The organism is Methylophilus sp. 3sh_L (genome assembly GCF_046766015.1).
In the GTDB taxonomy this organism is placed as follows: Bacteria; Pseudomonadota; Gammaproteobacteria; order Burkholderiales; family Methylophilaceae; genus Methylophilus.
Genome location: NZ_JBKOUF010000009.1, coordinates 1 through 57,671 on the forward strand (window position 1 = coordinate 1; position 57,671 = coordinate 57,671).

A 57,671-nucleotide genomic window follows, 5' to 3' on the forward strand; every position below is an offset into this window, starting at 1 on the left:
AGTTGAACCCAAAGTTGAACCCAAAGTTGAACCCAAAGTTGAACCCAAAGTTGAACCCAAAGTTGAACCCAAAGTTGCGCCGGTTAAATCAGCGGTTAAAGAAGCTTCTGCTGAGTCCGATAAGAAAACAGGGAAGTTCTTTGTACAGTTTGGCGTGTTTTCTGACCCTAAAAACCTTGAGAATCTCCAGGTTAAGCTGAAGCATGCAGGATTTGATACGGCCACTGAAAAGGTAGATGCCTCTGGTCAAAAATTACGCCTACGCACGCGAACTTACGCCACCCGTAATGAGGCGGCTGCCACGCTCAAAAAATTGGAGGCGGCTGGCTTTAGCGGTATTGTTGCCAGTAAGTCTTAAGCACGCATGACGGTATTCGATTACTTTGTACTGGGCATTATTGGTTTTTCCATCCTAGTCGGCCTGATGCGCGGTGCCATTCACGAGCTTTTTTCTGTGCTCGGTTGGGGCTTGGCCTTTTACTTGGCCAACCGGTTTAATGCCCAGGTGATTGCTTACATGCCAGAGCAAATTCCAGGCGAAGCCATCAAGGCCATGGCTGCGTTTTTGCTAGTGTTTTTACTGGTTTTATTTGCTTGTACCTTGCTGGCCCTGTTATTGACGACACTGGTCAAGGCTGTGGGTTTAGGAGGGTTGAACCGTATCCTCGGTGGTGCGGCTGGGGCTCTCAAGGGCTTGCTGATTGTCAGTATCTTGGTGATGCTTGCGGCCATGACGGAACTGCCCAAAGATCCGCGCTGGTCAAATGCTATGTTCAGCGCGCCAATTGAAGTGCTGGTCTTGAAATTGTTGCCCTGGATGCCATCTAGTATTGCTAAGCATGTGCATTTAAACCAGCAGCAGCTAGACGAGTCTTCCATTTAATTTGTAATCAAGTGTTTGATAGGATGTCACTATGTGTGGAATTATTGGTATTGTCGGCAAGAACCCGGTAAATCAGTTGTTGTATGACGGATTGCTGGTTTTGCAGCACCGTGGCCAGGATGCTGCCGGCATTGTGACCTGTGATGGAAACACCTTCCACATGCATAAAAATAATGGTCTGGTCAAAGACGTTTTCCATACCCGTCATATGCGCAATCTGATCGGCAACGTCGGCATTGCCCATGTGCGATATCCTACCGCGGGTTCATCCAGTGCAGCAGAAGCACAGCCTTTTTATGTCAACTCACCGTTTGGGATTGTCTTGGGCCATAACGGTAACTTGACCAACTCCGAGCAGTTAAAGTCGGAAATGTTCCGGCAAGACCTGCGTCATATTAATACCAGCTCAGACTCTGAAGTGCTGTTGAATGTGTTGGCACACGAGATCGAAAGCACCTCGAAAAATGCATTGTTAAACAGCGATATGGTGTTTGATGCAGTGGCAGGCGTGCACAGGCGTTGTAAAGGTGCTTACGCAGTGGTCGCCATGATTGCTAATTTCGGTCTGTTGGCCTTCCGTGATCCGCATGGTATCCGCCCATTGGTCATCGGCAAGCAAGAGACGGACAAGGGTACTGAATACATCGTGGCCTCCGAGAGCGTGGCGCTGGATGTGCTCGGTTTTACGTTGTTGCGTGATGTTGAGCCTGGTGAGGCCGTGTTTATTGATATGGACGGAAACTTATGCAGCCGTCAATGTGCAACCAATCCCAAACTGACTTCCTGCATCTTTGAATACGTCTATCTCGCCCGTCCTGATTCAGTGATTGATGGCGTTTCTGTTTACCAGACCCGTCTGGATATGGGGACCTTGCTGGCAGAGAAAATCAAACGTGAATGGGCCGACAAACAGATTGATGTGGTGATCCCGATTCCTGATACCAGCCGTCCAAGTGCATTACAGTTGGGCATTGCGTTGGGCCTGGATTATCGCGAAGGCTTTATCAAAAACCGCTATATTGGCCGTACATTTATCATGCCAGGCCAAGCCTTGCGCAAAAAATCCGTGCGTCAGAAATTGAATCCGATAGGCATCGAATTTAAAGGTAAAAATGTACTGCTGGTAGATGACTCGATTGTGCGTGGCACCACCTCGCAGCAAATCGTGCAAATGGCCCGCGATGCCGGGGCGAATAAGGTTTATTTTGCTTCAGCTGCGCCGCCAGTACGTTATCCAAATGTGTATGGCATTGATATGCCCAGCCGCCATGAATTGCTGGCCACCAATCGCACCGATGAGGAGATTTGTGCTGAGATAGGTGCAGATGCATTGATTTATCAGGACCTGGACGCATTGCGCGAAAGCATCACCAAATCCAATCCGCACATGACAGAATTTGACTGTAGTTGCTTTGATGGCAAGTATGTCACAGGCGATATTGACGCGGCTTATTTGAATCGTATTGAGTCTGCCCGTAGTGATATGAGCAAAAAACAGTTGCCACCAAACTCGACGACGCAGCTGGATTTGAACTTGTTATCTACCGATTTGGTGGGGGCCGAGTAAGGCTTGACAGGCGCCTGTAAAAGGCGTTTAATGAAATTGCGCTGATTTGAGTGGCGAACTTTAAACGAAGCCAAACTCAGCTTGCGGGCGCATTATAAATACTGCTAAAGCGAGAGCCCCAAAGACCCGTTTTAGCGCAATGCTGAAACGGGTTTTTTATTGCCGTCCATTTGTGGACAGAAGTTTGAGGAAGCATGAACGATCAATACCATTTGGAAACGCTGGCGGTGCGCGCTGGCACATTAACCACCGAATTTGGCGAAAACTCCGAGGCTTTGTTTTTAAACTCGAGTTTCCGCTTTAAAAATGCAGCGCAAGCGGCGGCACGCTTCGGCGGCACCGAGCCTGGCAATATTTATTCACGGTTCACCAATCCTACCGTTACCATGTTCCAGGACAAACTGGCCGCTCTGGAGGGCGCAGAGCTATGTGTCGCCACTGCCAGTGGCATGTCTGCTATTCTGGCCTGCATCATGGGGATGTGCAGTGCGGGTGATCATGTGGTGGCCTCCCGCAGTATTTTTGGCACGACTGTGCAATTATTCACGAATATCCTCAAGCGCTGGGGCCTAGAGGTGACCTTGGTTTCGTTAACTGATCCTGATGCCTGGCAAGCTGCAGTCAAACCGAATACCAAGTTGTTTTTTGCTGAGACCCCATCTAATCCGCTGACCGAGATCGGCGATATTGCCAAGTTGGCAGCGATTGCCCATGCCGCTGGCGCTTACCTGGCGGTGGATAATTGTTTTTGTACGCCTGCCTTGCAACAACCACTGAACTTGGGTGCTGACATTGTGATTCACTCTGCCACCAAATACATTGATGGACAGGGCAGGGTGCTGGGTGGAGCGGTCTTGGGCAGTAAAGCCTTGGTTGAGCCGGTGTATGCTTTCTTGCGCACGGCCGGAGTGACCATGAGCGCATTCAATGCCTGGGTGTTTGTAAAGGGCTTGGAGACCTTGCAGGTGCGTATGGAAGCGCATGCTGCGCGTGCATTGGCTCTCGCGCAGTGGCTGGAGCAGCAGCCTGGTGTTGAGCGCGTCTTCTATCCAGGCTTGCCCTCGCACCCGCAGTATGCGCTGGCACAGCAGCAACAGCGGCTGGGTGGTGGCATTGTCAGTTTTGAGGTGAAACCACGCACCGGTCAAACCGGGCAGGAGGCCGCCTGGGCATTAATTGATGCGACCCGCTTGATATCGATTACCGCGAATTTGGGGGATGCCAAGTCAACCATTACACACCCGGCCACCACCACCCATAGCCGTGTGACGGCTGAGGCAAGAGCGGAGGCAGGGATCAAGGATAATTTGGTCAGGATCGCCGTCGGACTGGAGCATGTCGATGATTTAAAAGCAGATTTGCAGTTGTTGACGCAATTTTGATCTGGCTTGAGCGAGGCAATCAGTTGCCTCTGGATGCCTATTAAAGGGAGCATGCTTGCTCCCTTTTTTATTGGATGCCAGCGAAAGATGCGATATCGGCTGTGGTTTCATCCCAGGCTGACCTGGCCGTGATTTTGCAAGCGGGATCGTGCTATTTATGCTAAAATCGCGTGATAACTTTTAACTATAAATTGGGTCAAGAATGAGTCAGTCTCCAGATCAATTTGCTAAAGAAACCCTGCCTATCAGTTTAGAAGACGAGATGCGCCGCAGTTACCTCGATTACGCCATGAGCGTGATTGTCGGGCGTGCCCTCCCTGATGTTCGTGATGGTCTCAAGCCTGTGCACAGGCGTGTGCTGTATGCCATGCACGAGCTATCCAATGATTACAACAAGCCCTACAAAAAATCTGCGCGTATCGTCGGTGACGTGATCGGTAAATATCACCCGCACGGTGATACAGCGGTTTATGACACGATTGTCCGTATGGCGCAGGACTTTTCTTTACGTTACATGCTGGTAGACGGCCAAGGTAACTTTGGTTCGGTAGATGGTGACAATGCGGCGGCGATGCGTTATACCGAAATCCGTATGTCTAAAATTGCGCATGAGCTGTTGGCAGATATCGAAAAAGAAACCGTAGACTTTGGCCCTAACTACGACGGCAGTGAACAAGAGCCGTTGATTATGCCAACGAGGATTCCTAACCTGCTGATTAACGGCAGCTCTGGTATTGCGGTGGGGATGGCGACGAATATTCCGCCACATAACCTCAATGAAGTACTGAATGCCTGTTTTGCCCTGCTCAAGAGCCCTGAAATCAGTGTGGATGAGCTGATTGAATTGATTCCAGCCCCTGATTTTCCGACCGCCGGCATTATCTACGGGACTGCAGGCGTAAAAGAGGGCTATCGCACTGGCCGTGGCCGTGTCGTGATGCGTGGCCGAACCCACTTTGAAGATCTGGACAAAGGCGGTCGCCAGTCCATCATCATTGATGAACTGCCTTATCAGGTCAACAAAAAATCCCTGATTGAGAAAATCGCCGAGCTGGTTAACGAGAAGAAAATCGAAGGTATTTCTGACCTCCGTGACGAGTCTGACAAGTCCGGCATGCGCGTCGTGATTGAGCTCAAGCGCGGCGAAGTGCCAGAAGTGATTTTAAATAACCTCTACAAACAAACCCAGCTGCAAGATACGTTTGGTATGAACATGGTTGCGCTAATGGATGGCCAGCCACGTTTGCTCAACCTCAAGCAGATGTTGGAAGCTTTCCTGCGCCACCGACGTGAAGTGGTGACACGCAGAACCGTGTTCGAGTTACGCAAGGCTCGTGACCGTGGTCATGTGTTGGAAGGCCTGGCTGTGGCCTTGGCCAACGTGGACGAGATGATTGCCATCATCAAGGCTGCGCCCACGCCCCCAGAAGCGAAAAAAGAGTTGATGGCCCGTAGCTGGCATTCCCCCGTAGTGGAGGAAATGCTCAAGCGCGCCGCCATGGAAGCGTCACGTCCAGAAGGCTTGTCTGTCGATTTCGGCTTGACGCCAAAAGGCTACAAACTGTCAGATGTACAAGCGCAGGAAATTCTGCAGATGCGCTTGCAACGCCTGACAGGTCTGGAACAAGACAAGATCGTTAACGAATACAAAGAGGTTATGGATATCATCGCTGACTTGCTGGATATTCTGGCCAAGCCTGAGCGCGTTACCGCCATTATTGTGGAAGAACTGACTGAAATCCAGAAGCAGTTTGGGGATAAGCGCCGTTCTGAGATTGAGCAGAACACCCAAGACTTGTCGCTCGAAGACCTGATTACACCGCAAGATGTGGTGGTTACCTTGTCACATTCCGGCTATGTTAAATCGCAGCCGCTGGATGAGTACCGCGCGCAGAAACGCGGTGGCCGTGGCAAGCAAGCCGCTGCCACTAAAGAGGACGATTTTATTGACAAGATGTTTGTCGCCAACACTCACGATTACATCCTGTGCTTCAGCAGCCGTGGCCGTGTCTACTGGTTGAAAGTCTATGAAGTGCCACAAGGCAGCCGTGTCAGCCGTGGCAAGCCGATTGTGAACCTGTTCCCTCTGGAAGAAGGCGAGAAGATCAATGCTATCCTGCCGGTGAAAGAGTTTGACGAGAACCACTTCGTATTTATGGCCACCGCGATGGGTACTGTCAAGAAAACCGCTTTGACTGAGTTCGCTAACCCGCGTAAGTCTGGCATTATTGCGATCAACCTTGATGATGGTGATTATCTGGTTGGCGCTGAAGTGACCAATGGCCAGAATGATATTGTCTTGGTCTCTAACGGTGGTAAAGCCGTCTGGTTCACCGAAGATGATGTCCGTCCGATGGGCCGTGCGACCCGTGGGGTGCGCGGCATGAAACTGGCAGCCAAGCAGCAGGTGCTGTCATTGTTGATTGCTGAGAACGATCAACAGTCTGTGTTGGTTGCGACGGAAAATGGTTACGGCAAACGCACAGTGTTGTCCGAGTTCCGCCATTCTGGCCGTGGCACACAGGGTGTGAAAGCGATTGCAATCAGCGAGCGTAACGGTCTGGCGATCGCGGCTAAACTGGTGACTGCAGAGGATGAGATTATGCTGATCACGACCGGTGGCGTATTGATCCGCACCCGGGTCAAGGAAATCCGTGATATGGGCCGCGCAGCGCAAGGCGTGACTCTGATCAACCTCGGTGAAGGTGAAAAATTGTCCGGTCTGGAAAAAATAGTCGAGACTGACGATGATGGTGACGATAGCGAGCAATAAAAGAGACGCATGAAACAGATTTTTAATTTTTCTGCCGGTCCGGCAGTGTTACCTAAACCAGTGCTTGAACGTGCCCAGGCTGAGATGCTGGATTGGCACGGTTCCGGGATGAGTGTGATGGAAATGTCGCATCGCGGCAAAGAATTCACCAGCATCCTCGAAAAGACTGAGGCTGATTTGCGCCAGTTATTGGCCATCCCTAGCAACTACAAAGTCTTGTTCTTGCAGGGCGGGGCGATTGCAGAAAACGCCATCATCCCCATGAACCTGTTAAACGGTAAATCTGCCGATTATGTGGTTACTGGCTCCTGGAGCAAGCGCAGTGTTCTGGATGCAAAAGCGTATGGGCAGATCAATATTGCAGCGACGGCAGAAGCAGAGGGCTTTACCCATGTTCCTGCTTTTTCGGACTGGAAGCTTAATCAAGAAGCCGCTTACGTTCATTACTGCACCAATGAAACGATCAATGGCGTTGAGTTTCTTGACGTGCCGGAAACAGCTGGTGTACCGATTGTCGCTGACATGTCTTCACATATCCTGTCACGCCCGGTTGATGTTTCAAAATACGGTGTGATTTATGGTGGCGCACAGAAGAATATCGGCCCGGCCGGATTGTGTCTGGTGATCGTGCGTGAAGATTTGCTGGAGCAGGCTTCTCCATTGACGCCAGCGGTGTTTCATTGGAAAACACAGGCAGATAATCAAAGTATGATCAATACGCCGCCGACCTATAGTATCTATATTGCTGGTCTGGTATTTGAGTGGCTGTTGGCACAAGGGGGCGTGGAAGCCATTGAGAAAATCAATATTGCCAAAGCCAACCTGCTTTATGACTATTTGGATCAAACCGAGTTTTACAGCAACCCGATTCAGCACGCCTATCGCTCCCGCATGAATATTCCTTTCCGTTTGCGTGACGAGGGCTTGAATGAGGCTTTCCTCAAGGCTGCGGATGCGCGTGGTTTGCTGCAACTCAAGGGACATCGCTCTGTCGGCGGCATGCGTGCCAGCATCTACAATGCGATGCCGATTGAAGGCGTGCAAGCACTGGTCGCTTTCATGCAGGAATTCGAAAAGAATTATTCATAGAACACATTAAGACAAAGCTTTAAATGTCTGATTTACTAAAACAATTTAGAGATAAAATTGACGCCATCGATGCGCAGGTTCTTGCGCTCGTCAACGAGCGCGCAAAGCTGGCACGTGAAATCGGCCATTTAAAGGATGACGGTGTGATCTACCGCCCTGAGCGTGAAGCGCAGATCATCCGGCGTTTACAAGCTGAAAATCAGGGGCCATTGTCGCCAGAAGCTGTCAGTTATATTTTTCGCGCGGTCATGTCTAATTGCCGCGCGCTGGAAAAAGAACTGGCGATTGCGTTTTTAGGGCCACTGGGTACTTATAGCGAAGAAGCCGCCCTCAAACAGTTTGGCGAAGGCCGCCAGGCAGTCGTCTGTGGCAGTATTGATGAAGTGTTTCGCACGGTCGAAGCAGGGCAGGCAGACTACGGCGTAGTCCCAGTCGAGAATTCTACCGAAGGGGCCGTCGGAATTACATTGGATTTGCTGCTTGCGAGTGCCCTGCAAGTGGTCGGTGAAATTACCTTACCTGTGCATCATTGCCTGCTTTCCGCGCAGCAGGATTTGAACCAGATCACGCATGTGTTTTCACATGCACAATCATTGTCACAATGCCATGAGTGGTTGAATAAGGTCTTACCTAACGCCCAGCGTGAGGCGGTCACCAGTAATGCCCGTGCAGCGCAAATGATCCATGAGTTAGTTGTCTCTCAAGGCACGTTTGCGGCGGCGATTGCCAGTAAGCGCGCGGCAGAATTATTTGATTTGCATATCCTCGCCGAGAATATTGAGGACGACCCGAAAAACACCACACGCTTCCTGGTGCTCGGCAATCACGGTGTAGCGCCTTCAGGCCAGGATAAAACCTCCTTAGTCATGAGTGCCCACAACAAGCCAGGTGCTGTTTTGCAATTGCTGGAGCCTTTATCCCGGCATGGGGTAAGCATGACCAAGCTGGAGTCACGGCCTTCGCGTCAGAACTTATGGAATTACGTATTTTTTGTCGATATTGAAGGCCACCAGCAACAGCCTGCTGTCCAGGCCGCATTGCAAGAACTGTCAGAGCGCGCTACTTTTCTGAAAGTATTAGGCTCTTATCCAACTGCCATTATTTAATCTAGTCCTCTATTATGTCTGACGTATCAAACGCAACCGCACTCTCTGCATTAGCACCCGCCAATATCCGTGCGATCGCCCCTTATCAAGGCGGCAAACCCATCAGTGAGCTCGCGCGTGAGATGGGCCTGAACGAAGCCGAGATTGTGAAACTGGCGTCAAATGAAAACCCTCTGGGCATGAGTCCCAAGGCGCAAATGGCGGTTGAAGAGGCCATTTATGACATTGCGCGTTACCCTGATGGTAACAGCTTTGCGTTGCGCGATGCGGTGAGTCAAAAGTATGCGGTTGCCCCTGCACAAATTGTATTCGGGAACGGCTCAAACGATATCCTGGAGTTGGCAGCGCGTGCATTTTTGACAGCCGGTGATGAAGTGATTTATTCGCAGCATGCATTTGCGGTCTACCCTTTAGTGACGCAGGCAGTGGGGGCAACTGGCGTGGTCGTCCCTGCCATAAAGTTTTGTCATGATTTGCCCGGTTTTTTACGCGCTATTACGCCTAAAACAAAACTCATATTTGTCGCAAACCCCAATAATCCAACGGGCACCTTGATTCCTAAAGCCGTATTGATGGATTTTCTGCGCCAGGTGCCTAAAAATATTTTAGTGGTACTGGATGAAGCGTATGACGAATATCTGTCAGCGACAGACAAGTCTGAAGCCGTCAGCTGGTTAGGACAGTTTGAAAACCTGATTATTTCACGCACCTTTTCGAAAGCGTATGGCCTGGCAGGGTTACGCGTCGGTTTTGGTTTGATGCATGCCAGCCTGGCTGATTTAATGAATCGTGTGCGTCAGCCTTTTAATGTAAATAACCTGGCGCAAGTGGCCGCCACGGTCTCTTTGCAAGATGACGACTTTGTTGCCCGCAGTTACGCTGCCAATCAGGCGGGGATGGCGCAAGTGACGCAAGGCTTGACGCAATTAGGCTTGAGCTATATTCCCTCATACGGCAACTTTGTCAGTTTTAAGGTGACCAACGCGGGGGCCGTCAATCAGGCGCTGCTAAAACATGGCGTGATTGTCCGGCCGGTAGCCAATTATGAAATGCCGGATTATTTACGTGTCAGCATTGGCCTGTTTAGTGAAAATGCACGTTTTCTGGAAGTGCTGGAAAAGATTTTAAAGTCATGACTGTATACGAAAAGTTAGCCACTGATGATGTCAGGGTGCTGGAAGTTAAACCGCTGGTAAAACCAGCCGAGCTGTTATCCCGCCTGCAGGAAAGTACGGTGAGTACGCAAAATATCCTGCAAACGCGTACAGCCATTCATCATATCCTGCATCAGGGGGATGACCGTTTGCTCGTGATCGTCGGGCCTTGCTCGATTCATGATACGGAAGCTGGTATGGAGTATGCCAGGCGTTTGCTCGAGGTGCGCAACCGTTTGGGCAGTGAGTTATTGATTGTGATGCGGGTCTATTTCGAGAAGCCACGCACGACGGTCGGCTGGAAAGGGCTGATCAACGATCCGCACCTGGATGGCACATACGATATTAATTTTGGCTTGGAAAAAGCCCGGCGCTTCCTGTTGGATGTAAACGAGATTGGCATGCCTGCCGCCACCGAATTTCTGGATGTGGTGTCACCACAATATACGGCGGATCTGGTCAGTTGGGGCGCCATTGGCGCTCGGACCACCGAATCCCAAATTCACCGTGAACTCGCTTCCGGTTTATCCTGTCCGGTCGGCTTTAAGAATGGCACGGACGGGGGCGCGAAAGTGGCGATTGATGCCATCAAAGCGGCCGCCAGTCCGCATCACTTCCTGTCAGTCACCAAAGAGGGCGAGTCAGCTATTTTTGCGACTAAGGGCAATGAAGATTGTCATGTGATTTTGCGTGGCGGTAAAACGCCAAATTACGATGCAAAAAGTATCTCAGCCGTTTGTGATCAATTGGCCGATGCAGGGTTGGCGCCAGTGTTAATGGTCGATTGCAGTCACGGTAATAGCCAGAAACTCTACAAGAACCAGATTGCAGTTGTCGATGATGTGTCGGCGCAAATTGCAGCGGGCGATGCCCGTATTATGGGCATTATGCTGGAGTCGCACCTCAATGAAGGCCGTCAGGATCATACCCCAGGCTGTAGCCTGAATTATGGTCAATCCATCACTGATGCTTGCCTGGGATGGGAAGATTCTGTGACCGTCCTCGAAACCCTGGCTGCTGCGGTGAAAACCCGCCGCGACAAGCGGGCCGCAGAGGAATAAGCAGGTTTAACAAGCAGCCGTGCTTTTAGCACGGCTTTTTTATGTCTTATTCTCTGCGCTCGCTGAGTGCTCATGATAATCATGAGGAGGGAATCATTGTCAGTAGCAGGCCTGGACTGCAACGCATGCGTATGATGCCAGTCTTACTTAGCAGTGAAGACTGGCAATGTGCTGGACAGTCCAAATAAATCGTGGTTGTATGCCTAAAGTGGTACAACCCCTGTAAATCTTAAATTGAATAACGAGCGATTATGCATATACATGTTTTAGGTGCCGGGGCAGGCGGTGGTTTCCCACAGTGGAATTGCAATTGTCATAACTGTGATGGATTGCGCAAAGGCACGATCAAGGCCAAGCGCCGGACACAGTCCTCCATTTGTGTGTCCAGCAATGGCGTTGACTGGGTGCTGTTTAACGCCTCACCGGATGTATTGCAACAGATCCAGGAATTCCCCCCGTTGCAACCAGGTCGTGCCATCCGAGATTCAGGCATCCAGGCGATAGTGTTGATTGATGCGCAAATTGACCATACCACCGGCCTGTTCATGTTGCGCGAGGGGCAAGTCAAGCGTGAGATTTACTGTACCCAGGCGGTGTATGGGGACCTGACCTCCGGTAACCAGATTCTGAATATCCTGGGCCATTATTGCGGCGTCAACCATCATGAGATCCCTATTGATGTGAGTGATATCAGCCATGCGCATAGTTTCGAAATCCCGAATGTGCCGAATTTACGGTTTACGGCTGTCGCGCTGAAGAGCGCTGCTCCACCTTATTCGCCTCACCGTAATGATCCGCATCCAGGCGATACCATAGGCGTTTTGATTGAAGAGATTTCAACTGGCAAGAAATGCTGGTATTCACCAGGACTGGCAGAAATTGAGCCGCATTTGCCGCCATTGATGCAGCAAGCGGATTGCATCATGGTGGATGGGACATTTTGGACCAATACCGAAATGCTGGATATGGGCTTGATGACCAAAACTGCACGTAGTATCGGTCACAACCCGCAATCTGGTCCAGGCGGCATGATAGAAGAGTTGGACAAGTTTGGTGTGGATAAAACAGTGCGCAAGGTGCTGATTCATATCAACAATACCAACCCCATTTTAAGGGAAGATTCCGCCGAGCGCGCCATTCTCGCCGATCATCAGATCGAGGTGGCGTACGATGGCATGGACATCATTCTATAGGAGAGCAATATGAACGCAGTGAGCACCGACAACCTACCATGGTCCCGCGAAGAGTTTGAAGCCAAGCTACGCGAAAAAGGCCAGGGCTACCATATTTATCATCCAGTACACGTGTTGATGTATGAAGGCAAATTGAGCAAAGAGCAACTGCAATGCTGGGTGGCGAACCGCTACTACTACCAGATCATGATCCCGCAAAAAGATGCGGCCATCATGTCTAACTGTCCAGACAAGGAAGTGCGCAAGGGCTGGATACACCGCATTACCGATCACGATGGCTACGAAGGCTCTGAAGGCGGCATTGAAGCTTGGGTTAAATTAGGGGAAGCGGTCGGTCTTACCCGTGAGCAAGTGACCTCCTTGGAGTTGGTCTCGCCAGGGGTCCGTTTTGCGGTAGATGCTTATGTTAATTTTGCCCGTCAGCGGCCATGGCAAGAAAGTGTGTGTTCCAGCCTCACGGAGTTATTTGCACCACACATCCACCAGCAACGGATCAGTTCCTGGCCGACGATGTATCCCTGGGTCAAAGAAGAAGGGTTTATTTACTTTAAAAAGCGTTTGACCGAGGCGCGCCGCGATGTAGAACAAGGCCTGGACATTACGCTGGACTATTTCAGTGTTAGCCGTGAAATGCAGTTGCGCGCGCTGGATATTTTGCAATTCAAGCTGGATGTGCTGTGGGTCATGGCCGATGCCATCATGCTGGCGAGTACGCAAGTCAAGGTGGAAGACCGTGATTACTTGCGCCAGCCAGTGATCAAGTTCAGATAAGTTAACGAAAGCAAGCGCGATGGAAAACAACATTCAACATTCGGATATTTACGCAATTGCCCTGCATCACCGCTTCCAGTGGGAAGAGGCGCAGCAAAGCTATGTCATTCTGTTTCCTGAAGGCATGGTTAAATTGCATGGCGGGGCAGGGGAAATTCTGAAGCGGGTGGATGGGAAGGCGAGTGTCGGGGAGATTGTGGCCGAGTTGAAAGCCACGTTTCCCGATGCCGAAGACATTGAATCCGATATTGTCGGCATGTTTGACCTCGCGGTTGGCAAAGCCTGGCTGCGTAAAATCAACTAAGCAAAAGGTGAAAAGATGGCACAAATGAATAACGGTGTTGCATCCAGCGTAACGCGTAAACAGCCTTTGTGGTTGCTGGCGGAAATTACCTATCGCTGCCCATTGCATTGTGCCTTTTGCTATAACCCTACAGACTACGATAAACATACCAAGAACGAGCTGAGTACTGAGGAGTGGATCAAAGCACTGCGCGAAGCCAGGAAAATGGGCGCGATTCAATTGGGGATTTCCGGCGGCGAGCCATTGTTACGCGATGATATCGAAGAGATTGTGGCTGAAGCGCATCGGCTCGGCTACTACAGCAACCTGATTACCTCTGGCGTCGGATTGACGGAAAAGCGTATCCAGGCCTTTAAAGAAGGCGGCCTGGATCATATTCAGTTGTCCATGCATGACATTACTGAAGAAATTAATAACTTTATTACCAATACCAAAACCTTTGAGCTCAAGAAGAAGGTGGCGGCCATGATCAAGGGCCATGGTTATCCCATGGTATTGAATGTGGTGATACACCGTTACAATATTGGTCATGTAGATAAGATCCTGGAGATGGCGGAAGCCTTGGGGGCAGATTATGTTGAGCTGGCCAATACACAATACTACGGTTGGAGCCTGGTCAACCGTAGCCAGCTAATGCCGACCCGGGAGCAACTGGCCGAGGCCGAGCTCATGACTAATGCATTCCGTGAGCGTGTCGGCAACAAAATGAAGGTGTTTTTTGTGGTACCGGATTATTTTGCCGACAGGCCGAAAAAATGCATGAATGGCTGGGGCGAGGTGTTCATGATCGTCACAGCCAATGGTGATGTGTTGCCTTGTCATTCCGCCCGTGCTTTGCCTGGCTTGACCTTCCCGAACGTGCGTGAAAATGGTCTTGAATGGGCTTGGAACGAATCGCCTGCATTTAACAAATATCGTGGCATGGATTGGCTGAAAGAGCCTTGCCGCAGTTGTGATGAAAAAGAAAAAGATCTGGGTGGCTGCCGTTGTCAGGCTTATTTACTCAGCGGCGACGCTGAGGCGGCAGACCCGGTCTGCACCAAGTCGCCCCATCGTCATTTAATCGATGAAGCGATCAAGGATTCACAGAATCCGCTATTACGCGAACAGCCGATTATTTTCCGTAACGACAAAAACTCTAAAAAATATGTGGAGGGCGATAAAGAGCGGATTGAACAATTCCATGCTTTGCCTTAATTTGCTGTCCTTAACTCCATAGCAAGTCGAGTGAGTTGCTATAATCACAAAGGTGCCCAAGGCACCTTTGCTTTTTTTAAAGGTGAGTTATTTTGATTTCACGTGCTTCACTCCTGGTCCTGGTTCTGGCGATGCTCGCCGCTTTAGCCCCATTTGCCATTGATACTTATCTGCCAGCGTTTCATATCATGGCCGCCGAGTTTGGCACCAATGAACTGGCGATCCAGCAAAGCTTGACCTTATACCTGTTGCCGTATGCCGTCATGACCTTGTGCCATGGTGCAATTTCTGATGCCATTGGCCGCATTACCACCATTAAATGGGGGCTGGCCATTTTTATGTTGGCCAGTCTGGGCTGTGCATTTGCACCCAATGTCCAGACCTTATGGCTGTTCCGCGCGCTGCAAGGCGTGAGCGGCGGGGCAGGCAATACCGTGGCACGCGCCATGGTGCGAGACCTGTTTGAGGGGCCGCAAGCACAACGGGTGATGGCTACGGTGCAATTATTATTCGGCATTGCACCAGCCGTCGCGCCTATTCTGGGTGGACTCTTGTTGGGCATCCACTGGCAAGCCATTTTTATCTTTCTGGCACTATATGGAGCGGTCGCGTTGGCGATGGCACTGCGTTATTTGCCGGAGACGGTGACGCCCGAAAAACGCATTGCATTTTCTGTTGCAGGCATTGCGCGTACCTATGGCCAGATGCTTAAAAACCGGCTGTTCTTGTGTCTGGTGACTTGCCTTGGGCTTAATTTTTCCGCTTTTTTCATTTACGTGCTGGCCAGCCCAGTGTTCCTGATCGAACATTTGCATTTAAATAGCCAGCAATTTGGATACCTGTTTATCCCTACAGTCACCGGCATGATGCTGGGGTCCTGGATTTCCCGGCATACGGCTGGCAAAGTGGCTGCTGCGCAATTGTTACGCTGGGCATTTGCCTGGATGGTGACGATTGCAATCTTGAATGTCAGTCTGCAATTTGTCCTTCGCGGGCAACTGCATGAAGCCTGGTGGTTAGCCATTTTGCCGATTGCCCTGTTTAATATTGGCATGGCGACAGCCATGCCTGTGCTCTCAATTGCCGCACTGGATTGTTATCCCAAAGTACGCGGAACTGCCGCTTCGGCGCAGGCATTTATGCAAATGTTGTGTTCTACCTTAAGTTCCGCACTGGTGGTGCCATTGGTCTGGCACTCGCCCTTAACGCTGGCCTTGGCCATGTTCGTCATGACCGCCGTGAGTGCCTTGTTGTTATTTGTTGCCCGTCGATCCATGGCCAGCCTAGGTTAATTCATGCTCGCGTGAGGAGTCCTGAAGTCCGCGATACCGTGAAATATGGGGCATTTCCCGATTTAATTCCCTGTTTGATCTCCCTGCAGCTGCTTTAAGATAAAACTGTAAACACTTGCCTTAAGTGAGTGATCTTAAAAAAGAAATGGTGGGAGTCCAATATGGAAATGAGCAGAGAACAAGAAGCGCAAAAAGCGTATGTCAGGTTGCTGACCGGACAAGGCGTGAGTCAGCGTGTCCTTGTGCAGCGTGAATTTGTCATTGTTCGACTGAGTGCCTTTCTAAAAGAGATTCCAGCCGATGGCACGCACTACCGCCAGGCGGTTGACCGTTTTATTGCCAGCATAGACCCTGCAGAGATTCCAACGGTATTGCCGGTTGTCCGCGAGTTCTTTTCTTTCTGGGTGCGCGATATTAAGGCGATTGCAGCCATGAGCCAGGCCAAGGTATTTAGTGGCAGCACACCGGTGACGACCGTCACGCAAGATGAGCTATTCAAAGACTGGTACGAGTTGGATAAAACCGTATTAAGCAGCCTTGAAAAACAAACCCTGGAAGCCTTTGAGCAAGTGACCTTGATTCGTGGATTTGAGCCTGCCGTTTTCAAAGAACGTATGCGCATGGCGAAATGCCTGTTGCTTTCCTTACGCAATATCTCACATAAACAATCACATAGTTACCGGCAAATGGTAGATAGAAACCTACCGTTGTTCAACGCCTTGGGCTCTCAGCATACCTTTTTGAGTGTTTCGCGCGAGTTTTATTATTTCTGGCGAGGCGACACCCTTAAATCACAGACCACCCCGAGCAACAAGCCAGCACAGCAAGTTGAAGTCGCGAGATCACGCGATATGGCGATGGCAGCATAAGCCAAAAAATCAGCAGATAGTCTTAGTCCGGCGTGGACTAGGGGATGACGCCAGCCTAGCGCTGGCGAATCTTTTGCAGAATCAGTGCAGCAAGTTCTTCAATTGAGCGGCTGGTAGAGTCTGCCCAGGGGATGCCTGCTTTACGCATCATGCCCTCGGCAATCTCAATCTCCTTGCGGCAGTTATCCAATGAGGCATAAAAACTGTCAGGACGGCGCTCGCTACGTACTGAATGCAGACGCTCAGGCTTAATTGTCAGCCCAAAAATCTTGTCCAGATTTTTCTGCAAGGCAGCGGGCAGGGCGCCGCGTTCAAAATCTTCAGGAATCAAAGGATAGTTTGCGGCCTTGATCCCAAATTGCATGGCCAGGTAAATACTGGTGGGCGTTTTACCACAACGCGAGACCCCGATCAGAATCACGTCAGCTTCATCCAGGCCTGAGTTGGTCATGCCATCATCATGGTTGAGCGTGAAGTTGATCGCCTCCATACGCTCCAGATAGCTTTGCCCTTTGACGCTATAGGCAATGCTGGCGCCGGTCAGCGGTTCCTGATTCAGTTCTGAGCCCAGCGGGTAGATAAAGCGATGGAACAAATCAATGAAATAAGCATTGGCTTGCTTTAAATGATTACGGTGTTCACCGTTTCCAATAGACATGATCACAATCGGGCGGATGCCGTCCTGATCAGCCACGCGTTGAATATGTTCAAACGCCGCTTGTACGCGCTCATCGTTATCGGTAAACGGCAAGCGGGTAGTAGTGAATTGTGTATTTGGAAAGTGCTCAAGCAACTTGCTCAAGGCACCTGCTGTAATCCCCGTACCATCAGAAATAATAAATACAGAACGGTGATTCATACAGGTAGGTGCCTCAAGTCAAATGCTGTTTTTAATACGGGCTGCTTATTTTTGTGTCAGGCGCTGCCAGGTGGCCACCACCGTGTCAGGGTTCAGTGACACGGACTGGATGCCTTCAGCGACCAGCCATTCAGCAAAGTCTTCGTGGTCAGAAGGACCCTGGCCACAAATCCCCACGTATTTACCCAGGCGGTTGCAGGTGTTGATCGCCATTTTCAGCAATACCTTCACCGCATCGTTACGCTCGTCAAAGCCATCAGCCAGAATGCCGGAGTCACGGTCCATCCCTAAAGTCAGCTGCGTCAGGTCGTTAGAACCAATGGAGAAGCCATCAAAGTATTCCAGGAACTGTTCTGCCAACAAGGCGTTCGCCGGGATTTCGCACATCATGATCAGGCGCAGACCGTTTTCGCCACGTTTCAGGCCATTCGCCGCCATGATTTCAGTCACGGCACGTGCTTCTTCCAGGGTGCGGACAAAAGGAATCATCAACTCAACGTTGGTCAGGCCCATCTCGTCACGGACTTTTTTCATGGCTTGGCATTCCATGGCAAAACACTCTTTGAAGTCTTCTGCCATGTAACGTGCTGCACCACGGAAACCAATCATTGGGTTTTCTTCATCCGGCTCGTAGATATCACCGCCAACCAGTTTTTTGTATTCGTTAGACTTAAAGTCAGACGTACGTACGATCACTGGTTTTGGATAGAACGCGGCGGCAATGGTCGCCACGCCTTCTGCCACTTTGTCGATATAGAACTGTTTTGGGCTGGCATAACCGCGCGCACGGTTTTTGATGGTTGCCTGCATGGCAGCTGGCATCGCATCCACATTAAGGATGGCTTTCGGGTGGATACCGACCATGTTGTTAATCACGAATTCCAAACGGGCGAGGCCCACACCATCATTCGGTGTTTGCGCAAAGGTGAACGCCATGTCCGGGTTGCCGACGTTCATCATGATCTTGCAGGGTGGCTTGGACAGCTCGCTGTTGGATTGTGTAGAGACTTCATAATCCAATGCACCGTGATAAACAAAGCCAGTTTCACCTTCGGCACAAGACACGGTCACCATCTCGCCATCGCGCAGCAAGTCGGTTGCGTTCACAGAACCGACAATGGCTGGGATGCCTAATTCACGCGCAATAATCGCTGCATGGCATGTACGGCCACCACGGTTGGTCACCAGGGCGCTGGCACGCTTCATCACGGGTTCCCAGTTCGGGTCAGTCATGTCAGCTACCAATACGTCACCAGGTTGCACTTCATGCATTTCTGCTGGATCAAGCACAATCCGTACAGGGCCCACGCCCACTTTTTGGGTCACGGCACGGCCAGCCACTACAGGGACTGATGAGTGTTTTTGCAGTTTGAAGGTTTCAGTGACATTGTTGGCTGCTTCCTGGGATTTCACAGTTTCAGGACGGGCCTGGAGGATGTACAGCTTGTTATCCAGACCGTTTTTACCCCACTCGATGTCCATTGGACAGCCATAGTGTTGTTCGATGGTCATGGCGTAGCCTGCCAATTCCAGAATGTCTGCGTCAGTCAATGAGTAGCGGTTGCTCTCGGCAGGATCCACCTCAACGGTATGGGTGGATTTACCAGCTTGTGTGGCATCCGAGAACACCATTTTGATCAGTTTGGAACCCATGGTGCGGCGAACGATGGCTGGCTTGCCTTGTGCCAGCAATGGCTTATGCACATAAAACTCATCCGGGTTGACTGCGCCTTGAACAACCGTTTCACCCAGCCCGTAAGATGAAGTAATAAAGGCTACGTCACGGTGACCGGATTCAGTATCAATGGTAAACATGACCCCGGCACAGCCAATGTCCGAGCGTACCATCTGCTGCACACCGGCAGAGAGCGCCACATCTGCATGCACAAAGCCTTTGTGCACACGGTAGGAAATCGCACGGTCGTTATATAAAGAGGCAAAGACTTCTTTAATGGCATGGTTGATGTTATCCAGGCCATGAATATTCAAGAAGGATTCTTGCTGACCGGCAAAAGAAGCATCGGGCAAATCTTCAGCGGTAGCAGAAGAGCGGACCGCAAACGTGGTGCCTGGCGCTGATTTTTCAATCAATTTGGCATAATTGTCTGCAATCGCAGTTTGCAAGGCTGGGGGAAACTCGGCTTCCATAATCCATTGGCGGATCTGTGCACCTACGCGTGCCAGTTCTTGCGTGTCATCGGCATTCAGCTTGTCGAGCAAATCGTTAATCTTGTTGTTCAATCCGCCTTGTGCCAAAAATTCACGGTAGGCATCTGCCGTGGTCGCAAATCCGGTTGGAACGCGCACCCCTTTGGCAGAAAGCTGAGAGATCATTTCACCCAGCGATGCGTTTTTACCGCCCACGGATGGCACATCGGTGTTTCGTAGATTCTCAAATGGAATAACATGACTTACCATATAAAACCCTTAATGATTTAAAACTGGTGATAATCTATCGCGAAATGCAATGGATTGAATTCGATAAATAGAGGCCGTTTGCCAGATATTGTCTGTTTATAGAATGACTTTTATTCCGTGCATTATGCCAAAATCATGTTTTAATGTCACGTCAACGTCATAGACGTGAAATAATTTTTTTCACACTAATAATATAATGCCATGAATGCCCTGATCCCTGTGGAACGTTCGGTCAGCGTCACCACCTATGGACGTTTGCATCTCGGTTTTTTTAACCTGGGAGCAGACCCATCGCGCCAATTCGGTAGCATGGGCGTTGCGATTGATGCTTTTCAAACCGCCCTGACTGCCAGCATAGGCGAGCAATCGCAACCGCTGGACAGTTGGACTGCCGCCATTGTACAACGCCATTTGGCCGCGATTGGGGTGCAGCAAGCCGTCAACCTCACTATTCAACAAGCGATTCCCCGTCATGGCGGATTGGGCTCAGGCACGCAAATGGCCCTTGCCATTGGGGTCGCGCTCAACCAGCTTTTTGCCAGCACACTCACGGAAGCGCAAATTGCAGCGCTACACCAGCGCGGTGCACGTTCAGGCATCGGTATTGGCACCTTTATGCAGGGTGGCTTGATTGTTGATGGTGGACGCAATGCGCAAACGGTGGTTCCTCCCATTCTTTGCCGGCATGCATTCCCGCAAGACTGGCACTTTTTACTGATCACAGACAACAGCCGTGATGGCCTGCATGGCCAAGGCGAAAAAACAGCCTTCAAGCAATTGCTGCCTCAATCCCAGGCAGCCACCCACGCCCTGCAGCAGCAGTTACTCAGCCATGGCCTGCCCGCGTTGATAGAACAGGATTTCCCTGCATTCAGCCAGTTTGTCGGCGATTTGCAAGCCTACAATGCCGAATACTTCGCGCCTGCGCAAGGCGGTCCATATGCAAGCACTTTAGTTAGCCAGATTTTGCAACAGCTTAAATCGCAGGGGCATAGGGGGCTAGGGCAAACATCCTGGGGGCCGACCGGTTTCGTGTTGTTGCCGACGCGTGCAGACGCTGTGGCGTTGCAAATGCAACTGCTTGGCCAGTATGAGGCTGACACCGCCTTGGGATTTATTGTCACGGCGGCGGTCAATGCGCCTGCCTTGATTGAGGTCAACGCATGCGCCGATTAAGTTTTATTAAGATAATCTTGAAGAGTTGCAATTTTCAAGGTCTGCTCTTGATTTTGAACGGCACTGGATATGTGTATATTCACTGTCAGTATATTTAACAAACGGTTTCAGGGGGAACAATGAAAAAAACCAGCATCATGCATTTGTTTACAGCTGCAAAAAATGCCAGCCCATTTGATGTCAATATGGCGTTCGACGCAGGCTATGAAAAAATTATTTCTTACACAGACGTCACCCTGAACGAGATTATTGCGTTGACGCAGGATGCGATTTTCTCCCGTAGTCCGAGCGGGCTCAAACAACAGGCCTTGTTTTTCGGCGGTCGGGATATTCAAGTGGCCCTGGAAATGCAAAAGCAGGCACGCAGCGCCATGTTTAAGCCGTTTGAGTGCCATACCTTTTCTGATCCCTCCGGCGCGTTTACCACTGCTGCAGCCATGTTGGCCAAGGTGGATTTCTACTTGCAAAAATCAGGCAGCGGCCTGGGTAAAGAGAAAGTTGCCATTTTTGGCGCCAGTGGCACCGTCGGCTCCACTGCTGCCTTGATCGCCGCTCGTCAGGGGGCCACCGTGTTAATGGTCGCGCATGCAGAGATCGCCAGCATGCAAGCGTACGTCAATAAATTGTCAACCAATTATGATGTGAAGTTGCAGGTAGTTGATGGTAGCTCCGAGGCGGCAAAAATGGCGGTGCTGAACGAAGCCAGTGTGGCTTTGTGCGCAACACCGGCCGGGGTACGTGTGCTGGAAGTCCGTCACTTTGCCAACTCCAAAACCCTTAAAGTGGTTGCGGATGTGAATGCAGTGCCACCGTCAGGGATTGAGGGGGTAGACACTTTCTCTAATGGCGGCATGATTGAAGGTACACAAGTAGCCGGTTTTGGTGCGTTGGCAATTGGGCAATTGAAGTATGTGACACAGAATAAATTACTGGAGCAAATGCTGCAGAGTGAAAGCCCAATGCACATTGACTACCATGAGGCATATGAATATGCCTGTGCGCACGTAGAGTAGATCAGGTTTGCGCTTGGCCATTTTGTCTCAAAGCGCCCGCATCTATAGTCAGCTGGCGCAACGGGAAGGGTTTGAGGTGCTGGCAGTCGATGCGTTTGCCGATCGCGATACACTACAGGTCGCCCAGCAGTGTGTGGTCTGGCAAGGGTTTGGTCGCCCGGATATGGCCCATGATCTGCCAGCTTTATTTACCCAGCTGGATGCTTTTGCCCCTGAGGCTGTGTTGGTAGGCTCAGGTTTTGAAGCACAGCCTGAAAGCTACCAAGCGCTGTATGCGCGCTATGCCGTCATGGGCAATCCGCCAGAGGTGGTCAGACAGGTCAAAGATCCATTTTGGTTAAAGCAGGCCTGTGACCAGGCGGATGTTCTCTCCCCGGCGTTGAGCCGGCAACAGCCAGCGCAAGAGGAGTGGGTTTGTAAGCAAGCCGGACAATGTGGTGGGCAGCATGTGCGATTGGCCTCAGCGCCTCTGCATGGCGATGCGCACGACATTACTGATGGGCAGCGCTACTGGCAAGCATTTCAAGCGGGTCTGGCGGTCGGGATGCTGTTTGTGGCGCAAGGAGCATCGTTTGAATTAATCGGTGTTCACGCCCTTAAGCAGCGGCCGGACAGTTTTACTTATGCAGGCGCTAGCCGTCTGCAGGATGAACAGTTATGGGCGGCCGCAAAGGATTTACTCACGGCGTTGCTGCCCCAGTTGCACTTAACCGGACTCAATAGTATTGACGCGATCTGGCATGCAGAAGCCTTGCATGTGATAGAAGTGAATCCACGGTTAAGCGCCAGCATGCGTTTGTATGCAGCGTTGCCGCTGGTAAAAATGCATTTAGACAGTTGGCAGGGCAAGCAGCAAGGCCGCTATGCAAAGTCGGACTTGTTTGCCAGTCATTGTATTGCTTACGCCAAGCAAACCATAGACATCAGTCCGTTGGCTTTCCCGGACTGGGTAGAAGACAGGTCTGCGGATGGATGGATTGAAGCCGGGCAGCCGGTTTGCAGTCTTTACGCTGAAGCACAGAATGAGCGCGGGGTCCAAGTGGCCTTGCAAAAGCAAAAAACACAACTTGAAAAATTATGGGGGACATATGTCTGCAACCACATCGAATTCAATCTCCACTGACGGCCAATCATCTGCCATTAGTGTCCAGCAATACAGTGCACCATTAGTCGCCCAGTTGATCGCCAATGCGGCGGCATTAGGCTGCGCCGTTTCTACCCATGAAACGGGCGCCACCATTGTCGATGCCGGCATCCAGGTGCCTGGCGGCTTGGAAGCAGGGCGGTTGATTGCCGAGATCTGCATGGGCGGCTTGGGCAGTGTGGCCTTGCGTCACGTCCCGCAGTTTGACCACTGGCCGTTGAGTGTGGTGGTCACGGCCAAGCAGCCGGTGATCGCTTGCCTGGGCAGCCAATATGCAGGTTGGGCGCTCTCACATGAAAAATTCTTTTCGCTAGGTAGTGGCCCGGCACGAGCCATTGCGCAACGTGAAGAGGTGTTTAAAGACATCAATTACCGTGACCAGGGCGAGCAATCTGTATTAGTCCTTGAGACAGATAAAGTGCCACCCGCGCCTGTGATCGAGAAAGTGGCCAAGGATACAGGGTTGCCTGCAAACAAACTGACCTTTATCTTGACCCCCACCCGTAGCGTGGCTGGTTCATTACAAGTGACGGCACGCGTACTTGAGGTTGCCTTGCATAAGTGTCACGCCTTGCATTTTGATTTGTCTGCGATTGTTGATGGTTATGGCATTGCCCCGGTACCCGCACCCTCTCCAGACTTTATTGTCGGCATGGGCCGCACCAACGATGCGATTTTATTTGGTGGCTTCGTGCAACTCTTTGTCAATACAGACGATGCCGCAGCAGAGGCACTGGCGAAGCAACTCCCTTCTTCTGCCTCCAAAGACTACGGGCGTCCGTTTGCCGAGGTATTCAAAGCGGTGAATATGGACTTTTACCAGATTGACCCGATGTTGTTCTCACCGGCCAAAGTCAGTGTGAGCAATGTAAAAACGGGCCGCACGTTCTTTGCTGGTAATTTCAATGAAGCGCTTTTAAATCAGTCATTTGGTGGCTAATCTTAAAGTGATTTTTTCCATTCTTTAATGCAGGTGCCAGGCACGCTAGCTGGCATCTGTATTCATGCTTAAGCTTTATGCAAGTAGTCCCTATTTTTACTGACGAAGTCGCCCAGGCTGGCGGTTGGCATGGGCAAAGCCTGGCGCAGGCGTTTGCACGTCGAGGCTGGCAGGCCCTGATGGTGTCGCTGGATAGCTGTCATGTGAGCATCGTCAATCAACAGGTTCAGGTACATGTTCCAGGACTAAAGCAGCCTGCGCCCATGGCCTTTGTGCGTGGGGTCGCCGCAGGGACAACGCAGCAAATCATCACGCGCATGAACTTGCTGCATACCTTGCAGCGGCAGGGCATGGTCATTTATAACACTGCGCGTGCCATCGAAACCACGGTCGATAAAGGCTTGACCAGCCAACTTTTGGCAGAGCAGGGCATAGCTACACCGGATACCTGGGTTTGCGAGCACCGGGATATCGCCCATGCACGGATGCAACAGAGCCTGGATGCCGGCAAAACGTTGGTGATCAAGCCTCTATTTGGTTCGCAAGGCAAGGGTGTGCGGTTGATAGAAACGCCACAACAGTTTGCGTTACCGCAAGACCCCTTTGTTGATGGCGTCTATTATCTGCAGGAAAAAATTGATTGCGGACCATATCAGCACGATTACCGGGTTTTTGTCGTGTGCGGTGAGCCAATTGCCGTGATGCAGCGGCAAGGCGATAGCTGGTTGCATAACGTCGCACGCGGTGCACGTTGTAGCGCCTGCGATGAAGCGGATGTTGCCGAGATCGGTGTACGCGCCGCTCAAGCCATTAATATTGCCTATGCCGGGGTCGATGTCATGCGGGATAAACATGGTAAATTATGGGTGATTGAAGTGAATAGTATCCCTGCTTGGCGCGGCCTGCAGGGGATTACTTCATTTGAGATTGCCGACGTATTGGTCAACGATTTGTTACAGTTAGCACACGTTTAAACGGATGCATTCAAAGATTCAAACCGCCTATCTACATGCCTGCCTGGCTGAGCTCGAAGCGCTCAAGCCTGGCAATGTGCATGTTTTTGCCGATGGGCATGGCATGCAAGTGCAGCATTTTGTAGAGAGTGCTCAAGTCTCAGCCCCCGTCCTCTGTGATGACGGCCAATTTGGCCGGCGCCATTTAGGCCAGCGTATTTTAGATGCATTGCAGGCGACCTATGCCAAAGTAGCGTGCAACACTAACCTTGGCATCGTCCTGTTAGCGGCACCGCTGGTCCAGGCTGCGCTGGATTATGCAGAGTTACCTTTAAAAGATGCCTTGCAACGTGTCTTGCAGCAAACCACCGTAGAAGATGCTGCAAATGTGTATGCTGCGATCCGGCTAGTGAAACCGGCTGGGATGGGGGAGCGCAGTGAACATGATATTTCGCAAGCGCCCCAGATTACCTTGCTAGAAGCCATGCAACTGGCCAGCACGCAGGATGAAATCGGCCGCCAATATCATGAGGGCTATGCCCGGCTCTTTGATGTGGCACTTCCGCTTTATCTTGAACAGTGCCAACGCTGGGAACGTCCCGCCTGGGCGCTAACCGCCGTCTACTTATATTGGCTTTCCAGTGTGCCGGATAGCCACATTGCCCGTAAATATGGCTTGCAGGCTGCGCTTGAGGTACAACAAATCGCAGCGCATCATTGCCAGTCACTCCTGGCACTGGATAATCCTAAAACCTATCTGCCAGCCTTGCTCTCCTGGGATCAAGACTTAAAAAACGCGCGCTTAAATCCAGGCACCAGTGCCGACTTAACGGTCATTACCGCTATGTTAGCGCTAATGCAAACCAACGACGAGGCTGCGGGATAAGTCTGGCGGCTGACCTGCGGTATACTTCAGGTTTGGCGTGTTTAAGTCAATCTGGAGGCCTATATGTCCGAGCAAGTATTCACCGAGCAGGAAATCCAACAACATTTGAGTAGCGCTTTGCCACATTGGTATTATGAAGACGGCTGGATACGCCGCAAATATAAAACCAATAGCTGGAAAGGCACGCTGATGGTGGTAAATACCATCGGTCATCTGGCAGAAGCGGCTTGGCACCATCCTGACCTCACGGTTTCTTATGCTTTTGTCATCGTCAAGTTATGTACGCACAGCGCTAAAGGCATTACGATGAAAGACATATCACTTGCCAAAAAAATTGAAGAGGTGATTCAATGGCAACCTGCCCAGCAACCAGGCTCAGCCTTAGAGGGCACGCCCCAAGATGACCTCCGTTTTAGTTACGTCAAATACGACCACTAACTGGTTTCCCTTCATATTCTTTTTTGATGTTGTTGTATGTCTGCCCCTGATAAAAGCCATCTACCGCCAGCCATTTTTTTGATGGGGCCGACGGCTAGCGGAAAAACCGCCGCCACCATTGCCTTGGCCCAGCGCTTCCCGGTTGACATCATCAGTGTGGACTCTGCACTGGTCTACCAGGGTATGGACATCGGCACAGCCAAGCCAGATGCCGAAACTTTGCGGCAGGCACCCCATCACTTAATTGATTTAATCACGCCACTTGAGCAATATTCTGCTGCCCAGTTTGCCAAGGATGCGTTGGCACTCATGCATGCAGCCACCGCCAAAGGTCGCATTCCAGTGCTGGTTGGTGGGACAATGTTGTACTTCAACGCGTTGCAACATGGCTTAAGCGAATTGCCACCCGCTGATCCGGCCGTCCGTGCACAAATCGAAGCTGAAGCCAACGCGGTCGGCTGGCCAGCCATGCATGCTCAATTAGCTAGCATAGACCCCAGCGTCGCTGCCAAAATCCATACCACAGACTCACATCGGATAGAACGGGCCTTAGAGGTCTACCGTATCAGTGGGCAACCTATGAGTGTCCTGCGCGCGCAGTCCGAAAAAGTCTCGCTACCGTTCGATATCCTTAAAATTGCCCTCATGCCCAGTGACCGTAGCGTTTTGCATCAACGGATTGCAGAGCGTTTTCAACTCATGCTCAAACAGGGCTTGATTGAGGAGGTCAAAAATTTGTTGCAAACCTACCCGCAACTGACTGAAGACACCCCCAGCATGCGTTGTGTCGGTTATCGTCAAGTATTGCAACACCTCAATAACAATATTGATTTACCTACGTTGGCAGAGCATGGGGTATACGCGACCAGGCAATTGGCGAAGCGGCAACTCACTTGGTTACGCGGCATGGACGATGTTGAAGTGTTGGACTGCCTTAGCCAGGACTGGATAAACCAGATGCTGACGAAAATGAACTCACATCTTTAATTGATGATTGATTTTTGAAACAAAAAAAGCCTGACATTTCTGCCAGGCTTTTTATTCTCGCCGAATCTGTTTAGTAGGCGCTATCTTGTCCGACTGCCGTTAACCAAATAGTTTTTGCCACAATCAGCATGTCCAGGCGAGGGCTCCAGTTGCGCAAGTACTCCAAATCGTAATGTACACGCTGTTCCATTTTTTCCAGGGTGTCAGTCTCCCCACGAAAGCCGTTCACTTGCGCCCATCCTGTGATGCCAGGCTTAACCTTATGTCGCACCATATAGCCTTTAATCAGTTTGCGGTACTCCTCATTGTGCGCCACCGCATGTGGACGCGGCCCTACAACACTCATACGTCCTTGTAGCACATTAATAAATTGCGGCAATTCATCCAGCGAGGTTTTGCGTAAGAAAGCACCCAAAGGTGTAATGCGCTGGTCATTTTTAGTCGCTTGCGTTACTTTGGTGCCATCCTCAGTTACTGTCATCGAACGGAATTTGTAAACCAGAATCTCCTGCCCATCGAGCCCGTAACGGCGTTGCTTGAAAATCACCGGGCCTGGGGAGGTGAGTTTCACGCCCGCGGCAATTATCAACAAAATGGGGGAGATCAAGATCAACACAAACAAGGAGAACAAAATGTCTGCGGTACGTTTGATGATGCCATCCACTCCTGTGAAGGGGGTCTCGCAAACGGATACCACTGGGATGCCATTCACGTCTGAAACGCGGCCTTGAATCAAATCTGTGACAAAAATATCTGGCACAAAATAAATAGAGGCGGTGGTATCTTTCAGGTCATCCAGAAGTTTCAAAATACGAGGATGGCTGGACATTGGTAGCGCGATATAAATCGTATGAATTTGGTGTGATTTACAATAAAGCGGAATATCCGTCAGTGCACCTAATATTTCAAAGCCATGGTTCTGAGGTGCTCGTTCAGGCGCCCGATCCTCAAAAAATCCGAGTACATTGACGCGACTATATTCGTCTGCCAATAAATTGTTTGCAACAACCAATCCTTGTTCATTTAGACCAATAATGACCGCATTTTTTGTAGGTCCTTGCAAACGGATGAAAAAGGGCGAAAGTTCTTTTAACGCAGTCAGTCCCAGAATTTGAGCAATCGGGGTGCCAATTAACCATGTATAAATGATTTGTGGCGTAAATAAAGTCCTGTAGCTAGTGATTTCGGCGAAGATAAGCACCATGCTTGCCAATAACAACCATTGGAAAATGACATCTCGCGACATTTTCCAAAAACCTAAACGTATTTTTGCACCACTAGGAAACGTAACTGAGAATAAAAGAATTGAGGTGAAGAATATGGAGATTGGAATACGGTCTTCAAAATAAATAAAAATTCCCCACATAAAAAAAACCATAATCAGGGGTTCTACTATTGACTCTACAAAATAAAGTGGACTTCGAGGGCCTGATGATAGTCCAGCTATGGTTCTGATTGGCGGTTTAACGGTTTTTTTCATGATTTTTAAATTTTAAGTATCCTCCTCGAGTTTAACTAAATTGAGCACACTCAGCAATTGCCAAAACTATAAACAATAATGATTAATGAAAAGCAATCTTTGAATAGCTGCTAACTACATCCTTGGCAAAAAGTTAAATTTCTCTAGTAATAAATCCAGATTTACAGGTTAGAATGTAAATAAGTATCTAATCGAAGTTGCTTAAACTATGTCTTCACACAAGCAATCATCAAAAAATAAAATTAATTCAGTTTTGCAATATTGGGTTGCTTTCTCATTTAGTTTCGCGGCAGGTACCGCCTATGCTGATGAGTTGGATACACTGCAATTCAATACCTCCGTTAGTCGAGCTTATGATGACAACCTGTTCAGAGTTAAAAATAATCAAACATCTGATCAAATAACGACCTACACTGCAGGCGTTAAGTTAGATAAAACATATTCCTTACAACGGATTATTGCGGATATTTCATATGTTGATTACAAATATCAAAACAGTAGTTTTTTAGATTTTGATGCAATCAACTATGATGCAAAATGGTTATGGTCACTCACCCCAGCATTGACTGGAACATTGTCAACTAGTAAAAATAAAACACTTAATGGCTTTAGTGACTTTCGACTGTTAACTCAAAACATAAGAACTACAGACGTCAATCAATTTAGAACAGAATACTCACCTTATAAGGTATGGTCATTAATTGCTGGGGTGACCGAGTCAGATGTCCAAAACAGCCAAACATTCAATGCAATTGCTCAATACAAAGCTACGGCACTTGATTATGGCGCAAAATATAATTTTGCTTCAGGAAGTAATTTAACTTTTCTTGCGCACAATCGCGATGGTAAGTTTGATCGTCCATTAAATCAGAATGCGTTGTTTGATAACGGATTTACTGAAAACGAGTTTGAAGTAGATTTCATTCTAAAACCTACCGGAAAAAGTAATCTTACAAGTAAGATCGGGCATTTATCTCGAGAGTATGACAACTTTACTGTTCGTAACTATGATGTATGGATTGGTTATGTTCGTTACGATTTACTTTTGACTGGCAAGATAAAGGCAAGTATTGATTTGACTCGATCAGCAAGTCCGTTTGAAACTGAGTACAGTACATACAGCCTGATTGACTCTGCTACCCTAGGTTTAAATTATTTGTTTTCTGAAAAAATCAGCATTTCATTAACTGGTCGTCTTGCGGAGCGAGACTTTAAAAAACGAGTGTTAGCAACTGCGCCTTCTAGATCTGATGAAGAAAAGAGCATTTCTGCTTCAATTTCATGGCGACCAATTAAAAATTTGGGATTGACTCTAAGTTCTATTCGTTCCAGCCGAGATGCGAGTAGTTTTTACAACAACTTTGACTACGAAGACCTTACAACGAGTGTCATGCTCGATTTGAAGATTTAATTAATTATCTTGTTATTAATAACATTTTAAGAAATATGTCATATACAGTAGGTTTAATGATTAGTTAAATCTTTTGGTAAATTAGTATATTTTTAAACACGCAATTAAACTTGCATAAAAGTTGCCGTAATACGTATTTAATTATTAACGACGAAAAGAGTTCATCGCTTATGAAACAATTTTTTAAGGCACTCTCAACCATTCTATTATTAGTTGTTTCTGCTTTCGCCCATGCCGACTATACCCTTGGTGCAGGAGATTATGTCAGAGTTACAGTATACGGCGATGCAGATTTAATGCGTGAAACACGTGTTTCAGAAGATGGTGTGCTAACGATGCCTTTAATCGGTGAGGTTAAGGTAGGTGGATTAACCACTATTGAGAGCGAAAAGCGTATTGCAGAACAATTGAAACGTGGTGGCTTCATTGCTAATCCACAAGTTTCAGTACTTGTTTTGGAGTTTATGAGTAAGACGGTATCTGTCTTAGGTGGGGTATTCAAGCCAGGTCGTTATCCAATTACCCGGCCAACTGATGTAAAGGATATGTTAGCAGAAGCTGGAGGACTAAATGCTGAGGCATCTGAAATCATTACGGTTGTGCGTGGTGATAAACGCAGTGAGTATGATCTTCATGAGGTGATTGAGCATCGAAATTTAAATGATCAGGATATTAGGCTTACAGGTGGGGAAACAATTTATGTCAGCATGCGTGACGTAGCTGTGACAGGCCAAGTTTTGCGTCCTGGTAAATATGGTATTCAAGGCGGGACTCGCAAAATTAGTGATTTTGTTGCTTTGGCAGGAGGCTCTACCGAGGTCGGTGGAGAAACTCTTTACTTCACAACCCTGCGCTCTGGAACAGCAGTTACTCAAGAGATCAATATTGATGAGTTGTTTAGATCACCTGCAAGTGCCTTAAACAAAGAATTAATGCCTGGAGATGTGATTTACGTCCCCAAGGCGCCACAAGTATATATTTATGGCGAAGTACAACGCCCAGGCATGTACAAGATTGATAAAAATATGACAGTAATGCAAGCGATTGCTAAAGCTGGTGGATTAACTGTGCGTGGCACCCAGCGCTCTGTAAAGCTTCATAGGAAAAATGCTGATGGAGCAACTGTAAAACAATCACCAGATCTGTCGGGAACCTTGCAGGATGAAGATGTATTGTTTATCGAAGAAAGCCTGTTGTAATCAAAAAGGGTATTTATGAACTTTTCTCAATTTGTGCAGGTACTGATTGCACGTTATAAGATGATTATCGCAATTGCTGTGCTCACGCTACTTACAGCTTGTATTGTTAGTTTGTTGTTCCCTAAAAGTTATAAAGCGGCAACAACAATTATTTTAAATTACAAAGGTGTTGACCCTGTCACCGGCTTATCAATGCCTGCACAGTTAATGCCAGGTTATATGGCTACGCAAGTCGACATTATTCAAAGTAAAAATGTGACACTAGATGTAATCAAGCGATTACAGCTGACAGAAGTAAAAGCCTTACAAGAGCAGTTTGCTAATGCAACAAAAGGTAAGCAAGCAGACATTAATGAGTGGTTAGCAGATTTACTTGAGCAAAAGCTTGACGTTATTCCGTCAAAAGAAAGTAGTGTGATTAGCATAGGCTACAAAGGCGTGGACCCTGTATTCGCAGCAACAATGGCAAATGCTTATGCCGAGTCATATATTAACCTTAGTCTAAAATTAAAAATTGATCCTGCGATCAAAGCCTCTCAGTACCTTTCAGAGCAAACCAAAGTGCTCCGTGAAAATCTTAAATCAGCGCAAGATAGGTTATCAGACTATCAACAGAAACACGGGCTTACTAGTATTCAAGATGCATATGATGTTGAGACATCGAAATTAAGAGATTTATCTTCTCAATATAGCTTAGCGCAATCACAATCTATTGACGCAAACTCAAGAAGAAATGATGCTTCTAAAAATATGAGTGAGTCTCCAGATGTGGTTCAAAATCCTGTGGTTCAGAATTTGCGTATGAGTTTAGCCACAGCAGAGTCCAAATTAGCAGAAATGGGACAACGCTACAGCAAAAATCACCCATCTTATATTTCGGCTGAGGCCGAGGTGGCTAAGTTGAGAAGTCAGCTGAATGCTGAGATTGATCGCGCTGTCGTTAGTTTAAGTAACAGTGCCAGTATTAACTCTCAACGTCTTGGCGATTTGAAATTCCAACTTGAAAAGCAAAAGCAAAAAGTATTGGAGCTTAATAGATCTCGTTCAGATTTGTCTGTGCTCGAAAAAGAGGTGCAGATTGCGGAGGTTGCGCTCGAATCTGTGAACAACCGATTTAGTCAGACTGCACTTGAAGGGCAGTCTACGCAAGGTGATATCTCGATTTTAGAGCCTGCGGTTCCTCCTTTAAATCCTAGTAATCCTAGCATCTTGTTAATTGCATTATTTTCTTTGATTGTTGGATCTTTGTTAGGTTGTTTGTTTGCCATAGTGGCGGAATTATTGGATCGTAGGGTTCGTAGCAAAGATGATTTGATAAGCTTGAATATTCCAGTGTACGAATACTGCATCAAAACAATTTCTGTCGCCAATTAGCGATGCCGCAATTTATCAGACAAAAGTGATCTTGTATGAATATTATTGAAACAGAGAACCAGTCAACCTTAAAAACAGTTTCCTCAAGTATAGGACACCTGTTATTGGATATGGGCAAAATTACAGATAAAGATGCCGAACGCATACTGAAATTCCAAAAGGAAAAATCAATGCGTTTTGGAGAAGCCGCGATGGCTCTGGGTTTCGTCTCAATCGAGGATATCAATAAAGCATTATCGTATCAGTTTGATTATCCTTACCTTACTCCAGATAAAGCCTCCTTTAGCGCGGGTCTGGTGGCAGCATTTGACCCTTTCTCCAAAGAGGTTGAGTCTTTACGCTCTCTCCGTACTCAACTGATTTTACGTTGGTTTGAGCGAGGGTTTAAAAGCATTGCGATATCCTCAGCCAATGAAGATGATGGGGCAAGTTTGCTGGCTGCAAACCTCGCTATAGTATTCTCACAATTAGGTGAGCGTACATTACTGATTGATGCCAATCTGCGCCAACCAATTCAGCATAAATTATTTAGACTGAGTAACATCCAAGGTTTATCTGATGTTCTGGTTGGTCGAGCCTCGACCGATGTCGTCGTTAGAATCCCATCATTGCTCAACTTGAGTGTTCTAAGTGCGGGTGCAACGCCACCCAATCCACAAGAATTGCTTAATAGGGAAGCGCTTGATGACTTGCTCAAAGTTTTTGCAGATCATTACGATGTGATTATTTTGAACACCTCCCCTATATTAGCTTCCTCTGATGCGCAGATTGTGGCAAAAAAGGCGGGGGGAGTGCTTATTTCAACATTGCAGAATAAAACTGCATTAAAAGATACTCAAGAAGCCTACGAGTCATGCCGCAGCCTTGGCATTGATGTGCAAATCGCATTGAATGCAGGTTAACATGTCTCTATCGATCGAAAGTGGATCAGGAGGGACAAGCTCAAAGTTGCTTGGGTATATTGCAGTTATTCTTTCGGTCCTAATTCTATTTGTCCCGGTCTTTTACGATCTTTTTGTAACTGTATGGAATACTGATACTCAGTCCCATGGGCCTATCGTATTGGCAATAGGCGTTTGGTTTTTTTATTTCAAGACCAAACAGATTCTAGAGAAACAGTCCAACTTTAAACCGAATGCATATCTTGGTTGGCCTTTCATTTTTCTAGGAGGGGCTTTGTATTTGGTAGGTTATTCACAAAGTGTTTATATCCTCTCAATACTGTCATTAGTCTTTATCTTGTGTGGTTTCATCTGTATTATTTTTAGCGCAGAAACGGCGCTAAAATATTGGTTTGCACTGTTTTTCTTTGTGTTCTTAATTCCCTGGCCAGCTTCGGTCATCGATACAATCACGCAGCCGATGAAAATTGCAGTGTCTTTTGCAGCCGACCATTTGCTTTATGCTCTGGATTATCCGATCGCACGCTCCGGCGTTATATTGCAAATTGGGCAATACAAGCTGCTAGTCGCTGATGCATGTGCCGGATTAAACTCCTTATTCACGCTAGAGGCTATAGGCTTACTCTACATCAATGTCATCAATCATCAAGCTTTTTGGCGCAATGTATTGCTTGCGGTTTTAATTGTTCCAGTTTCCTTTATTTCCAACGTGCTTAGGGTGTGCACGTTAGCCTTAATTACGTTTCACATGGGGGATGCGGCAGGCCAGGGATTCTTGCATAACTTCTCTGGAATGGTACTTTTCATGACAGCTTTGATATTGATTATTGTAATTGACTCACTGATTCAAAAACTGGCAGAAAAATTCAAAATTAACAGTCTCTTAAGTCAAGATTAGTCGTCTTATGAAAGATCTTTATCTCAAACTCCCCCCAATCGGCTTGATCACCGGAGGGAAGTTCTTAGTTGTAAGTTTGATATGTCTTTTCTTGGCAATCTCTCTAAAGCCAAATAAACACTACGCTAATCAATCCCTAAACTTTGAGCAAAGCATTCCACGTGTGGTTGGAAGCTGGGTAGAGGTTCAGCAAGCGACGCCTCAGGTTAATGTGGTTAGTGATGAAAAAACACTTATCAATCAATTATATGACGATACTCTGATGCGAACTTATGCTGACGCGCAAGGGCATCAAGTGATGGTAGCACTTGCCTATGCAAAAGAGCAGCGTCAGGATGTAAAAATTCACCAACCAGATGTTTGCTATCCAGCACAGGGATACCAACTGATCCATTCTGAATTGAAACAATTTACCAATCTTGGTAGTCGAGTCCCCGTGTTTGGAAAACAACAGCTTTATCATGGCCAAAATCATTATGAAGCAGTCAGTTACTGGATTCGTGTGGGCGATCGTAGCATGACCTCAGGCTTGCAAATGCGCCTAAAAATTATTCAAGATGGATTATTAAAGCGTCGTTTGGATGACGGCATTCTTGTGCGTGTTTCAACGGTCGTGGCAGATGAGTCACAAGTAAAGGAAGCTTATGCAATTCAAGAAAAGTTTCTCTTTGATTTTGTACGTGCTGTTGAGCAGCAATCTTCAGGACTACTTTTACCTAATTAATGTTGAACAATATTGAATGACAGCTGTTTCCAATGCCAAGTGGGTGGCAGTCTCACAATTAGCAAGAATAGCTTCTCAGCTAGCCAATATTTTTGTATTAGCAAGAATATTGCCTCCAAGTGATTATGGCTTAATGGCAATGGCCACAGTCGTCACTAATCTAGCATTATTGATTCGTGATCAAGGGACCTCCGCAGCCATTATCCAGAAAGAAGATCTCACTCATCACACAGTCAATACGGTATTTTGGTTCAATATTTTCATCGGCTTGACCATTGCCAGCATCATTATGTTGGCGTCGCCAATGATCGCAGGATATTTTAAACATGACGAGCTGATTGCAATTTTGATTATCTTAGCCTTGGTATTTCCAATATCAAGTTCATCGATATCGCATCAAGCTTTATTAGAGCGTGACTCTCAGTTTAAGAAACTCGCATTTGTTGAATTAATATCTTCATTTGTTGCAATGGTGATTGCTGTGGTTGCGGCTCTAAACGGGGCTGGCGTATATAGCCTAGTATTGCAGGCAATTTTAATGGCATTGTTTTCCTCTGGACAAATATGGTTCCTATCCTCATGGCGACCAAAAGGAAAGCCCAGCTTTGCGGAGCTCAAAATGTTGTTGCCTTTTACCGGGCATATGACCATGTTTCAATTGATTACATATTTTTTCAGAAATGCTGACAGCATGGTGGTTGGAAGAGTACTAGGGGCTGCCTCATTGGGTATTTATTCCATGGCATACAAAGTAATGTTATTGCCTGTACAAAATATTACATGGGCCTCTTCTCGGGCGTTATTTCCGGTCATGAGTCGGCAGCAGGGTAATCTTGAGGAAATGGGAAAGTTATATCTTCAGACGATCGCCTTTATTGCTTTTTTAACGGCACCGCTAATGGCTGGGATTTTCGCTCTCAGAGAGCCCTTTGTCGATGTCGCATTTGGTCATCAATGGAGTCATGTTGCAAGTGTTTTAGCATGGTTAACGCCTGTTGGGTTCATGCAATCCATTTCTAGCACAACGGGCACAGTATTTATGGCTCAAGGTAAAACGCGGTTATTAATGTGGATGTCATTAGCCAGTGCATTAGTTCATGTTCTGGCATATTATATTGGTGCAAGTAAGGGGGTTAATAGCGTTGCTGAATGGTATTTGTATGCCAGTATTGTGACAGGCATTCCTCTCGTGTTGATCGCCGGAAAATTTGTGAAGAGTTCTGCTGTAGACTTAATTAAAGCAATCTGGAAGCCAATTTTAGTATCGCTTCTAATGTGTTTTGCAACTCGACACACTTTTGAAATGATTAATCACCATTTGAGTCTGCTTGCCAGCTTTATTCTGGCAACCTTATTCGGACTTCTTTTTTACTTGTTGGTGAATTACATTTTCTTCCCATCACTGATAAAAACCTATCTCAATAAAGTATTTGCTAGGAAAAGTTGATCAATCATGAGAGTTTCTGTCTACATACCAACTAAAAATAGAAGACAAGCACTGGAAAAAGCAGTGGATTCAGTCCTGAACCAAAGCTACAGAGATGTTGAGGTAATTGTTGTTAGCGACGGATCTACCGATGATACTGAGAGCTATCTTACGCAAAAGTCCTTAGTTGATCGTCGTCTGAAATATTTTATTAAACCTCAATCAGGCGGGGCTCCTGCAGCTCGAAATCTCGCCATTAAAAGTGCTACTGGTGAATTTATTACTGGACTAGACGATGATGATGAGTTTTTACCAAACCGCATAGAGTTATTGGTGAGTTATTGGCAAATGCTGGAAAAGTACTCGATAAGACCTTCCTGCCTCTATACTCCAGATCTAATTTACAGGGATGGACGCGAAGTTGACCAATCACGTAAACTTGGGCATGTAAGTCATGAGCAATTGTTTGATTTTAATCATGTTGGCAATCAAATCTTTGCACCAAAGGAAGTTTTTATTGAGTCCGGTTTATTTGATGAAGAAATGCCGGCCTGGCAAGATATGGAATTTTTTTTCAGAGTTTTAAAAAAATTCGGCAGAGCGTCACTACTCGACATTCCAACACAAATTATGGACGATACTCCTCGAACAGATAGAATTTCCATCAAGTCCCGAGCGCGCTTACAAACTGCTTATACACGCTTTGTAGACAAACACTGTAAAGACTCTAAACGAAACGCGCAGAAGTTATTTTTGCAAATGTTTTCAAGGTATTACAACAATCGTCCTACATTGTCTGACTGGATAACTTTTTTAAGGTTAGGCTTTTGGCCAAAAGGGTGTTTGGCATTATTAACTGCAACATTTAGAAATTAATATACTTGACTTGGCTACGCCAGCAATCCATTACTTCATCTACGTCAGGTAATAACGTGTTAAAACTGAATATTAGTAAAACCAAATTGGTGTTTTCAATGCTGTCAGCATTTTCAGCACTTTTTTTTGGATTAGTTTCACTTTTTATTACTCAGGTGATTGGGGACCATTACATTTACCTTTTGAGTCTACCAATAGCGATTGTTATTGGTCTGGTATTTCTATTTGATCGATATTTCTTTTTTTTACTTGTCATCCTTACAAGGTCATCGCTTGATGTTGTTTTTAATTCGATCAAACTTGGCAGCTTCGGAATTGGTGCTGTTCTTAATGCATTAGTAATTTTAATTGCAATCTTAACAATTTTCGAAAAGCCAAATCCTATTCAGCCGGATATTACGAACATCAAAAGAGCATGGATAATTTTTCTTACATTGTCCTTCCTTTCATTGACGTATTCCCCTGCAGTACTTCAAAGCGTTAAAGTGTTTTTGATTTATGTTTCATATGCATCAATGTTTCTTTTGGGCACAAAACTTGTTAACTCACAAAGTGACTTTGATAAATGGATTAAAGTAGTTGCTCTATCCTCGATTATCCCAGTCTTATATGGCCTTTTTTGTATTGTATTTGGTGGTAGAGGAATGGCGTTTAGTTATCAAGAGGGTTTTCGATTGAGGAGTACCTTCCCACACCCCAATCCATTCGCGCCATACTTGGTATTAATGATCACTGTTTGTTTTTACATATACAAATCAAAAATCACATCGATTGGAAATGGCTTACGCAAGACATTACCACTCTATATATTGTTGCTAGTGGCGATGCTAATAATGACCAAAACTAGATCGGGTTGGGTTGCTTGTTATATGTTTTTTTTCTTGTATGCAGTCATGCATGAGCGTAAATATTTGTTTATTGTAATACTTGCGCCATTCGTTGCTTTATTAATACCGGAGGTGCAAGAACGAGTACTTGATTTAACAAGTGATAACGACTTTGGTTCAAGTGGTTACGGTAGGTTGAATTCTTATGCTTGGCGACTGAAGATTTGGTCGGATAGTTTAGCCTGGATGTCAAAGACAAACTATCTTACTGGATATGGTCTCTATAGTTTTATTCACCACTCGACCAGCTTTGCAATGGCAAACGCATTCCAAAAACAGGACTTTGATATCAACGCCCATAATATTTATGTCCAGTTATTTTTCGAATTAGGTATTTTTGGATTGTTGGCCTTCTTATATCTGATGTTTGAGGTTTTCAAAAAACTATTAAGGATTTATAAATTTAACAGGCTATTGGTTTTCACCGTAATCGTTATGTTGCTCGAATTTGCATTCATGGGCTATGCCGATAACTTGCTTGATTATCTAGTATTCAACTGGTATTTGTGGTTCACATTAGGTTTAACAATTTCAGCTTCGAGACTGTTCCAAAAGCCTGAACAAGACACTCGACCTCAAAAAATATCCTCATAAAGAGTCTTAATATGCGAATTGCATACTTTACAAGTAGTTATCCACGTGCCACTGATACATTTATACAACGCGAGGTGATTGGACTGAGAGCATCTGGCGTTGAAGTGCTAACGTGTGCCTTAAGACAACCTGAGGGTGCTAATAATGTGAGCCCTTTGATTCTAAATGAGCGTAAACAAACCACTTATTTTTTGCCAGCTAGCCCGGTAAAGCTTATCAAACTGAATTTTAAGTATTTTGTGAGTGCGACCTCAAGCTACTTTAAAACGCTGCACTTAGCTTTTAAAACTCGTCGTCCGGGCGTGAAGGGCTCCCTCTACCAACTTTTTTACTTTCAAGAGGCATTGTTGCTCGCAAACTACCTGCAACAGAATAATGTGCAACATGTGCATAATCATTTTGGTGATAGCAGTGGTATGGTGACGATGCTTGCGAGTCAGTTAAGTGGCGTAGGTTATAGCGTCACCTTTCATGGGCCGCATATTTTCTTCGAGCCAACTTTGCTTGCACTTAGGGAAAAGGTCAAATATGCAAAATTTATAGTTTGTATAAGTAATTATTGCAAAAGCCAGATGATGCTTTTCTCTAACGTAGAAGATTGGCACAAACTCAAAATTGTTCACTGTGGTGTTGATGTAGACAAGTATTTTTTTGATGATAAACCTGTTGATAGTCAAGCAGCTGGGCCCGTAAAACTATTGTATGTGGGTAGATTAGCAGCAGAAAAGGGTGTACCTGTTTTATTGAAAAGTTTGATTGACTTGAAAAACGAGGGTTATCAGTTTCATCTAACCCTCTTGGGTGATGGTCCTGAGAGAGCTAGCCTTGAGTCTGAGGTTGATAAACACGGACTGACAGAAATGGTCTTTTTTGGTGGCTTTGCTAGTCAAGAAACTGTCAGAGAGACTTTGTTAGCAAGTGATGTATTTATTTTACCCAGCTTTGCCGAGGGTGTTCCTGTGTCACTGATGGAAGCGATGGCCTGTGGCATCCCAGTCATTGGAACTAATGTTGGAGGCGTTACTGAACTGATTGAGCATGGTGTTTCTGGCATGGTTGTTGCTCCATCCGATGAACAAGCACTGAAAAGTGCCATTTTTCGGTACATAAAACATCCGGAGTTACGTGAAACAGTCCGTTCAGCTGCAAGAGAAACTATTGAATCTGATTTCAATTTTAAAATTGAAGTTAGCAAACTTGAACAGCTGATTCGGGAGCAAGTGCAAAGCTAATATGATTGGTTACCTCAATAATACTAATATTTCAGAATTAGAGTCATATCCGCTTTGTATCATTGGTGCTGGCGCAGCTGGCATATCTTTAGCCGTTCATCTTAGTCGGCTTGGTCATCGCATATTGTTGATAGAGGGCGGTGATTGGAATGAAGGTTCCGAAATACTCGACGCATATATGGGGAAAGCGACGCCACCACATCCACAAACGACTGAATTTAGATATCAGCGGTTTGGGGGAACAACGCACCTATGGGGGGGGAGATGCGTACCACTTGACTCACATGATTTTGAGCAGCGCGCTCATGTTCCAGAGAGTGGCTGGCCAGAAGGAGCTAAAGACATTGCTAACTATTATGCTCAAGCCCTCGATTATTGCGATGCCGGGGATAATAATTTCAATATTTCAGCCTTCGGTCCAAATACTAAACCAATATTTAGCGAAGCGCCAACATTAGCGCCTGATTTGAATGAGTATATTGAGAGATATAGCCTACCTACAGATTTTGGTAAAAAATTTCGGCAAGAGCTTGAAAATGCAGTCAATGTAAAAGTCCTCTTGCGCGCGCGCTGTACTAAACTAAATACAAGTGCTCAGAAAGGTGATGTCGTTGAGACAATCACCTTGCATGATGGTCAACAATCGGTTGATGTGAAAGTCAATCAAATTGTCTTAGCCGGAGGAGGGATTGATACAACTCGACTATTGCTAGTCAGTCGTCAGTATCAACCTGCCTGGAGCCATCTCGATGGAAGCCTTGGTAAGTATTATGCGTGTCACTATGACTTGATTTATGGATCGTTACGATTTAAAAATGAATGTCCCATTTTTGATTTTCAAAAAACAACTGAAGGCGTTTATGCCAGACGAAAGCTTCAATTTTCTGCAGAGTTTCAAACTAAGCATGGTTTGTTGAATTCTGCATTTAGGCTACATTTTCCAGCATACGCGGACCCTTCTCATGGTAGCGGAATTTTATCTACCATTTATCTTGCAAAGTCAATATTAAAGCCCGAGTATCAAACCATTTTAAATCATGGTGGCAATCAATCATTAGAGCGTATTGACTATGCAAAACATGTCTGGAATGTTGTCTCGGACCCAGTATCTGTCGTTCGGTTTGCTTACGACTGGTTATTCAAAATAAAGTTGGCGAAAAGACGCATTCCCTACACGCTGGTGGCAAACCGTAATGGAACATATCCTATTGAGTTTAATAGTGAGCAAGTATCAGATGTAGGCAATCGTATTGAGTTGCTTGACGAATACGACCGATATGGCATGCCTAGGGTAAGTGTGCATTGGAAAATGACGGCTCAGGATATCGCCTCTGGAATTAAATCTTTTAATTTATTACAACAACAATTTGAGAAGACCAACGTATGCAGGCTTGAGTTTGACCAAAAAGAGTTAGAAAAGGCAATGGAGAGCGCTTTACCTGTTGGCGGGCACCATATGGGAACAACCCGTATGGGAAACGCTCCGAATGATAGTGTGGTAGATGTTAATTGCAAAGTGCATGGAGTCAAAAATCTGTATATTGCGAGCGCATCGGTTTTTACCACGAATAGCCATGCTAATCCAACACTTACGATTGTTGCATTGGCATTACGGCTTGCTGATCATTTAAATCATATTCAAGCCTTAAGGAGTAAATGATGAAAGCTTTTCATAAAACCAGTCTGTTAGTCTTACCTTGGCTCGCATATGTTGCATTTAATCATACTGTAAACGCAGCAGATGTCGCACTTTATAGCAAACCGTTTGCTGTAAATTCTTTATGGAAGAGTAGGCCAGTATCTCCAAGTTTCTCTGATTTTGTAATTCCAACTTCAAAATATAATCCCAATATTCACGAGGGAATATTATCCTCAGGATGTTTTTTTGCTGATGAAACTAGTGGCCCTGTAACTGTTAAACCTAATCCTGGACAAAAAGGGGTTTATGATGCTGATGCAGAAACTAATCAGCCAAAAATTGAAATTCCACACTGGCCAGCTGATCTTGTTCCTGCTTCTGGTGGCGATGGTCATGCAGATATTTACGATACTGCGAGTGGAGTGATCCATTCCTTTTGGAAGCTCAGAAATACAAATGGGGAATGGACTGCCAATCTTTATGCTTGGTCACCGATAGACGGAACTGGCTGGGCTGATCCGGCGCACTATTATCAAGGGGCTAGGGCAGTTGGTATTGGTGCATGTGCAGGCATTATTCGGAAAAATGAGTTTGCAAGTAGTGATCCTATTTATCCACACGCGTTGGCTATGTCACTTGCATTAAATGGTGCAGCCTCTAATCCAGGATATGTCTATCCTGCTACCTCAGCTGACGTATATGCACCGAAAAATACTGGTCAGATTCCAGAGGGTGCTCTAGTTATGCTGCCTGAAAGTTTTGACGTTTCAAAAATCAAGACGCCAGAGTTGATAAAAATTGTTAATACGCTAAAAGTTTATGGCGCTTACATTGTTGATACAAACGATGGCACACCATTTATCATTTATGTTGAAAATGGCTCAGGACTTAACCTGCATAAAAATGGCTACAATTACAAGGCAGCAAATGAATTGCATTTAATTAGACAGTCTTTGCGAATGGTAACTTCAGCTAAGTCATGGGTCGATGCCTCTGGGAATCCATTCATTCCTGAAAAGAATTTCAATATTCTATCAATGCGAGGCCCATGGTGTGTTTATCAGCGGACCGCATGTATACAAAATAGTCCAACTGCAGGAAAGTTTGATACTTGGAAGCAAGCAGTCATCTTTGGCCCAACTAGTACTGAAGTCGTTCAATCAAATCCTTCTGGGCGATCACTGACACAAGTCACATGGGCAAAACCTAAAATGGGTGAAAAGTATAAAATCACCGCAAAAACCACCGGGGGTGGTAAACTCAGACTCATTATCAAGGACAAAAAATATAAAACCAGGGTTGATACATATGATCTTTCGGATGGACAATCTAGAACATTTGCCTGGCCAGCCGATGATGTTACCTCAAATGTTGTAGTCACTAGTGGTATTGGTGCTGGATCTAGTGTAAGTGGCACATTAATACGCATTGATCAATAATGTTCAGACCAGAACAGAATACGTTTTCAAGTAGAAATTATGCTTATAGTTGCTGAAATCCTTTTTTTTACGGTATTCGCCATATTGGTAATTCCAGTACTCACATTTTGTATACAAATTTTGGTGGCTGTTTTACCTGGGTTTCGTAACCAAAAGGTTCAGCCGCAGTCAGCATCAATTGCACTACTGATCCCAGCGCATAACGAATCCACTGGGATCAGTGCAACGCTTGAGTCTATCAAGAAGTCTGCTACGCCTAACACCCGAATTGTGGTGATTGCTGATAATTGTTCGGACAATACTGCAGAGATTGCAAGAAGTAACGGTGTGGAGGTCATTGAGAGAGTACATGAAACGTTGCGTGGTAAAGGATACGCGTTAGATTTTGGCATTCAACATCTTAAGACTAATCCTCCAGAGGTGATGATTGTTTTTGATGCCGACTGTATTGTATATCCAGATACTATTAATGCTTTAGCTCAGGCTGTTATCAAAGGTAAGCGTGCAGTTCAAGCCTTGTACTTAATTCAGGCAAAACCAAATTCACCCGTAAAAACTAAATTGGCTGAATTTGCCTATGTCGTTAAAAGCTGGACTCGACCGCTGGGATTTTATCGCCTGGGTATGCCTATGCAACTGATGGGCTCTGGGATGGCTTTTCCCTGGGAGCATGTTAAAAATGCTAATCTTGCCAAAGGATATATTGTTGAGGATATGAAATTAGGTATAGACCTGGCCGAGCAAAGGTTAGCACCCAAATTTTGTCCTGAAGCATATGTTACAAGTGAGTTCCCATTAAATGATGAGGGTGCTGACTCGCAACGGAAAAGGTGGGAGCATGGCCATATTGGCATGATTGTACAAGAGGGACTACCACTCTTCTTTAAGGGGTTACGTACAGCAAACATTGAAATGACAGCAATGGCTTTAGATTTGTGCGTTCCCCCAGTTGCGCTGCTATTCTTGCTAAGTGCATTATTTGCAATTATTTCAGCAGTCTTGATATTGCTTACAAACACTACATTCCCTTGGGGGTACGGTGTAATTCAATTCCTGTTATTAGCTTTATTTGTCATGATCTCATGGGTTAAGCACGGTACTAAAATATTACCGTTTTTTGAGCTTTTGACTTATGCGCCAGTTTACGCTATCAGTAAAATCCAGCTATACGCTAAGTTTTTTGTGAATCGTCAGATTGAATGGGTTAAATCCAAAAGAGATTAGCGGACGTTTTCATTTTTAAAGTACAAAACACATCAATGAGTAAAACTATAAAAAAAATTGATCAATTAGAGAGTCTCCGCGGTATCGCTGCATTACTGGTCGTTTTATACCACGTTCCAGCATGGAATCCTTTGGTCCACAATATATCCATTATTCGCAGTGGATTTATGATGGTAGATTTGTTTTTTGTCTTATCCGGCTTTGTAATTTATACCGCATATGCAAATCGAATCAACACAGTTTATGAATTGGCAAAGTTTCAGTTTTTGCGATTTGGTCGTTTATATCCTGTACATTTACTCTTTTTGTTATTGTTTCTGGGCATTGAAGTATTGAAATATGTTCTGCAACATCATTTCGGAATTGCAAGCCTTAGCAAGCAACCATTTGAAGATAACGATCTTGCAGCATTTATGCGAGATATTTTTATGATTAAGGCTTTCTGGCCAAATGAACAGGCCATCACATTTAACAGTCCGGCTTGGTCTATCAGTGCTGAGTTTTATACCTATCTAATTTTCGGGTTGATAGTGCTGAATTTTGCAAAATTCAAAAATTATATTTTTGCCGCCCTAGGCCTATCAGCCACAGCCATTCTTTTCATTTATCATCCTGAGCACCATGATTTCATGCTGAGATGCATCGCAGGATTTTTTATCGGTTGTATGTTAGCCCTTGGTATTAGCAAAGTTATAAATTCTGTTTCTTTAAGTCCTTATTGGATACCGGTCTGTTTTGTGATGATTGGGTTATTTATGGTCTTCGGCCATGATGCCAAAGCATTAAAGGTTTTAATTTACCCCTTAACGTGTTTGCTCATTGCATCAATCCTGCTTTCAACAGACCATTTTTGGAAGCATTTTTTGTCTCATCCAACCTTAGTCTGGTTAGGGACAATTTCATTCTCATTATATATGTCGCATGGTTTAGTTCTATGGTTTTACCAACAAGTGATTAGAGTAATCTTTCATCGGCCAGAAATGATAGTCGAGGGCTTATCAATACCACAATTTGAATTACCATTGGCGGTTGTTCTTACCTTTGGTTTTCTGGCAGCGTGTTTAACTATTGGTTACCTCACTTACAGGTTGGTAGAAAGTCCATTTCGCGAGAAATCACGCCAACTTGTCAAAGTTTAGCCAAACCGTATCTAGCTCCGAGCTTAACTCAGCAAAACTAGAAATCAATATATGAAATACACACCAGAACTAGATGGAATCAGGGCGTTATCTATATTACTTGTTATGATCTCTCATGCTGGGTTCGGGCATATCGTTCCTGGAGGTTTTGGCGTTACTATCTTCTTTTTTATTAGCGGATACTTAATTACTTCGCTATTGATTAGTGAAGTAGAAAAAAACAAGTACATAGATTTAAAAAAATTCTACATACGACGGTTTTGGCGATTACTCCCACCTGCCGTTTATTTCATCATCATCTCAAGCCTATTGATTCTCTTTATTAATCAGTCAATAAAGGTATCAGAGATTTTTGCCGCATTATTTTATTTCGCTAATTACTATAAAATTTTTATACATTTTTCGAATGTAGATGGCTTACTCTCTCCATTTAATATTTTATGGAGTCTTGCTATCGAAGAACATTTTTACATTTTGTTTGCGCCACTACTTGCGTTCACTTATCGTTCAAATCGTTACTATCAAATAATCGTTATTTTTTTAATCCTACCGCTACTAATCAGACTTGGCTACGCCCTGATTTTTCCAGACCTGTTGCATGAGGGGGGGTACACTTATACGGCAACGGAGGCAAGGATAGACTCGATAGCATTCGGTTGTTTCATGGCTTGCCTGATGCACAAGCCGACTCAAAAAGAGTGGCTTGAACGGCATTTATTTAAATTTGGTTATTTTGTTGTAGGGGTAGCTGCAATTCTCTTTTCACTGTTGGTTCGGGACCTATTTTTTAGAGAGACATTCAGATATAGCTTACAAAACTTAGGGTTATTTTTAATACTTCTGAATGTATTATTTAATCAAGCAAGTATTTTTTCCACATTTAGGCGCTTTTTGGCGTTACCGTCACTTACTTTTATTGGCAAGCTAAGCTATTCGTTGTATTTGCAGCATTGGTTATCAATGACGCTTATTTCGTATGCAATAGGTTTGAATAAACTTTCGCTTGCCTGGCAACTAGGATTTTGGGGCCTAACCATTATTACCACCTTGATTTCTTACTATGTAATTGAACAACCAACAATCGCATTAAGAAGAAAATATGGTTCTAATGTATGATTTGACTTTCCTGCAATTGTCGACTGCTAGTTCATACCTATTTCGCCCATTTCTGATTAAGTGATTTTCTTACCGGTACTTCAATAAAACGATAACTCAAGGATGCAATGATTAGTGCTGCTAAAAGCAGTACTAATTTTGATTGACCTGAATGAATCATTTTATAAAAGGGCTGTTGCCATAAATAAAGCGAGAATGAAATTAAACCCACCCAAGTAAGTGCCGGGTGGCAGATGAATTTCATCAGATATTCTGGGATCTCCTTAATACTGCATATGGCGGCTGCTACACACATTGTTCCAAGGCTGTATTTAATAGGGTCTGGCACCAGATTGATGTTGAGAAGTAAGGCCATGCAAACTAACAAAACAGAAGCCAGTGCAGGAATGCGTTGGCTGGATCGTTGAGTGAGCAAAAAGCTAATTACTCCCATTAGAATAGAGGCGCTGCGGGTATCGCTTCTCCAATAGACATTGTAATAATCAAGATGTTGTATGAAGGTGAGTAGAGTACCATTTACCAAAAATAACACGCAGATGGCGATCAACGGTTTGATAGGGTCGAAGTGGTATTTTCGGGCTAAGAATGCAATGAATGCCAGCAGGATGTAGGTGTGCTCCTCGATACACAGTGACCAAATGTGATCTAAAACTGGTGTGTGTTTTGCGTATATGCTGTAGTAGTTGTAAGTGAAGCTAAGGCTAGCCAACACGCTACGATAATCCACATGCAGCTCATTTTCTGATCGACCAAAAATAAGCCACATTGCAATAATGAATACAAACAGTGCTGGCCATACCCGCGAGATACGTCGTTTAAAAAAGCTGGGCAGCGGGGTGTGTTTGATAAACAGGATTTCCGCCATCAACCTGCCGCTCAGTACAAAAAACATTTCAACGCCAAATCGGCCTGCATTAAATCCATGAATGGAAAGAAAGTGGCCAGCTAAAACAGCAATAATCGATAGCCCGCGCCATCCGTCAAGATAAGTATAACGCTTCATTAAAAACCATAATGCGAGTATGTAGAATTGGTCACTACAGTAACGCATTAGATTTTTTGTTCTTATCAGCAGAAAATTAAAGCTTTGTAGGAATTTCCATACAAAAAGTATTCCTAGTATCTTGATACTGATAGCAAATCCAAGGAGGCGATCGAATTATTTTTTAAATGTTATATATCAAAAAATCATAATTCGTCTTTCTTGCCGTTTTGTCGAAATGGCTCGATTACTAATTACCATTTAACCATTCGATAGAACTTAAAAAACTCTCCTGATAAGGCATAAAGTTCATTTTGCTGGATATTTTTCTGGAATCCAGAAAAATATGCTGTTTAAAAAGTCTTACGAGTGATGGCGGCAGCGGTTCTGGTAATTGCTTAGCCAGGTTTTTCTGGCCGGCTTTCTCAAGTATTTTTTGAGCAATTTTTATGGCTGGACTAAAGGCTTTCGAATCCAGTTTAAGTTGTTTGGGATGAATGCGCTTGACCGGCGTTGCATCAATCGCTTGTGCGAGATCAATGAAATACTGGTTCCATCTGGGACTGTCTGGTGCAGCTAGGTTGAAGTGCTGAATTTCTCCATCGCTCAACGGCATTTCCAGGCCTAAATGAATTGCTTTAACAACGTCATCGACATGTATCAGGTTACTCCAGCCATCCCCCTCGGAGCCAAGGTCACCTAACCGGAATGATTGAAGAAGCCTTGAAATGCGCTCAACCCATTGCACACTGTTGGGGCCATGGATGCAACCTGGTCGAAAAACAACAACCTTTCCGCCTGCTTTAGCATAAGCCTGCATATGATTTTCTGCTTCACATTTAGCTGCTGCATACCAGTTGTAATCAGGATCGAAGGGAGAGTCTTCAGTAATGACACCCTCACTGGCGCCATATACCGACATCGTGCTCAAGTGCACAATAGTCGGCTTGCCAGATGCGAGCGCTGCCTGAGTTAAAATTTGCGCGCCAGTCCCAATAGAGTCTTTACTGCCTGCGACGCAATTCACTACTGCGTCAACATTTTGCAATTGTTTGGTTAATTCCGGCAGATTCATGCTGTCGAGAACCACATGGTTTGAAACATTGCTACGCATTCTTCCACGTGAGGCTGCAATGGATGAAATATTTGTTGTCTGTAAGTGTGTATGTAGACGGTTTCCGACATGGCCGGTTGCTCCAAGAATCAATACTTTCATATGACTTTCCTGACTAAATGATTGAATGCGATGATTTTCCAGTACGCAAAGTTTCAGCAATATGATCGGCAAGACGCAGACTCATGGCGACAATAGTCAGGGTGGGGTTAGCCTGACTGCTGGTAGGGAAAACAGAGGCACTGGCAATGTAAAGGTTATCTACATTGTGAAGTTTACAGTTCAGATCTACGACGGATGTTTCGCGGTTTGTTCCCATACGGGTTGTGCCAATATGGTGACCGCCATAAGCGCCAAACCGGGTTAGGTCTTCTTCGAGTAGATCATCATTGAATTCAAAAGTAGCGATCCCACTTTGATTGATTTCTTGTTCAAACAGCTTGAGCGAACGCCGTATAGATTCTATATCTTCGGGCAAGTATTTCCAGTCCACTTTTACCTTGCGCATGCCGAGCGCATCTGTCTCCTCTATCAATGTGATACGGCTATCTGGGTTGGGGTACTGTTCGCCGTGAATTTCAAATGTGAACTGATTACTTTTATTAGTTAAAATAACTGATGGGAATTTGCGCTTTGCCAACGTTCTTTTAGTAATCCAGTGATGTAAAAATTTAATTGTATCAATAGGATCAAGAATGATATTTGCGAAGTGCTTAAGGTAGATGTTAATGCTAGAGCGGCCATCATTAAGCCGTTTCCCATATTCGTAACTGATGAAGTTTTTGGCGAGAAACAAGCCGGATAACACACCAATCTTGTGTGAAGGGTCCACAATTTTAGGGAAATGCAACCTCGCTACCATATTGCCAGCATTAATTTTCCTTTGAGTTTCAGGCGTTAAAGCAAAACGACGACGACAGTAGATGCCCTCAGGAGACACCTCATAGCCATGACGGACATTCGAAGTTGGTCCTGCTACCGTTAACTTACCAAGGTTGCCCGCAATGTGGCACTGATAATAACGGCCAACGAGGTCATATTCGTTACCAATTCCATTCTTGCAGACATCATTAGAATTGAGTAATAGCCGTGTTGTTTCTATGCCACCGGTCGCCAAGATGACTTTTTTTGCCTGTACAGTTGCTTTAATGCCTTGCAGGCTGGCGATATCAAGATGGTTAACATGAGTACCTGCCTGATTGAGACGGATGCCAGTGCAATTGGCGCCAAGCAGTATATCGATGTCCTTCGCTAACAATAGTCTTTGTTTGTATCGATCGCCTAGATTGGTAGGGCAAGAAAAGCGCTCAAGGTTGTTTGTTTTGACTATGTCACTTTTAAAGCCTTTAATAGCCGCTTGTGCATCACTGTCAAAGACTTTGTCGGCGTCATACTCGAACACGCCAGCTTCGAGAAGTTGGTTAGCTTTTTGATAATAGGGTAGAAGGTCTTGATACTTTATCGGCCAGCCACTGTGCGGCACATAATCCCGTTGCTCGAAATCAATTGGGTCAAATGGCATGCAGCGCCCACCCCATATTGTTGTTGAGCCGCCAAACCGACGCTGACGATATTTGTCTGGGGGGCTATGCAATTTTTCATCAGCGACTTCACCCGCATATAAATGCTGCGTCTTATCATCAGCAAATTCAAACCCTGACTCCAGCAGCAATATTTTAAGACCGCGACCAGAGAGTGCTAGCGCTTGCGAAATACCTGCGGCACCTGCACCAATAATACAAACATCTGCCTCTATGACTGAACTGGTGGGCATGTTATTTAAAATGCTAATCATATTTTTGTTAAATCACTTAAAAAAATTCACAAATAAGCGTTATTATTGAAATTGTAGATGAGGTGTAAGCAGTGGCGTTAGAGCCAGAATAGGTTAAACGTCTTATATCGCATAATCCTTATGGGTTATACCATATCACACAGGTTCTTTTTTTATTCACATGCTACTGAAAAAATAATCATAAATTTTTACGTAACCCTACGTATTTCGGTCACAAATATATATCTAAACTTGTTGGGTCTCAGTCTGTTTATGTCAAATACCATAGAAATGTTTGGAATCACCATTCACAAGTTTTCGATGAGTGAATCTATTGATGTATTGCAAGAGTGGCTTCAATTTGGCGACAATAGTTGCAAATATGTCGTCACGCCCAATGTTGATCACATTGTGCAATTAGAAAAAAATCCTGCTTTTAAGCAAGCTTATGCAAACGCAGCTTTGACTGTTGCGGATGGGAAACCGGTAGTCCTGGCCTCTAAATTGCTTGGAAAACCATTGCCTGAAACTGTGCCTGGTAGTGATCTTGTTCCGAATATTTTCACTCGATTTCAACAAAGCAATTTACCTTTGCGTGTTTATCTGCTGGGTGCTATGCCAGGAGTTGGTGAGATTGCTGCAGCGAATATCAAAGCGCAATGGCCTGTTGTTGAAGTTGTTGGTATTCTCAGCCCTGACTTTGGTTTTGAAAAGGATAGTGCTTACTGTGATCGAATTTGCCAGGCGATAGCAGATGCAAATGCAGATTTGCTGATTATTGGTTTGGGTGCACCAAAACAGGAAATATGGGTAAATAAATACGCGAGCAGATTACCTGTAAAAGTGGCGCTTTGCGTTGGTGCTACTATTGACTTCTTGGCTGGAAACAAGCCTAGAGCACCTATGTGGATGCGCAAATTCGGGCTGGAATGGATGCATCGAATGTGCTCAGAACCCAAGCGACTTGTTAAAAGATATATGGTTGATGCGGTTATTTACCCCAAGTTATTTATACGGGAATGGCTTAAAAAATAAGCTGCATCACTAAAGGATTAGTATATAAAAATAGAAGGAGCCACTGTGAAAATTGCAATTGCTGGTACTGGTTATGTTGGTTTGTCTTTGGCTGTATTATTAGCTCAAAAAAATGAGGTTGTTGCGCTGGATATCGTGCCAGAAAAAGTAGCACTTCTGAATGAAAAAAAATCCCCAATTGTTGATCGGGAAATTGAAGATTTTCTTGCAAAAAAACCGCTTAATTTCAAAGCGACTACAGACAAGAATGAGGCATATAAGGATGCTTCGTTTGTGGTGATTGCAACGCCAACGGACTATGACGTTGAAACCAATTATTTCAATACCAAGTCTGTGGAAGCTGTCATCAAGGACGTGATGGCGATTAATCCTACTGCGGTCATGGTGATTAAATCAACGATTCCAGTGGGTTATACCGAAAAAATTCGCGCTGAGCTGCATTGTGAAAACCTGATTTTTTCACCAGAGTTTTTACGTGAGGGTAAAGCCCTTTACGACAATCTTTATCCATCGCGTATTGTTGTGGGGGAGGTTTCTGAACGTGCTCAAACCTTCGCTAATCTGCTTAAAGACAACTGTCTTAAACCAGACGCACCAATTTTATTGACTAATAGTTCAGAGGCAGAGGCAATCAAGTTGTTTGCCAATACCTTTCTCGCGATGCGTGTGGCATATTTTAATGAGCTGGACACCTATGCTGAAACACATGGCTTGAATACTCGCCAAATTATCGAAGGCGTCTGCATGGACCCTCGCATTGGTAATCATTACAACAACCCCTCGTTCGGTTACGGCGGCTATTGCTTACCCAAGGATACGAAGCAACTGCTGGCAAACTACTCGCAGGTACCGCAGAATCTGATTAATGCCATTGTGGATGCCAATACGACGCGTAAAGATTTTGTGGCGATGAGTATTATTAAAAAAAATCCAAAAGTAGTTGGCATTTATCGGCTGATTATGAAAGCAGGGTCAGATAATTTCAGAGCGTCGTCCATTCAGGGGATTATGAAGCGGATTAAAGGCAAAGGCATTGAGGTTGTTGTCTATGAGCCAGTCCTACAAGAGTCTGAGTTTTTCAATTCCAAGGTGATTAAGGATCTTGAGCAATTCAAACAGATTTCGGATGTGATTATTGCTAATCGACAAGCTAAAGAACTCTCCGATGTGGTGGATAAGGTCTACACTCGTGATTTGTTTGGTAGCGATTAATCAATTCTGGATAATACTATGCGTGTATTAGTCGTTGGAGGAGCCGGGTATATTGGCTCGCACATGGTAAAAATGCTGCTTGCTGCTGAGCATGAAGTCATCACGTTGGATAACTTATCAAGCGGGCATCGAGATGCAGTATTGGGCGGCGTGTTTGTTGAAGGCGATTTGGCCGATAGCGATTGCCTGAATGATGTATTTAAGCAATATAAGCCTGAAGCAGTGATGCATTTTGCCTCGTTCATACAAGTAGGTGAGTCTGTCCGAAAGCCAGATATTTATTATCGTAATAATGTCACCAATACCCTGAATTTGCTTGATGCCATGCGTCAGTTTGAGGTGAATAAGTTTATTTTCTCCTCAACAGCTGCGGTATTTGGTGAACCTGATTATGTGCCAATTGACGAGGAGCATCCGAATCGGCCACTCAATCCGTATGGCCGATCCAAATTAATGATTGAGCAGGTGCTGGCTGATTATGACAAAGCTTTTGGGTTGCGCTCCGTATGTCTGCGTTATTTCAATGCAGCTGGAGCTGATCCTGATGGCCAATTAGGCGAGCGCCACGAACCTGAAACGCATCTGATTCCTCTTATTCTCCAAGCAGCGTCTGGACGTAGGGAGAATATTCAGGTATTTGGGCGAGATTATGATACGCCTGATGGCACGTGCGTTCGTGATTATATTCATATTGTTGATTTATGCTCTGCTCACCTTGCCGCGCTTGAGTATTTAAATAACGGGGGAGCGAGTGACCGTTTTAATCTTGGTAACGGAGAAGGATTCTCTGTGCAGGAGGTGATTACCGCGGTCCAGAAGATCTCAGGTAAAGCCATAGATGTGATTAATGGTTCTAGACGAGAGGGAGATCCAGCAAGGCTGGTAGCTGATTCCACCAGGGCAAGAAGTACGTTAATGTGGCAGCCCAAGTTTACAGACTTGGAGGCAATTGTGGCTCATGCCTGGCACTGGGAACTTAAACAGTTGAGTTAAGAATTTATAGAAAATTGTTATAAGGTTGAAAAAATGAAAATTGTTCCTGTGATTCTTTCAGGTGGTTCGGGTACACGTTTATGGCCTCTGTCGCGCGCGGTATTGCCTAAACAGCTTTTGCCTCTTGTCAGTGAAAATACCATGTTACAAGAGACTCTGCTGAGGTTGTCAAGTTGGGCTGAGATTGAATCGCCAATTGTAGTTTGCGGTAATGATCATCGTTTCTTGGTTGCTGAACAATTAAGACAGGTCGGCTTGAGTCCTGAAGCGATTGTGTTGGAGCCAATTGCTAGAAATACAGCGCCTGCGATTGCAGCTGCAGCATTGATTTTAAAAGACAAAGAGGCATTGATGCTGGTTTTGCCAGCGGATCATGTGATAACGGATGTTGCTGCTTTTGAAGCAGCAGTCCGGCGAGCCAGTGTAGCTGCTAATCAGGACAAGTTGACCACGTTTGGCATTGAGCCAACTCATCCTGAAACTGGGTATGGGTACATTCAATCAGGTGAACATCTGGCTGCGACAGAAGGATGCTATCAGGTTGCTCGTTTCGTTGAAAAACCGGATGCTGATACAGCCAAGCAATATCTGGATGCGGGCAACTTTTACTGGAATAGTGGTATGTTTTTGTTTAAGCCAGCCACTTTTCTCGCTGAACTGAAAAAATATGCTCCTGATATGCTGGATGCAGTGACTAATGCTGTAGAGAATAGTTATAAGGATCTTGATTTTGTGCGTTTGCATGAGGCGTCCTTTGCCCAATCCCCGTCAGATTCTATTGATTATGCTGTGATGGAGAAAACGCAATTGGCTGCGGTGGTACCAGCCAACATGGGATGGAATGATGTTGGATCGTGGACCGCACTAAAAGAAGTTCAGTCAAACGACGAATCAGGCAATGCAATTCGTGGTGATGTTTATCTGAAAAGTGTTAAAAATACTCTTGTGCGCGCTGAACATAGATTCGTGGCAGCTGTGGGTGTCGAGGACCTTGTGATTGTAGAGACTGGCGATGCAATATTGGTAGCACACCGTAACTGTGCTCAAGACGTCAAAAATATTGTTGATCATCTTAAAGCCAGTGGCCGTACTGAACACCAAGTTCATCCTCGCGTGTATCGCCCATGGGGCTGGTACGAAGGAATTGATGTGGGAGAGCGATTCCAGGTCAAGCGTATTATGGTTAAGCCTGGCGAAAAGCTTTCTTTGCAAATGCATCATCATCGGGCAGAACATTGGGTAGTCGTGAGTGGTTCTGCAATGATTACTGTTGATAATGTGACCAAGCTTTATACTGAAAACGAGTCTACATATATTCCAATTGGTTCCACCCATCGCCTTGAAAATCCAGGTAAATTACCCTTGCATCTAATTGAGGTTCAATCTGGAAGTTATTTAGGAGAAGACGATATCGTTCGCTTTGAAGACACGTATGGGCGGAATTGATATGACAGCGCCAATCAAACTGCAGCAGTTAATGCAGAAAAGTGGTGTCGCGTTTGGAACCAGTGGCGCCCGAGGTCTAGTAGCAGCGATGAATCAAGAGGTTTGTGCTGCCTACACGCAAGCTTTTGTTGAGGCCATGCAACGTGAATATGTATTTAACACGGTGGTAATCGCCACGGATCTTCGCCCAAGTAGTCCAGGGATTGCTCAATATTGCTCCAACATGCTATCAAAGCTAGGGTTGGAAGTCATATTCTGTGGTGCAATACCAACACCAGCCTTAGCGCTCTATGCGCAAAAGCACAAAATTCCTGGAATCATGGTAACTGGTAGTCATATTCCGTTTGATCGCAATGGCCTCAAGTTTTATCGCCCCGATGGTGAAATAACCAAAGCAGATGAAGAAATAATGTTGGCCACCAGCCTCCTTCCTCTACAAGATTTTAGTATCAGCCTGCCATTACCGATACCTGATGCAAGACGTGATTATTTAGAGCGATATGTGGGCATGTTGGGCACTGATGGGTTTAAGGGCTTGAGACTTGCCATTTACCAACATTCAAGTGTAGGTCGTGATCTGATGCAAGAGCTCTTTAGCATGTTGGGAGCTGAGGTTATTTGTCTTGAGAGATCGGATACCTTTGTTCCTATTGATACAGAGGCTGTTTCTGATGCAGATGTTCAGCGCGGAATAGATTGGGCAAAACAATACAACGTTAATGCCATCATCTCAACAGATGGAGATGGTGATAGACCGCTCATCGCCGATGAGCATGGAAATTGGCTGAGAGGCGATATTGTGGGGCTATTAACGGCTCAATGGCTCAATATTCGTCATTTAGCGGTCCCTGTAAGCTGTAACTCAGCGATTGAAGTGAGTAGATTCTTTGACCAAGTGATTAGAACGCGTATTGGATCACCCTATGTAATAGCTGGGATGGCGTCACTCCATGAACAGGGTAAGCAGCAAATTGCTGGTTTTGAAGCAAATGGTGGTTTTTTACTTGGCTCTTCAGTAAACGCTTATCCGCACTTGGCGCCTTTGCCAACGCGTGATGCATTATTGCCTGTCATGTGTTTGTTGGCTGCTATGCAGAAATTTAATAAACCGCTCTCTACATTAGTGGCAGAGTTGCCGTCCCGCTTCACCGCAAGTGACAGATTGCAGCAATTTGCGACAGAAAAAAGTAAGGAATTAATTGAGGATTGGTTTGAATCCCCAGAAAGATTGATGAACCTTATACAAATTGATGAAATGGTTATAAAAAAAGATATTACTGATGGATTAAGGTTAACCCTTACCTCAGGAAATGTCATTCATCTCAGACCATCAGGGAATGCGCCTGAGCTTCGATGTTATGCTGAATCCCATTCAATCCCTGCCGCTGTGCGATTAGTAAAGACAGTACTAGAACGAATCTCAACTTTGTAAGAGTCTAACTTGTACAAAATAATATTCGATTGTCATATTTCTGACAAATTATTTTGCTAAGTTATGTAATAAAGCTGTAGAATATGCATCTATTTAGTGCATAACTGCTGATATCAAGTTGATATTGGTGCAGCTTTGATCTTAGGTAAATACAAAATAAGATAAATCATTACAGAAAAATAAATTAAATCAATGGGTTGTGTCTTTTTTTGAGTTGGCCTATTTTTTGCTAGTTCTGTAATAATTCTTTAATAGTTTGAATTCGATGTGCCAAGCGATAAATTGCAGTCAGTAATTCAACCATATAGTTTTTAAGTTGTTCAATTTTAATTTTTTTAATAGAGGAGAGGTTATGAAAGCATCTCATGTTTTAGGTCCAATTGCTCTTGCAATGACTTTGGCTTTTTCAGGCCAAGCATCAGCAACCGTAGTTAACGTTACTCCATTAGGCAATTTGAATGATGGTCCAGTATCAAACCAATCGTTGTTACAGGTTGGTGCTTTTTTCTTGCCAGATGTTTATACATTTAGTTTAACATCTGATTCAAATGTTACTGTTGACTTTAAAGCCTTGCTCGGTATCGGTGCTGGTTCTAGCTTCAGTTTATACGACTCAGCGGACAACCTGATCTCTAGCTACTCCATACCGGCTCTAATTGTAGACGCAA

50 protein-coding genes (1 of these 50 running past the window's edge) are annotated in these 57,671 nt (G+C 45.7%); 44 read left to right on the forward strand and 6 right to left on the reverse strand.

Annotated features, from left to right (window positions below; genetic code table 11):
* The 15 genes from ACIDF8_RS13900 to ACIDF8_RS13970 form a co-directional block, all read left to right on the forward strand.
* The coding region (locus ACIDF8_RS13900; protein WP_412011212.1) for an SPOR domain-containing protein at positions 1–358 on the forward strand (358 nt) is incomplete at its 5' end.
* 6 nt (positions 359–364) lie between these two features.
* A complete protein-coding gene (locus tag ACIDF8_RS13905) occupies positions 365–883 on the forward strand; it encodes a CvpA family protein (RefSeq protein ID WP_412011213.1) in 519 nt (172 codons plus the stop codon).
* Positions 884–914: 31 nt separating this feature from the next.
* Positions 915–2,450: an amidophosphoribosyltransferase gene (gene purF / locus ACIDF8_RS13910; RefSeq protein ID WP_412011214.1), complete on the forward strand. Its 1,536-nt coding sequence runs from the start codon at positions 915–917 to the stop codon at positions 2,448–2,450.
* A 194-nt stretch (positions 2,451–2,644) separates the two neighbouring features.
* Positions 2,645–3,832 carry an O-succinylhomoserine sulfhydrylase gene (locus tag ACIDF8_RS13915; RefSeq protein ID WP_412011215.1) on the forward strand — a complete coding sequence of 396 codons (1,188 nt, stop codon included), beginning with the start codon at positions 2,645–2,647 and terminating at the stop codon, positions 3,830–3,832.
* Between the two features lie 202 nt (positions 3,833–4,034).
* On the forward strand, positions 4,035–6,605 hold the full coding sequence (gyrA, locus tag ACIDF8_RS13920) for a DNA gyrase subunit A (RefSeq protein WP_412011216.1): 2,571 nt from the start codon (positions 4,035–4,037) through the stop codon (positions 6,603–6,605).
* Between the two features lie 9 nt (positions 6,606–6,614).
* Entirely contained in the window at positions 6,615–7,694 is a 1,080-nt protein-coding gene (gene serC, locus ACIDF8_RS13925; RefSeq protein ID WP_412011217.1) for a 3-phosphoserine/phosphohydroxythreonine transaminase, read from the forward strand.
* A 23-nt stretch (positions 7,695–7,717) separates the two neighbouring features.
* Positions 7,718–8,800 carry a prephenate dehydratase gene (pheA, locus tag ACIDF8_RS13930; RefSeq protein ID WP_412011218.1) on the forward strand — a complete coding sequence of 361 codons (1,083 nt, stop codon included), beginning with the start codon at positions 7,718–7,720 and terminating at the stop codon, positions 8,798–8,800.
* A gap of 14 nt (positions 8,801–8,814) precedes the next feature.
* On the forward strand, positions 8,815–9,936 hold the full coding sequence (gene hisC / locus ACIDF8_RS13935) for a histidinol-phosphate transaminase (protein ID WP_412011219.1): 1,122 nt from the start codon (positions 8,815–8,817) through the stop codon (positions 9,934–9,936).
* A complete protein-coding gene (locus ACIDF8_RS13940; RefSeq protein ID WP_412011220.1) occupies positions 9,933–11,015 on the forward strand; it encodes a 3-deoxy-7-phosphoheptulonate synthase in 1,083 nt (360 codons plus the stop codon). Before hisC ends, ACIDF8_RS13940 begins: the two co-directional genes overlap by 4 nt.
* A gap of 251 nt (positions 11,016–11,266) precedes the next feature.
* Positions 11,267–12,208: a pyrroloquinoline quinone biosynthesis protein PqqB gene (gene pqqB, locus ACIDF8_RS13945; RefSeq protein WP_412011221.1), complete on the forward strand. Its 942-nt coding sequence runs from the start codon at positions 11,267–11,269 to the stop codon at positions 12,206–12,208.
* A 9-nt stretch (positions 12,209–12,217) separates the two neighbouring features.
* Positions 12,218–12,979 carry a pyrroloquinoline-quinone synthase PqqC gene (gene pqqC, locus ACIDF8_RS13950; protein WP_412011222.1) on the forward strand — a complete coding sequence of 254 codons (762 nt, stop codon included), beginning with the start codon at positions 12,218–12,220 and terminating at the stop codon, positions 12,977–12,979.
* Between the two features lie 19 nt (positions 12,980–12,998).
* Positions 12,999–13,283, forward strand: a complete 285-nt coding sequence (pqqD, locus tag ACIDF8_RS13955) for a pyrroloquinoline quinone biosynthesis peptide chaperone PqqD (RefSeq protein ID WP_412011223.1) — start codon at positions 12,999–13,001, stop codon at positions 13,281–13,283.
* A 15-nt stretch (positions 13,284–13,298) separates the two neighbouring features.
* Positions 13,299–14,480: a pyrroloquinoline quinone biosynthesis protein PqqE gene (pqqE, locus tag ACIDF8_RS13960; protein ID WP_412011224.1), complete on the forward strand. Its 1,182-nt coding sequence runs from the start codon at positions 13,299–13,301 to the stop codon at positions 14,478–14,480.
* 89 nt (positions 14,481–14,569) lie between these two features.
* On the forward strand, positions 14,570–15,772 hold the full coding sequence (locus tag ACIDF8_RS13965; RefSeq protein ID WP_412011302.1) for a multidrug effflux MFS transporter: 1,203 nt from the start codon (positions 14,570–14,572) through the stop codon (positions 15,770–15,772).
* A 161-nt stretch (positions 15,773–15,933) separates the two neighbouring features.
* Positions 15,934–16,641 (forward strand): hypothetical protein, encoded by a 708-nt coding sequence (locus ACIDF8_RS13970; RefSeq protein WP_412011225.1) that lies wholly within the window; start codon positions 15,934–15,936, stop codon positions 16,639–16,641.
* 55 nt (positions 16,642–16,696) lie between these two features.
* Here the strand turns inward: ACIDF8_RS13970 and ACIDF8_RS13975 are convergent, their stop codons facing one another.
* Positions 16,697–17,500, reverse strand: coding sequence for a pyruvate, water dikinase regulatory protein (locus ACIDF8_RS13975; RefSeq protein WP_412011226.1), 804 nt, complete (start codon positions 17,498–17,500; stop codon positions 16,697–16,699).
* 45 nt (positions 17,501–17,545) lie between these two features.
* A complete protein-coding gene (gene ppsA / locus ACIDF8_RS13980; RefSeq protein WP_412011227.1) occupies positions 17,546–19,918 on the reverse strand; it encodes a phosphoenolpyruvate synthase in 2,373 nt (790 codons plus the stop codon).
* Between the two features lie 201 nt (positions 19,919–20,119).
* On the opposite strand from ppsA, the gene ACIDF8_RS13985 reads away from it, so the two are divergent.
* The 8 genes from ACIDF8_RS13985 (at position 20,120) to miaA (ending at position 27,455) form a co-directional block, all read left to right on the forward strand.
* Positions 20,120–21,094: a hypothetical protein gene (locus ACIDF8_RS13985; RefSeq protein WP_412011228.1), complete on the forward strand. Its 975-nt coding sequence runs from the start codon at positions 20,120–20,122 to the stop codon at positions 21,092–21,094.
* 119 nt (positions 21,095–21,213) lie between these two features.
* Complete coding sequence (locus ACIDF8_RS13990) at positions 21,214–22,107, forward strand: NAD(P)-dependent methylenetetrahydromethanopterin dehydrogenase (protein ID WP_412011229.1); 894 nt, start codon at positions 21,214–21,216, stop codon at positions 22,105–22,107.
* A gap of 13 nt (positions 22,108–22,120) precedes the next feature.
* On the forward strand, positions 22,121–23,230 hold the full coding sequence (locus ACIDF8_RS13995; RefSeq protein ID WP_412011230.1) for an ATP-grasp domain-containing protein: 1,110 nt from the start codon (positions 22,121–22,123) through the stop codon (positions 23,228–23,230).
* Positions 23,196–24,191 carry a methenyltetrahydromethanopterin cyclohydrolase gene (mch, locus tag ACIDF8_RS14000; RefSeq protein ID WP_412011231.1) on the forward strand — a complete coding sequence of 332 codons (996 nt, stop codon included), beginning with the start codon at positions 23,196–23,198 and terminating at the stop codon, positions 24,189–24,191. The genes ACIDF8_RS13995 and mch overlap by 35 nt, the downstream gene beginning before the upstream one ends.
* A 77-nt stretch (positions 24,192–24,268) precedes the next feature.
* Entirely contained in the window at positions 24,269–25,165 is an 897-nt protein-coding gene (locus tag ACIDF8_RS14005) for an ATP-grasp domain-containing protein (protein ID WP_412011232.1), read from the forward strand.
* A 4-nt stretch (positions 25,166–25,169) separates the two neighbouring features.
* Positions 25,170–26,030 carry a triphosphoribosyl-dephospho-CoA synthase gene (locus tag ACIDF8_RS14010; RefSeq protein ID WP_412011233.1) on the forward strand — a complete coding sequence of 287 codons (861 nt, stop codon included), beginning with the start codon at positions 25,170–25,172 and terminating at the stop codon, positions 26,028–26,030.
* Positions 26,031–26,093: 63 nt separating this feature from the next.
* Entirely contained in the window at positions 26,094–26,468 is a 375-nt protein-coding gene (locus ACIDF8_RS14015) for a 4a-hydroxytetrahydrobiopterin dehydratase (RefSeq protein WP_412011234.1), read from the forward strand.
* Positions 26,469–26,504: 36 nt separating this feature from the next.
* Entirely contained in the window at positions 26,505–27,455 is a 951-nt protein-coding gene (miaA, locus tag ACIDF8_RS14020) for a tRNA (adenosine(37)-N6)-dimethylallyltransferase MiaA (RefSeq protein WP_412011235.1), read from the forward strand.
* A gap of 70 nt (positions 27,456–27,525) precedes the next feature.
* Here the strand turns inward: miaA and ACIDF8_RS14025 are convergent, their stop codons facing one another.
* Complete coding sequence (locus ACIDF8_RS14025; protein WP_412011236.1) at positions 27,526–28,935, reverse strand: undecaprenyl-phosphate glucose phosphotransferase; 1,410 nt, start codon at positions 28,933–28,935, stop codon at positions 27,526–27,528.
* A 208-nt stretch (positions 28,936–29,143) separates the two neighbouring features.
* On the opposite strand from ACIDF8_RS14025, the gene epsL reads away from it, so the two are divergent.
* The 15 genes from epsL to ACIDF8_RS14100 all read left to right on the forward strand — a co-directional run bounded on the left by epsL (position 29,144) and on the right by ACIDF8_RS14100 (position 47,015).
* A complete protein-coding gene (gene epsL / locus ACIDF8_RS14030) occupies positions 29,144–30,346 on the forward strand; it encodes an XrtB/PEP-CTERM-associated polysaccharide biosynthesis outer membrane protein EpsL (protein WP_412011237.1) in 1,203 nt (400 codons plus the stop codon).
* A 170-nt stretch (positions 30,347–30,516) separates the two neighbouring features.
* Entirely contained in the window at positions 30,517–31,545 is a 1,029-nt protein-coding gene (locus tag ACIDF8_RS14035; RefSeq protein WP_412011238.1) for an SLBB domain-containing protein, read from the forward strand.
* 15 nt (positions 31,546–31,560) lie between these two features.
* Positions 31,561–32,919: a chain length determinant protein EpsF gene (gene epsF / locus ACIDF8_RS14040; RefSeq protein ID WP_412011239.1), complete on the forward strand. Its 1,359-nt coding sequence runs from the start codon at positions 31,561–31,563 to the stop codon at positions 32,917–32,919.
* Between the two features lie 35 nt (positions 32,920–32,954).
* On the forward strand, positions 32,955–33,821 hold the full coding sequence (epsG, locus tag ACIDF8_RS14045; protein WP_412011240.1) for a chain length determinant protein tyrosine kinase EpsG: 867 nt from the start codon (positions 32,955–32,957) through the stop codon (positions 33,819–33,821).
* 1 nt (position 33,822) lies between these two features.
* The gene (xrtB, locus tag ACIDF8_RS14050) at positions 33,823–34,719 is read left to right on the forward strand and encodes an exosortase B (protein ID WP_412011241.1); all 897 of its coding nucleotides are present in this window, start codon (positions 33,823–33,825) and stop codon (positions 34,717–34,719) included.
* Between the two features lie 7 nt (positions 34,720–34,726).
* A complete protein-coding gene (locus ACIDF8_RS14055) occupies positions 34,727–35,443 on the forward strand; it encodes an exosortase C-terminal domain/associated protein EpsI (RefSeq protein WP_412011242.1) in 717 nt (238 codons plus the stop codon).
* A gap of 16 nt (positions 35,444–35,459) precedes the next feature.
* Entirely contained in the window at positions 35,460–36,890 is a 1,431-nt protein-coding gene (locus ACIDF8_RS14060) for a lipopolysaccharide biosynthesis protein (protein ID WP_412011243.1), read from the forward strand.
* 6 nt (positions 36,891–36,896) lie between these two features.
* Positions 36,897–37,745 carry a glycosyltransferase gene (locus ACIDF8_RS14065; protein WP_412011244.1) on the forward strand — a complete coding sequence of 283 codons (849 nt, stop codon included), beginning with the start codon at positions 36,897–36,899 and terminating at the stop codon, positions 37,743–37,745.
* Positions 37,746–37,801: 56 nt separating this feature from the next.
* Entirely contained in the window at positions 37,802–39,226 is a 1,425-nt protein-coding gene (locus tag ACIDF8_RS14070) for an O-antigen ligase family protein (protein ID WP_412011245.1), read from the forward strand.
* Between the two features lie 11 nt (positions 39,227–39,237).
* Positions 39,238–40,458, forward strand: coding sequence for a glycosyltransferase family 4 protein (locus tag ACIDF8_RS14075; RefSeq protein WP_412011246.1), 1,221 nt, complete (start codon positions 39,238–39,240; stop codon positions 40,456–40,458).
* A gap of 1 nt (position 40,459) precedes the next feature.
* Positions 40,460–42,118 (forward strand): GMC oxidoreductase, encoded by a 1,659-nt coding sequence (locus ACIDF8_RS14080; protein WP_412011247.1) that lies wholly within the window; start codon positions 40,460–40,462, stop codon positions 42,116–42,118.
* Complete coding sequence (locus tag ACIDF8_RS14085) at positions 42,115–43,536, forward strand: Atrophin-1 multi-domain protein (protein WP_412011248.1); 1,422 nt, start codon at positions 42,115–42,117, stop codon at positions 43,534–43,536. The genes ACIDF8_RS14080 and ACIDF8_RS14085 overlap by 4 nt, the downstream gene beginning before the upstream one ends.
* A gap of 39 nt (positions 43,537–43,575) precedes the next feature.
* Entirely contained in the window at positions 43,576–44,760 is a 1,185-nt protein-coding gene (locus tag ACIDF8_RS14090; RefSeq protein ID WP_412011249.1) for a glycosyltransferase family 2 protein, read from the forward strand.
* Between the two features lie 35 nt (positions 44,761–44,795).
* A complete protein-coding gene (locus tag ACIDF8_RS14095) occupies positions 44,796–45,899 on the forward strand; it encodes an acyltransferase family protein (protein ID WP_412011250.1) in 1,104 nt (367 codons plus the stop codon).
* Between the two features lie 51 nt (positions 45,900–45,950).
* A complete protein-coding gene (locus ACIDF8_RS14100) occupies positions 45,951–47,015 on the forward strand; it encodes an acyltransferase family protein (protein ID WP_412011251.1) in 1,065 nt (354 codons plus the stop codon).
* A 37-nt stretch (positions 47,016–47,052) separates the two neighbouring features.
* Here the strand turns inward: ACIDF8_RS14100 and ACIDF8_RS14105 are convergent, their stop codons facing one another.
* The 3 genes from ACIDF8_RS14105 to ACIDF8_RS14115 form a co-directional block, all read right to left on the reverse strand.
* Positions 47,053–48,018, reverse strand: a complete 966-nt coding sequence (locus ACIDF8_RS14105; protein ID WP_412011252.1) for an acyltransferase family protein — start codon at positions 48,016–48,018, stop codon at positions 47,053–47,055.
* A gap of 229 nt (positions 48,019–48,247) precedes the next feature.
* The gene (locus tag ACIDF8_RS14110) at positions 48,248–49,213 is read right to left on the reverse strand and encodes an NAD-dependent epimerase/dehydratase family protein (protein ID WP_412011253.1); all 966 of its coding nucleotides are present in this window, start codon (positions 49,211–49,213) and stop codon (positions 48,248–48,250) included.
* A 13-nt stretch (positions 49,214–49,226) separates the two neighbouring features.
* On the reverse strand, positions 49,227–50,906 hold the full coding sequence (locus ACIDF8_RS14115) for an FAD-dependent oxidoreductase (RefSeq protein ID WP_412011254.1): 1,680 nt from the start codon (positions 50,904–50,906) through the stop codon (positions 49,227–49,229).
* 252 nt (positions 50,907–51,158) lie between these two features.
* On the opposite strand from ACIDF8_RS14115, the gene ACIDF8_RS14120 reads away from it, so the two are divergent.
* The 6 genes from ACIDF8_RS14120 to ACIDF8_RS14145 form a co-directional block, all read left to right on the forward strand.
* Positions 51,159–51,920, forward strand: a complete 762-nt coding sequence (locus tag ACIDF8_RS14120) for a WecB/TagA/CpsF family glycosyltransferase (RefSeq protein WP_412011255.1) — start codon at positions 51,159–51,161, stop codon at positions 51,918–51,920.
* Positions 51,921–51,965: 45 nt separating this feature from the next.
* On the forward strand, positions 51,966–53,132 hold the full coding sequence (locus tag ACIDF8_RS14125; RefSeq protein ID WP_412011256.1) for a nucleotide sugar dehydrogenase: 1,167 nt from the start codon (positions 51,966–51,968) through the stop codon (positions 53,130–53,132).
* Between the two features lie 18 nt (positions 53,133–53,150).
* The gene (gene galE / locus ACIDF8_RS14130; protein ID WP_412011257.1) at positions 53,151–54,125 is read left to right on the forward strand and encodes a UDP-glucose 4-epimerase GalE; all 975 of its coding nucleotides are present in this window, start codon (positions 53,151–53,153) and stop codon (positions 54,123–54,125) included.
* A 33-nt stretch (positions 54,126–54,158) separates the two neighbouring features.
* Positions 54,159–55,571 carry a mannose-1-phosphate guanylyltransferase/mannose-6-phosphate isomerase gene (locus ACIDF8_RS14135; RefSeq protein WP_412011258.1) on the forward strand — a complete coding sequence of 471 codons (1,413 nt, stop codon included), beginning with the start codon at positions 54,159–54,161 and terminating at the stop codon, positions 55,569–55,571.
* 1 nt (position 55,572) lies between these two features.
* A complete protein-coding gene (locus ACIDF8_RS14140) occupies positions 55,573–57,003 on the forward strand; it encodes a phosphomannomutase (protein ID WP_412011259.1) in 1,431 nt (476 codons plus the stop codon).
* Between the two features lie 352 nt (positions 57,004–57,355).
* On the forward strand, positions 57,356–57,671 hold the 5' portion of the coding sequence (locus tag ACIDF8_RS14145) for a PEP-CTERM sorting domain-containing protein (protein ID WP_412011260.1). The gene runs 203 nt beyond the window's last position; only the first 316 of its 519 coding nucleotides appear in the window; the start codon lies at positions 57,356–57,358; its stop codon lies beyond the right edge, outside the window.

What these genes read in the sequence shown, in the direction of transcription:
- ACIDF8_RS13905 (WP_412011213.1), top strand. Translation starts at nt 365, where the DNA reads ATGACGGTATTCGATTACTTTGTACTGGGCATTATTGGTTTTTCCATC.
- purF (WP_412011214.1), top strand. Translation starts at nt 915, where the DNA reads ATGTGTGGAATTATTGGTATTGTCGGCAAGAACCCGGTAAATCAGTTG.
- ACIDF8_RS13915 (WP_412011215.1), top strand. Translation starts at nt 2,645, where the DNA reads ATGAACGATCAATACCATTTGGAAACGCTGGCGGTGCGCGCTGGCACA.
- gyrA (WP_412011216.1), top strand. Translation starts at nt 4,035, where the DNA reads ATGAGTCAGTCTCCAGATCAATTTGCTAAAGAAACCCTGCCTATCAGT.
- serC (WP_412011217.1), top strand. Translation starts at nt 6,615, where the DNA reads ATGAAACAGATTTTTAATTTTTCTGCCGGTCCGGCAGTGTTACCTAAA.
- pheA (WP_412011218.1), top strand. Translation starts at nt 7,718, where the DNA reads ATGTCTGATTTACTAAAACAATTTAGAGATAAAATTGACGCCATCGAT.
- hisC (WP_412011219.1), top strand. Translation starts at nt 8,815, where the DNA reads ATGTCTGACGTATCAAACGCAACCGCACTCTCTGCATTAGCACCCGCC.
- ACIDF8_RS13940 (WP_412011220.1), top strand. Translation starts at nt 9,933, where the DNA reads ATGACTGTATACGAAAAGTTAGCCACTGATGATGTCAGGGTGCTGGAA.
- pqqB (WP_412011221.1), top strand. Translation starts at nt 11,267, where the DNA reads ATGCATATACATGTTTTAGGTGCCGGGGCAGGCGGTGGTTTCCCACAG.
- pqqC (WP_412011222.1), top strand. Translation starts at nt 12,218, where the DNA reads ATGAACGCAGTGAGCACCGACAACCTACCATGGTCCCGCGAAGAGTTT.
- pqqD (WP_412011223.1), top strand. Translation starts at nt 12,999, where the DNA reads ATGGAAAACAACATTCAACATTCGGATATTTACGCAATTGCCCTGCAT.
- pqqE (WP_412011224.1), top strand. Translation starts at nt 13,299, where the DNA reads ATGGCACAAATGAATAACGGTGTTGCATCCAGCGTAACGCGTAAACAG.
- ACIDF8_RS13970 (WP_412011225.1), top strand. Translation starts at nt 15,934, where the DNA reads ATGGAAATGAGCAGAGAACAAGAAGCGCAAAAAGCGTATGTCAGGTTG.
- ACIDF8_RS13975 (WP_412011226.1), bottom strand. Translation starts at nt 17,500, where the DNA reads ATGAATCACCGTTCTGTATTTATTATTTCTGATGGTACGGGGATTACA.
- ppsA (WP_412011227.1), bottom strand. Translation starts at nt 19,918, where the DNA reads ATGGTAAGTCATGTTATTCCATTTGAGAATCTACGAAACACCGATGTG.
- ACIDF8_RS13985 (WP_412011228.1), top strand. Translation starts at nt 20,120, where the DNA reads ATGAATGCCCTGATCCCTGTGGAACGTTCGGTCAGCGTCACCACCTAT.
- ACIDF8_RS13990 (WP_412011229.1), top strand. Translation starts at nt 21,214, where the DNA reads ATGAAAAAAACCAGCATCATGCATTTGTTTACAGCTGCAAAAAATGCC.
- mch (WP_412011231.1), top strand. Translation starts at nt 23,196, where the DNA reads ATGTCTGCAACCACATCGAATTCAATCTCCACTGACGGCCAATCATCT.
- ACIDF8_RS14005 (WP_412011232.1), top strand. Translation starts at nt 24,269, where the DNA reads ATGCAAGTAGTCCCTATTTTTACTGACGAAGTCGCCCAGGCTGGCGGT.
- ACIDF8_RS14010 (WP_412011233.1), top strand. Translation starts at nt 25,170, where the DNA reads ATGCATTCAAAGATTCAAACCGCCTATCTACATGCCTGCCTGGCTGAG.
- ACIDF8_RS14015 (WP_412011234.1), top strand. Translation starts at nt 26,094, where the DNA reads ATGTCCGAGCAAGTATTCACCGAGCAGGAAATCCAACAACATTTGAGT.
- miaA (WP_412011235.1), top strand. Translation starts at nt 26,505, where the DNA reads ATGTCTGCCCCTGATAAAAGCCATCTACCGCCAGCCATTTTTTTGATG.
- ACIDF8_RS14025 (WP_412011236.1), bottom strand. Translation starts at nt 28,935, where the DNA reads ATGAAAAAAACCGTTAAACCGCCAATCAGAACCATAGCTGGACTATCA.
- epsL (WP_412011237.1), top strand. Translation starts at nt 29,144, where the DNA reads ATGTCTTCACACAAGCAATCATCAAAAAATAAAATTAATTCAGTTTTG.
- ACIDF8_RS14035 (WP_412011238.1), top strand. Translation starts at nt 30,517, where the DNA reads ATGAAACAATTTTTTAAGGCACTCTCAACCATTCTATTATTAGTTGTT.
- epsF (WP_412011239.1), top strand. Translation starts at nt 31,561, where the DNA reads ATGAACTTTTCTCAATTTGTGCAGGTACTGATTGCACGTTATAAGATG.
- epsG (WP_412011240.1), top strand. Translation starts at nt 32,955, where the DNA reads ATGAATATTATTGAAACAGAGAACCAGTCAACCTTAAAAACAGTTTCC.
- xrtB (WP_412011241.1), top strand. Translation starts at nt 33,823, where the DNA reads ATGTCTCTATCGATCGAAAGTGGATCAGGAGGGACAAGCTCAAAGTTG.
- ACIDF8_RS14055 (WP_412011242.1), top strand. Translation starts at nt 34,727, where the DNA reads ATGAAAGATCTTTATCTCAAACTCCCCCCAATCGGCTTGATCACCGGA.
- ACIDF8_RS14060 (WP_412011243.1), top strand. Translation starts at nt 35,460, where the DNA reads ATGACAGCTGTTTCCAATGCCAAGTGGGTGGCAGTCTCACAATTAGCA.
- ACIDF8_RS14065 (WP_412011244.1), top strand. Translation starts at nt 36,897, where the DNA reads ATGAGAGTTTCTGTCTACATACCAACTAAAAATAGAAGACAAGCACTG.
- ACIDF8_RS14075 (WP_412011246.1), top strand. Translation starts at nt 39,238, where the DNA reads ATGCGAATTGCATACTTTACAAGTAGTTATCCACGTGCCACTGATACA.
- ACIDF8_RS14080 (WP_412011247.1), top strand. Translation starts at nt 40,460, where the DNA reads ATGATTGGTTACCTCAATAATACTAATATTTCAGAATTAGAGTCATAT.
- ACIDF8_RS14085 (WP_412011248.1), top strand. Translation starts at nt 42,115, where the DNA reads ATGATGAAAGCTTTTCATAAAACCAGTCTGTTAGTCTTACCTTGGCTC.
- ACIDF8_RS14090 (WP_412011249.1), top strand. Translation starts at nt 43,576, where the DNA reads ATGCTTATAGTTGCTGAAATCCTTTTTTTTACGGTATTCGCCATATTG.
- ACIDF8_RS14095 (WP_412011250.1), top strand. Translation starts at nt 44,796, where the DNA reads ATGAGTAAAACTATAAAAAAAATTGATCAATTAGAGAGTCTCCGCGGT.
- ACIDF8_RS14100 (WP_412011251.1), top strand. Translation starts at nt 45,951, where the DNA reads ATGAAATACACACCAGAACTAGATGGAATCAGGGCGTTATCTATATTA.
- ACIDF8_RS14105 (WP_412011252.1), bottom strand. Translation starts at nt 48,018, where the DNA reads ATGAAGCGTTATACTTATCTTGACGGATGGCGCGGGCTATCGATTATT.
- ACIDF8_RS14110 (WP_412011253.1), bottom strand. Translation starts at nt 49,213, where the DNA reads ATGAAAGTATTGATTCTTGGAGCAACCGGCCATGTCGGAAACCGTCTA.
- ACIDF8_RS14115 (WP_412011254.1), bottom strand. Translation starts at nt 50,906, where the DNA reads ATGATTAGCATTTTAAATAACATGCCCACCAGTTCAGTCATAGAGGCA.
- ACIDF8_RS14120 (WP_412011255.1), top strand. Translation starts at nt 51,159, where the DNA reads ATGTCAAATACCATAGAAATGTTTGGAATCACCATTCACAAGTTTTCG.
- galE (WP_412011257.1), top strand. Translation starts at nt 53,151, where the DNA reads ATGCGTGTATTAGTCGTTGGAGGAGCCGGGTATATTGGCTCGCACATG.
- ACIDF8_RS14135 (WP_412011258.1), top strand. Translation starts at nt 54,159, where the DNA reads ATGAAAATTGTTCCTGTGATTCTTTCAGGTGGTTCGGGTACACGTTTA.
- ACIDF8_RS14140 (WP_412011259.1), top strand. Translation starts at nt 55,573, where the DNA reads ATGACAGCGCCAATCAAACTGCAGCAGTTAATGCAGAAAAGTGGTGTC.